Source organism: Sutcliffiella horikoshii (assembly GCF_044809035.1).
In the GTDB taxonomy this organism is placed as follows: Bacteria; Bacillota; Bacilli; order Bacillales; family Bacillaceae_I; genus Sutcliffiella_A; species Sutcliffiella_A horikoshii_G.
On the sequence record NZ_CP085237.1, the window covers coordinates 1,655,987 to 1,712,293 of the forward strand.

Below are 56,307 nucleotides of genomic sequence, written 5' to 3' on the forward strand. Positions count from 1 at the left end.
GCCAGCCCCATTATTATATGGGACTTTATCCATATACCTACTCCGCTGGACTTACTGCTTCTACAGCGGCAGCCAAACAGATTCAAGAAGAAGGACAGCCAGCTGTCGATCGTTGGCTTTCTGCATTAAAAGCAGGGGGAACATTAAAGCCGTTAGAACTGATGCAGTTGGGTGGAGTTGATATGACCACACCAGAGCCGATAAAAACAGCTGTCGCTTATGTAGAATCTTTAATTGATGAACTAGAAAAAAGTTTTTCCTAACCTCTCTAACACCTTATCTAACAAGGATAAGGTGTTTCTTTTTAGCGTTTTGCGAAAGAAAAGGGCTACTCTATCAACATTCCCGTTTTAATCCCGATAAAAAAAGAAGAGATTGAAATAGTCAACAACGGAAGGGCGTATCAACAATGGAAAAGACAAGTGGAATACTACTAGATTCGGGCACAAACGAAGTGGAATTTCTAGAATTCCTTATTGGTAATACCAGCTTTGGCATAAATGTCTTAAAAGTAAGGGAAATCATCAAACCTGTAGCAGTGACCAAAATTCCTCATTCTCATAAAAATGTTGAAGGAATCATGGAACTGAGAGGAGAAGTCCTGCCAATTATAAGCTTAAGAAAGGCTTTAAATATAGAAGAGAAAAATAAGTTTTTGGAAGAAAAATTCATCGTGACAGAATTTAATGGAATGAAGGTCATTTTACGGGTCGATCATGTAACGCAGATTCACCGCTTGTCATGGGCTGAAATGGAAAAACCGGCTTCCTTACAGCATGGATTTGAAGACCACATCACAGGAATCATCAAACAACCATCACAAATGATTCTTCTTTTGGATGTGGAGAAAATCATGTTTGATATATATCCGAACCTTGATAAACAAGCATCAGGCTTAAAGGATAATCATAATCCAGCCCGGTGTGAGAAACGAATCATGATTGCTGAGGATTCGCCGATGCTGAGAAAGCTATTAGAAGAAACGTTGGTGGGAGCCGGTTTTGAACATATTCAATTCTTTGAAAATGGCAAAAGCGCCTGGAGTTTCATGGAGAATGAAGTGAAAACCGGAGAGCAACTCGTAGACTTATTAATTACTGATATTGAGATGCCACAAATGGATGGCCATCATCTTACAAAGAAAATAAAGGAAGATAGTAAACTATCCAAGATACCTGTCATCATCTTTTCTTCTCTGATCACCGATCACTTAAGACACAAGGGGGATCAGGTGGGGGCGAATGCTCAAATCAGCAAACCTCAATTAACCAAGTTAGTTGAATTGCTGGATGAACAACTTTTCATAAAATAACATTCGTTTTTAAAAAAAGAGAAAGCCCAACCTCCGAGTTGGGCTTTCGTCATTTCTGTTTATAGATAGCTTTCCCCAAGCTTTTTAAATACCGGCTTTTGATATTGTCGTTTTGACGGATTTTTTTGCCCGTCTGTTGGATGGAAATTTGTATAGTGTTGAAGCAGGTTCTTCGCTACTGATAAGGACATATTTGCTTTTGGGTTGCGATAATGATCATTTAACTCTCCAAGATGCGGCAATTCTGAGAAGTCATCTTTGGTAGGAGGGAGATGGAAGTAATATTCCCCTGCCAATACGAGAACGTCGGATTGTTGACGGCTGTTTTTGGGGTTCCTTGAAAAATGCAAACCTTTTTTTATAGCTTTGCCTTCGGTGATAAGTTTCTCTAGGGCTTTTCTTTTTAACGTGTAGAGAAACTTTGGATCCGGCGCGGTTTTTGCATGCCTATTTACAGTAAAGATGGCACGAGAGAGGTTTTGAATAGAAGATTCAATAGGGGAATCGTTTTTTGTTTGGTTTGTATAACTTTTATTATGCATAATAGTCTCCTTTCCTTTCCCTTATTATACTGTGCCTTCACCTAAAATGGAAGTGTGGCTCCAACTTCACCCTTTATTGGGCTGAAGTTAGAGCAGATTCCGTTTCGTCTTTCATTAGTGTGATGAAAATATCAACAAACTCGGGATCCCATTGAGTGCCTCTGCCGCTTTCAAGAATAGCCAAAGCTTTACCTTGTTTCATCCCCATACGATATGGACGATCTGACGTCATGGCATCATAAGCGTCCGCGACAGCGATTATTCTGCCGAAAAGAGGAATCTCATGAGCAACTAATCTATCTGGGTAACCTTGTCCATCAAATCGTTCATGATGGTTTCTTACACCTGGAATTAATGGAGACATAGCCTCTTTAGGCTGGACTTGATTTAATATGGTAGCCCCAAGCACTGGGTGTCGCTTTATTTCTTCGTATTCAAAATCTGAAAGCTTTCCATCCTTTAGTAAAACCTCATCCTTCACTCCGATTTTGCCGATGTCATGAAGAAGGGCTGCGTTTTTTAGGAACTCGACTTGCTTTGGGGGCATGCCGGCTGCTTGACCAATTAGTACGGAATAGTTGCTTACTCTTAATGAATGTCCTGCGGTGTAGGGGTCACGGGCGTCAAGTGTGGTAGAAAGAGTTTGATAGAAACTTTCCATCAACTGCCTATTGGTTTCATTTCTCTCCTCAAGCCCCTTCACCATGGAGTTGAAGCCTTGAATGACCTTTGAAAATTCATCTGAATACAACTCTTTTGCAGGGGTTAGATTGTTATTTTCTACATTTTGCATCCCCTTTAACAGTTGATTGATGGGTTGGAGAATGTCTTTAAATAACAAAAAAGCCCCAAAAGAAGAAAATGCCGCTGCAATGAGTAAAATCATTACTCCCCAATTCCAGAAGTCCACTTCAAGGGAAAGTGTTTCAAAGCGGACCTCTGTTGCCAAACTGAATAAAAGTACTGGGAAAATACCGATGAATAATGCTCCTACAAGAAACTTCGTACGCAAAGACACGATAATATCATCATGTATAGATAAGGAAACCTGATAGATATCCTGAGTGGTTTCCTGTAAACAGTCCAAAATAGGTCTTATTGCTTTTACCGTAAGAAAATACTCTATAAAGGCATGCATTCCAGCAATTAACACAGCACCTAAAGAAGCAAGGAATACATATCGAATGGGCATGTTTAAGAGCTCAAGCTGGATGCAGATTATCGCAAGGGTGATGGCGGGAACAGAGAGCCCAAGCAGATGGGGACCTATTATTCTTTTAACAGTTAAAATGGGAAAGCGTTGGATATGTAAAAAAGCTCTCTGGTAGTCGGCGTATGTGTTGGCTGTATTAGTAAGTGTAATCTTGATCGGTTGAAGCTGTTTATAGAATGAATAGAATTCGCACAACACCATGATGAAAGCAGAAGTTAATAAAATGCCAATCATGACATTTATCTCAACAAGGGATAGGTTTAAGGTGGAAAAAATGAGGATACCGCCTACCCCGAGCACTGCAATGGAAGAACCAAAGATATAATTTATGACAAGTTGTTTAACAAAACGAGTATATGTTTGCTGAAGCAAGAAATCCCTTCCTTTATCACTAAATATTTCTAGCTCCATTATAATCAATCTTTTCGTCATGTTCTAGTAAATTTGTTAGATAAAGAAAGTAATTGTTATTAGGGCCTTATTTGGACTCGTGTCCCATTAGGTACGATAGAAGCGAGTTGAAGGACATCTTGGTTAAGCATGCGGACACATCCCCGGGAAACTGCATTTCCGATGGAACTTGGATCGTTCGTTCCATGAATTCCATACGATAATTTGGAGAGTGACAGCCACATCGCGCCAAATGGTCCTCCAGGGTTAGGTTGTCGGTTTACGATAATATAATTACCAACAGGAGTTTCAAATAGCATTCTGCCTACTGCAATGGGATATGTCTTTATCATGACTCCATTCTCCTTTAGGACCAAACGCCTGTTTGCGATAGAAATTTCGATGGAATAAGGAATAGAATCTGCATCAGGGATACCGGGGATTATGATTTGCTGACCGGGATAAATGATATTAGGATTTGATATAGAATTTACAGCCAAGATCTCTGCCAATGGCCGCCGATAATCCAACGAAATAGAACTAAGCGTTTCCCCCCGCTTCACTACATGTACAGCCACCTTTTCACCAACTTTCATAAAGATTTTAAAGAAGCCGTTGCAAGATGTGCAACGGCGTTTCATTATTGTTTATCCATTATCTATTATAAGGATATCGAGGATATGGTGGATATGCTGGGTATGGCGGGTATGATGGGTAAGGTCCACAACATGGGTATGGTGGTGGATAATAAGGTCTAGGTGTTAATAAAGTACCTAAAGCCAATCCCCCTAAAAACGGAAAAAAAGGAAATCCGAACCCCAATCCGCCGATAAATCTGCTATTTGGGTAATTTCGATACATAGACATATGCCTCCTTTATAGGGTCTCTATAGGGTATGGCAATGTTAAAGGGTATGCGCTTGTACGGGTTAGCCCATTTATTCCCGTTCTAAAGTGAAAAAGGTTATTTCTGGTGGTGCCAAAAAGCGATAAGGCTCTCTTGTGGTGCCTAGGCCTTTATTTACATATAGTGTTAAGTCATCTAATTGATAAAAACCTTCATAAAACTTTGATCCAAGCGGTGGCGTAATTAGTGGCCCAAAAAAGGGAATCTGCACTTGCCCACCATGAGAATGTCCGGACAGTTGTAGATTTACATGAAACTGCTCCGCTATTGAGTCTGCTGCATCTCCTTCGTGTGCCAATAATATGGTATAGGCTTCTTCGGGGATATCACGCAGCGTTTCATTGAAATCAGGTCTTCCCAACATCAAATCATCCACGCCAGCAATGTATATTTTACTTTGATCAATCAATTCAATAGTAGTATTTTCATTTTTCAATACAGTAAAATCGGAGTTCTCCATAATTTCCTCGTAAGTTTCCGTTCCATATCCTCCATGGTCATGGTTTCCATAAATCGCAAATTTTCCGAGTGGTGCATTGATTTTCTTTAGAATATTTATAAGATTGTAGGACCCATCGTACTCTAATGGATTGTCCATCAAATCTCCTGTGAAAAAAACAATATCCGGTTTCTCTTCGTTAATTAAACGTACCACTTTTTCCAATTCTGCTTGACCAAAATGGTGCCCAACATGTGTATCAGAAAATTGAGCGATCTTTATACCGGAAAAACTTTTTGGAATACTAGGGTGCGTAACGGTGTGTTTCAATTTATTCATTTGTTTCGGTTCTATATATCTAGCATAAAAATAGCCAGCTCCACTTGTTAATAAAGCAGTGAAAACAATAGTAAAGATTCGTTTGAAAAAACCTCTTCTTGTTAATTTACTCATAGTTATACCAACCTAACCTATCTTAATATCCATCATTATAGCATCATTTCCTGTTGAATTTCTCTTTCTATCATTCTAGTTTCCTTTGGAAATTTTTGAATAAATTTTTATAAAACATTTTAATTATTTTGAATATTAGGTTAGAATAGTATAGAGACATAGGATTGGGGGAGATTTTATGGGAGAACAGAAGGTTGCCATCATTACTGGTGGCTCTAGCGGTATGGGGAAATACATGGCTTTGAAATTTGCACAAGAAGGTTACAATGTGGTGATTACCGGTCGTGACCTGGATCGTCTTACTAACGCGAAAGAGGAGATTGAAGGGCATGATGGCCAGGTATTGACCGTGCAAATGGATGTAAGAGAGCCTGAGCATGTTGAGAGAATGGTTAAATTAACGGACGAAGCCTTTGGAAGAATCGATGTGCTGGTCAACAATGCTGCTGGAAACTTTATTTGTCCAGCTGAAAAACTATCTGTTAACGGATGGAAGTCTGTCATTGACATCGTCTTGAATGGTACGTTTTATTGTAGCTCTGCCGTGGGGAAATATTGGATGGAGCGGAATCACAAGGGGAGCATGATTAACATGGTAGCCACTTATGCCTGGAATGCAGGAGCTGGCGTCGTGCATTCCGCTGCAGCCAAAGCTGGTGTTCTGTCCCTTACAAGAACGCTTGCAGTTGAGTGGGGAACAAAATACGGAATCCGAGTGAACGCAATAGCACCAGGTCCTATTGAAAGAACTGGCGGTGCAGACAAATTGATGCAATCAGAGGAAGAAGCTAGAAAAGTTGCGGAAAGTGTCCCATTGAAGCGTTTTGGAACACCTGAAGAAATTGCCGAACTAGCATATTTCTTAAGCTCTGAAAAAGCCGCTTACATAAATGGAGAGTGCGTAACCATGGATGGCGGCCAATGGCTACAACCATTCCCGTTTTAATTTAAGGTGACTCATAGCTGTTGATTGAAGCAAAAGGCGAAGACTCTAGCGGGGGAGAAGCGACAATGTTGAGACCCCGCAAGCGTTGTGAGGAGGCTCAAGGTCGCCCCGCGGAAAGCGAAGCAGTTTGCGGAAATTAACAGCGGTTGTAAGAGGGATAAACAAAAAGCTCGAGTAAAGCAAATTTTTATGTTGCTTTACCCGAGCTTTTTTTCATACTTGTATACCGGTTTTGCTCATACTAAACAAAAGCAACAAGGAGGAAACCCAATGAGCATCTACTACAAGTATGACTGGGACGAAGAAAATAAGGAATTGACCGTATATATTAACCCGACCGAAGCATTCTACGAGTTTTCTGTTGAATACGCTGGCAACCATGATAAATTGTCAAAAAGAAAAAATCTTCTGGACGCAGCAAGAAAATTAGCCTCAGAAGTATTGTCTAAAGGGACGGAGGTCAACACCTACCGAGTGAAATTTCAACAATTTCTCATTGCTGTTTTGGATGAGAAAAACGGCGCTACGAGAGAACTGATAGAAGGTCCAGCTTGCGGAAATTACAAAGTGAAGCAAAATGATTCGTTAAAAGACATAGCGCAAATGTTTTCGGTAGATGAAGATAGCATAAGAAAGGTAAACCAGCTAGATGGTGATACCTTATTTATTGGGATGAACCTTAAAGTGCCATGTTATCTCCACACAGTCGTGACTTCAGACAGTTTATTGAAAATAGCCCAGAGATATGATATTTCACGCGAGTCTATCCGGCAGTTGAACCATCTTGACACGGATTGCTTGAAGATTGGACAGGAGTTAAAAATCCCTAAAAGAACGCAATAAAATATCTTTTCCTTTATATATCCTCGTCATAATTTCCCCCATATCATGATATAATCGTTCCAAACAAGACAAAGGGGAGAACAAGATGGATCCACTTGATATTATGACGAATATCGAAAAGGTCACCCCTTATTTTCAAGCAATTTTCAGTGCAGAAGCCCAAGAAATAATTGGATATGAAGTGCTAGGAAGATTTCAATTGGAAAACGGTGATGTGAAAAGTTTAGGGCCATTTTTCCGGGACAACACAGTGCCTGGGGAATACCAGCTTGAAGTGGATAAGGTGATAATAAATAAAGCATTAACCTATTATACAGAAGAGGATTGTTCGCTTAAGTTATTTATCAATCAACATGCAGACCTTCTTTTGGAAGACCAAGGGGAATCCTTGCTTGAACTTTTTCTTTCTTATGTTCCGAGAGGATTAAAACTTGAAAATATCGTCATTGAAATAGATGAACATTCTTCAAAAGAAGGCGAAGAGTTCCTTCAGCACCTTTTTAATTACTATAGGACCTATGGAATCCAACTATCTGTGGCAAATATAGGGGATGCCGGTACAAATATGGATCGAATTGGACGGTTGAATCCTAATATACTGAAAGTTAATTTAGAAATTCTTCGTCAATCATATGAAGTTGCAGCTCATCAAGATATCTTGCATTCTTTGTCCATACTATCTAGAAAAATAGGAGCCGCGTTGATGTATGAGAACATGGAAGCGTCTTTTCAATTACAGTATGCTTGGAGAAATGGTGGAAGGTACTATCAGGGTTACTACCTGCATAAGCCCGGACCGACTTTTATCGACATTCACCATGCAAAGGAAATTCTGGTAGAAAAGTTCCAACAATTTATTCGTTATGAAAAAAGGAAATTACATGCCATACACCAATTTACCGGAATGCTTCAAACTAGACTTCAGGCATTCATTTCGAAAGGGCATAACCTAGAAGAATATGATAAATGGTTGCACTCTATCGCTGACGAACTTACAAACATTAGCTTTCGTATGTATGTTTGTGATGAAAATGGCTTCCAACTCTCCTCAAATATCTTGAAAGATAATGGCAAGTGGATAGCAAACAGGACTTATAAAGGGAAAAACTGGAGTTGGAGGCCTTATTTTCTTGAACATGTCATGAAAATGAGCATGGAGAAAAAAGGAATATTATCGGACTTGTACAGTGATATTGAATCAGGTGAAAGTGTTCGGACCTATTCTTGTCTTATTACACAAAACCGCTTCCTATATGTGGATATTTCTTATGAGTATTTATATGAAAATCAGGATCTTTTATAAGCGGTGAATAGAATTTACCCGTTTGTTTACCTTAAGAGTATAGTTTCCTCGGTGAGGTGATAGAAATGGGTTCTTTTGATTTTATTTTGGCAGTATTAGCATTAATCATTGTTGCTGGCGCAATGGTATATACGTATAAAATCGGGCGTCAAGCAGATACACAGGCATCAAGCCAGGATTCTTCCGTCAGTGAAAAGGTCCAGGATCATTATGTGATGAAAAACCCTGTATTTGTAGCCTTATTAATTGCAACGATATTAATTTTACTGTATATCGCATATGCAGCACTTACTTCAAGTTGGTAATAAAAACGACCCTTACATAAATTGTAAGGGTTTTTTGTGTGTTTGGAGATAATTCAAGAGGGTAGGTGTAAAGAGAGTGAATAATTTGTCAGTTTTCAACGTAATTTTACGAACGGTTACGAACCCTTGTCCGCTCTGTTCTTGATACAATTAGAACACATCATCTGAGGAGGAGAATGGAATGCTTAAAAAAGTGACAGGAATTATTGCCATTATTACATTTATTTTTTTAGGTTTAGGTAATGCAAATGCGGAACAATCGTCTGAATACCAAGAAGTTTACTCCTTTTTAAAGGAAGCGTTCCAAGCCCAGCTTTCCTTAGGGGAGAAGCACCATTCTTTAGATGAAATCGATCAGATATTGAATCCCTATTTTACAAAAGATTATCAGCAATCCTTTCTTAAAGAGCATCTATTTAAGGAAGAAGCAGGCTATATCACTTACGGTACAGACTTTCCGGCATTCTACATCCCCTTTTTTCAATATGATCATGAAACAAAGGTAATAAAAGACCAAAGTGGTGACATTATTGTATACGAACACTTTACTTCTGAAGAGGATATGCCAAGCCTGTATGATGATCATTATGAATACGTAAAGATACAAGATACATCTGCCGGCTGGAAGGTGATTGAGTATGGTTTTGAATATGAAATTCCTGAATTTGTAATAAATGATGAGTCTTTTCAAGTGGCCTCTTTGGTAGAAACAACTTCCCTTACAAGTGCCAAAAGTAAAATTATCTATCCATCCGGTATGTTCGCTTATCCTTTTATTTCATATTCTCCATTAGCCATTTCAATAATGGCTTCTCATATTATTAATGATTTAGATCGCAATACCTTTCTTGTAACAAGATGATAAAGGAAAAAAGAGCGTAAATATACGCTCTTTTTTAGTGGAAGGAGAATAAAAAGCTTTCTTCTACCATCTTATTAATGGTATGATGTATGCTCTTGCGAATGAAGCGTTGAACTTTATTCCTCTATGCCTAACAAATTTTGCAGCTTTGGCAGGTCAAATCCTTTTACAACCTGCTCATCGACTGTTACAGTAGGAGTGGAATAAGACTGTAATTCGTGTACTAAATAATCTCGTGCTTCTAGATCTTCAAAGATGTCTATCACCTTATAAGAGATATTATGGTGTGTTAAAAATTGTTTAACCACCTGACACGGGGGACAATCTGGTTGAGTATAGACGGTTATTTTCATGGATACAGCTCCTCGTAAGAAAAAATTCACAACTTCGCATGTTTTATTCGTCATTTTAGACTACAATAAAAGGGAAGTTATCTTCGAACACTATTATAATTATATTCCTACCTTTTATTTTACCGGATATTGAAAGGTTTTGTACAAAAATACGAATGGCCTTACATAACAAGGTGAATGATATAGGTAGGAAGGAATAGAAGGAGAGTTGTTACATGTCACTATTAGTAGGGATTGTAAAAAGATTAAACGACTTAAAGGAAACATCAGAAGCAGGAAATGAACCGGCACAACGCTATTTTGAAGTAAATGGAGAGAAAGTGTGCAGCGTGAAATTCTTCGACAAGACCAATACATATGAATTGGAAGTATTTCTAAAAGGGGAAAACCCTAAAACATATCAATTCGATAATATTGATATGATTGCCATTGAAATTTTTGACCTGATCCACTAAGAAAGCCAGGGAAACCTGAATTTCGAAATGGAGGGATGTATGATGGGAAAAAACATTGATGATTATATAGATAGAGGGTTAAAGGGAACACCGGAAACAAAGCCAAGTGAGAGAAGGGAGTATCTTTCTCAGCTGCGTGAACGCATTATTCTGGCTTTAACAAACGGCCAAGTAATCCAACAAAAACCCTATAAGCCTATTGCTGATTTAATGAAGAGATACCCATCTTCTAAATTGTACCTGGATGGAGAGTTGGATTACATGCATCTTTCCAAATACATTCGGATTGCTAATGAAAACAATATCTCATTTACCATTGTCGACGATAAAGCATCTTCAACCAATATTGGACTAGTGCTTTCTAATCCAACAGCAATTGACAAAGAAGATATTTTTGTTTCTAAGGAAGAATTTCAACGTCATTTAAAGTAGGAGTGGTTTACATGATGCCAACGGTTCATTGTCCTAAGTGTAAACGCGAAGAAGAGATGGATAAAGTACTTACTGCCCATTCCAATCAAAATGTCATGTATCGATGCCCGCATTGTGCGTATTCAAAATCTCAAATCCAAACAAGTAAAGGGTAAACCAAGAAGAGAGCCTTATGATTATGGCTCTCTTTCTTATTTGTAAAGTTAAATAGCATTTCCTGTTCCAAGGTCACCGTCGTTAACATAAGAAACTCCGGCAATATCACTGCAATTGATTAAGAAGTTCCGGGTTGCGGTAGCTCCAGTGCCTAAAGTTACTTCATAGGACAATACTGCACAACATTTTTCAGGGTTGAAGCTAGCCAATCGAAATAAGGTTGGACTTGAGGATCCGGTTAAATTTAATGGCTCCGAAACACCTTTCAATACTATAATAAATTGGGTCAATCCATTTGAATTATTGAAAGGGATGGAGCTAAAAATATCTAGAAAAAAATAACAGATGCAGCCTTCGCAATTGCTTTTCAAGGACTTACTACAACATGAACCTTTTCCAGTTGTTCTAGCTCTCCCGTTATATTCTGCATATAAGCTCACTACTCTCTCCTCCTTTGCAAATGTTTATCCTGATTGCCAGGTAGTTATAAGATATTATTCATTTCCTTTTATGTCATGATTTTTTAGAGAAAATAAAAAAATGTGCTAATACCCATCCTTTTTTTCCTTGATAACTGATTCATTTCCCTATACACATTTATTGCTAGTTTAATAAGTTAATTAGTAGATATGTAGAAGGGAGGTGAAATTATGCCTATAGGTAGTGATCAGATTAGAAAAAGACTCATTCAGTTGGCTAATCAAACTGCTATTTCCATTTGGATAGCCGGAGTTGCCACCAACCAAGGTGCAACCTTCTCCAATGTAGTCATCCGTGAAATAGGAAGTGACTATATAAGAGTTACCACAGCTACAACAAACACCATTGTTCCCATCCTTCCGATATCAAGCATTGATGATGTTGCTGGTGATGGTACAACCCCAAGCCTGACTACTAGAACTTTAAGGTCAAGGTTAATTGAATTTTTCAGGGAAACAACCGTAGATATATTTGTCACTGGTACGGTGACACCGGCTGTAACAAATGCTCGGGTGACTGAGGTAGGTTCGGATTATATAATCGTCAATGTTGCTGGAGTCAATACCTATTTGCCACTGACGCTATTAGCAGGTTTCAGAGCAAATACCCCTATAACGAATACTCCTACTGTCATTAGTAGGGATTTCAGGGATGTCCTTGTGGAATTATCTGCATTGAATTCCAATGTAATAATGAATCTTGGGGGAAGGGTAGTTGGGACTCTTGCTGCACCTGTCAATATTATAGAAGTTCAATCAAACTTCATTCGATTGAATAATAGTGCACAGACTGTTGGAACAATCTTCTGGATTGGAAGTGTCACAAGACTTTCATAAAAAGAAAGGGATGGAAACCAAGTCACTAGTGGCTTGGTAATACATAATTAATGATTAAATCAAAATCTAGCGTGTATAAACTTTATAAAATGCCGTCAATAATGATGAATATACCCAATATTTATTAGAAAATAATAATTTTTTTAGAGGAAGGAACATATAAGTATATAGGAAGTACGGAAAAGGAAGTGGATAAATGGATAACCCCAGCAAGTTTATTAATATTACCCACGGCTACCTTACTTTTGAACAAGCTTATGAAAAAATCCTTTTGTTTATCCAAAAAGACGTGAGGGCTCCATACTTACTTTCTATTGGAACGGATTCACATGTTCATCAACAGGAAACTAAGTTCATGACGGCGGTGCATTTGCATCGTGTTGGTAAGGGTGCTTGGGGCTGCGTTAGACCCTACATCGTAAATAGAGCCATAAGAAGTCTGCATGAAAAAATATCACTTGAAACTGCGTTAAGCCAGGAAATTGCGATGTTGTTTACGCTTGAGAAGTTGGAAAAAATTCAAAACCTGTTGCTTCCGCACTTAGAACATGGAGCGGATTTCCATTTTGAAATTCATCTCGATATTGGACAAAAAGGTGCTACAAAGGATTTCATACAGGAAATGACAGGCAGGATTACCGCCATGGGCTTGGATGCCAAAATAAAGCCGGATGCATATACCGCTTTTTGTTATGCGAACCGCTATACAAAGTAAAACCAATCATGGAAAGGAGTGAAAATGGTGCAATGGTGATTTTAACTCAAGAGGAAAAAGATCTGCTGGTAACTTTGTTGATATCAACTGATGTAGCCAAGGAATTGGTCATCAGTGAAATAAATGATATAGAGGTAGGGGAAAAGAAACTTGAAACTAGAACCTATCAAAAACTTATTGAATTGTATGATAAAATCTCATAGTGATGATCTTATGCTGCTGCCTTAACAAGGCAGTTTTTTATTTGCATATGTCGAACAAAGGCGTTTTTTTATATCGATTAATATTCGAGTCCAAGTCATATTTGTGCTACAATGATATTGGTCAATTACACAAAGTGGCATATTGTATTAGAGAGTAAATAAAGAGAGGAAGAACATTTATGATCAGCCTCCAAAGTAGTAAAGTATTAGGAGCAACTATCAAAGATTTAATTATCCCAGCCGAACGGGTGGCACATGTACAAGTAAAAAACAATCTGGAACACGCCTTACTGGTTCTTACGAAAACAGGATATACAGCTGTTCCTGTTCTAGATCCTAAATATAGGTTACATGGACTTGTCAGTACTACCCACATTATGGATTCCATTCTTGGATTAGAACGAATCGAATTTGAAAAACTTGAGCATATGATTGTGGAAGATGTGATGAACAAAGAACTTCCTTGTCTGAATGTAACGGATACAGTGGAAAAAGGGTTGGAACTGCTAGTCGACCATCCTTTTGTATGTGTTCGCGATGACGAGGATGTTTTTGAAGGAATATTAACAAGACGCACTATCTTAGATAGACTGAATACACATTTTCAATCCAATAATAATGAAAAAGACCCGGAAGCTTAGGGTCTTTTTTTATTGCAGGGAACATGTAGTTGAAGGTTGCATTAATGGTGTGAAAGGGTACAATTTACATAGAGGCACGAAATACATATCCTTGTAAAGAATTCTGTAGAGCTATACAGTAGAGAGAGAAGGGAAGTAAATGGGAACTGCAACAGTAGAGAGGCAAGAAGGCAAACTGGCCTCTCCAAACAAAACAAAAAAGCCGTTTGTTTTGGCAGCTATCATGCTTGCGATGTTCATGGCAGCCATTGAAGCGACCATTGTATCCACGGCCATGCCGGCAATCGCCGCAGATCTTGGTGGATTTTCTTTATATAGCTGGGTATTTTCTTCCTATTTATTAATGAATGCGGTAACGGTCTTGATATATGGCAAATTGTCTGACCTGTTTGGTCGAAAACCCATACTCACTTTTGGAATTATCGTCTTTTTAATTGGATCATTATTATGCGGAATGGCTACTTCCATCGAGATGTTAATTGTATTCCGATTTATTCAAGGATTCGGCGCAGGAGCCGTTATGCCGATTGCATCGACTATTGTGGGAGATATGTACACAAAAGAGGAACGAGCAAAAATTCAAGGATATTTATCGAGTGTATGGGGAATCTCTGCAATCCTAGGACCTGCTATTGGCGGACTGCTTGTTCAATATGTTAGCTGGAGATTTGTATTTTGGGTAAATATCCCCTTAGGTATCTTAGCAATTGTCGGTCTATATCTATTTCTCCATGAAGGAGTGGAAAAGAAAAAGCACTCTATTGATTATGCAGGAGCGGGATTATTATTTCTTTCTGTCAGTTCGTTCATGCTAGTCATGGTGGAAGGCGGTGTAAGGTGGGAGTGGCTGTCAGCTCCTGTATTTTCTCTTATCGCATTGTCCGTTATAACCTTTATTTTCTTTATTCTTCAGGAAAAGAGGGCAAAGGACCCAATGATGCCGTTTGATATATGGCAGGAGCGCTCCATCCTCATTGCCAATACGACATCGTTAACGACTGGTGTCATGTTAATTGGTATTTCTAGCTTTTTACCAGCATTTGTACAAGGGGTCATGGAAAGGTCGCCAATTGTGGCAGGATTCACATTGACTACTATGTCAATAGGATGGCCGATTGCAGCGATGATTGCTGGGAGGCTTCTATTAAAAATAGGTTTCAGGACCACTTCTATCATCGGTGGGGTTGCCTTGATACTCGGAAGCATCATTTTCATGACATTGAGCCCGGATGATGGACCGGTCTGGGCAGCATTTGGTTCGTTCATGATTGGTGTAGGGATGGGTTTTTCCACTACATCATTCATTGTTTCGATTCAAAGCACGGTTCCTTGGCAAAAACGAGGAGTCGCGACTGCATCCAATATGTTTATGCGAACACTAGGAAGTACGATTGGGGCAGCCCTGCTAGGCGGAATATTGAATTCTCGAATTCAGGAGCATTTACGACAAAATGGAGCGTTAGACCAGTTCTCATTAGATTCCACTACGCTTCTTCTTAATGAAGATCAACGCAATCAGCTTTCTGAATCCATGAGAGTATTGCTTCAGGATGGACTAACATCCGCTCTGCAGACGGTCTACCTCGTAGTTGCTGGATTTGCTGTCATCAGCTTTATACTGATCATGCTTTTGCCAAAGAAAAATTAAAGAATGCGCCAGGGCTAAGATTAGTATCTTAGCCCTGGCGCTTATACGCTACTAATATAGAATTTTTAAAAACAAGTAGATGATGAGAAAAACAGAAAAAGCACTAAGTATTTTCTGCCACGGCAGAAATGCCAGCCTGTTGGCCAACTTTAATGCTGTTTGAGCACCAAAGAAAGAACCTATCCCTAAGGCCACTCCAACCCTCCAATCAAAATAACCCATGGTGAAGTATACGAGAAATGAGATAAAGCAGCTAGCAAAAGTTTGCAGCCTGGTTAATCCAATACTGGTTAGAAAGGAATGTCCTGCATTTATGAAGGAATGCATAAGCAGAGTGGCTTGCCCCGGGCCGAATAGTCCATCGAAAGCCCCGATTCCGATATAAGTAGGATAATACAGCGGAGCAATAGTTCCATTGTGTTCTTTTTTCTTTAACTTGGATTTTGAGATATTAAGAATGGTGGCAATGACCAATAAGACTAAAGCCATTTTAAGCAAAATCTCTTCTGTAAGAAAAGAGGCTAGTAATGCACCTGTCCCTCCTCCAATGATGGTAAATGGGACAATTGATAAACCAAGCTTCAAGTTCACTTGTTGCTTTTTCCAAATCGTATAAAAGCTTGTAAACGAACTGAATGTATTAGAAAACTTATTGGACGCAATGGCTGTGTGAATGGGGACACCCAATAGGAGCATAGAAGGCAGATTGATAAGACCTCCTCCACCTCCAAGTGTGCCGATGAATGTGGCAATAAAACCGATCACTGTAAGGTAGTAGTATGGGGTTTCCATTAATGTCGCCTTCTTTCAACTGATTTCTTCCTTTATTTTATGCCTTATAAAGTCATAATGAAATAACATAAAAATTAAGATATACTATAAGAAAAACTTATATTGAGGTAGTGTATGAATACATCAGAATTTCAAATTTTATCAGTAATGGCGAAAGAAAAAAATATGAGAAAAGCTTCCGAACGCTTATTTGTCTCACAACCTGCTTTATCCCAAAGACTCCAATCCATTGAAAAGAATTGGAACACTAAAATTTTTATTAGGACACAAAAAGGATTATTAATCACACCGGCCGGTGAAAAAATAGTAGAATTTGCTGAAGAAGTCTTGGCAAAGGAAGCCAAAGTCAGAGAGGATATTACGTCACTGGATAAAGAAGTTTACGGCACTTTAAAGATTGCAGTGGCCACCATCATTGGACAATATTGGCTACCTAAAGTACTAAAAAGGTTCATTCAAAAGTACCCGAATGCGAAGGTCTCACTCGTAACGGGATGGAGCAGTGATATTGTAAAAAGTTTATATGAAGATGAAGTTCACTTGGGTATTATCCGGGGAAATCCGGAATGGAAAGGGGTGAAGAAACACCTTCTAAGAGATAATCTTTACCTCGTAGATACAGAGATAAAAGAGCTATCTGAACTTGAACATACAGAGCGCCCATTCATCCAGTTTAAAAGTGATTCCACTTATTATCAAGAGATTCAAGTTTGGTGGCACAAAAAGTTTCAGGCTCCTCCAAAACGAACCATCGTTGTAGATCAAATTGAGACTTGTAAACAGATGGCGCTAAACGGAATCGGATATGCCATCCTTCCTTCCATCACTATGCAGGATGATTATGATAACATCAAAAAAATTCCACTTGAAGAAGATGAAGTGTCCAATCTACACCGGGATACTTGGTTGATCGGATACGAGTCCTCCTTTAACTTAAAGCAAGTGGAGGCATTCCTAGAAGTATTGGAGGAATACCACCATGGAGGTGGAAACTGAAAAAACTGTTTAAGATAATATTGGATTATCTTTGAAAGAAATAGTAATATAAAGCTTTGAGAGACTAGACTGAATATTAAGGTGGAACGAAGTTATATGGAATGGAAAAATATTTTTCGAGGAATGTTAATCGGCATCAGTGACGTAATACCTGGTGTTAGCGGTGGAACAATTGCATTTATTCTGGGAATCTACGACAGACTTATTGAAGCCATAAGCGGAATTTTCAGCAGAGATTGGTTAAAACATCTCAAATTCCTGGCGCCCCTTGGTATAGGTGTAGTGGGAGCGTTGCTTCTCTTCAGTCATATTCTGGACTATTTATTGCATACCTACCCGCAACCAACCATGTTTTTATTCTTAGGATTAATTATTGGAGTACTGCCTTTGTTGGCTAGAGAATCGAACATGTTTCAAACTTTTACAAAACGCCATTATTTGGCACTTCTTCTTGCTTTTGTTTTAGTAGGATCTATGGCATTTTTACAGGAATCGACGAGACCCGTGATTGAGACGCTGACTATCGGTTCTGCAATCAGTCTGTTTTTTGCCGGATGGATTGCTAGCATGACCATGCTTCTTCCTGGTATAAGCGGTTCGATGGTATTATTGATTTTAGGGTTTTATACCACAGCGATAGCAGCACTGAAAGATATCAATATCCCCATTATTCTAACAATAGGTGCAGGAGTTGCAGTTGGTTTCATCATTTCAAGTAAATTGATCAAATACGTGCTAGAGCATTTTCCGAAAGTAACGTTTGCAGCTATTATCGGACTTGTTATGGGATCGACCCTAATTGTATTCCCAGGCTTCTCCCAAAGCATGCTGACAAATGTAGTAAGCGTACTGACTTTCATTATAGGATTAATAGTTGTCCAATTCATCGCACGCACTAATGATAAAATGGTAGCCAAAAGAGAGACAGAATAAGTCTCTCTTTTCTTTTTACGAAAAATTGTATAATTTTTTTACTTGTCACACTTTTCGTTGTTTGATAGAGTAAAGGGATAAAGACTTATTGTTTTAGGAGGAATTACATAATGAAAATGATGGACGCAAATGAGATTATTTCTTTTATTCAAAACAGCACAAAATCCACACCTGTAAAGGTTTATGTGAAAGGTGACGTAGAAGGCATCAGCTTTGGTGCTTCGTCCAAAACTTTCTTAAATGGCAATAGCGGAGTCGTATTCGGCGAGTGGGCAGAAATTGAAGTGGCTCTTAAAGAAAATGAAGCAAAAATTGAAGACTTTGTTGTAGAAAACGACCGTCGCAACTCAGCAATCCCTCTACTTGATATGAAAGGTGTAAAAGCCCGCATTGAGCCTGGCGCGATTATCCGTGACCAAGTAGAAATCGGAGACAATGCCGTTATCATGATGGGTGCTTCCATCAATATCGGTTCCGTAGTTGGAGAAGGTACGATGATTGATATGAATGTTGTCCTTGGAGGCCGCGCTACAGTCGGGAAGAACTGCCACATCGGTGCAGGATCTGTCCTTGCTGGTGTAATCGAGCCACCATCTGCTAAGCCTGTAATCATCGAAGACGATGTGGTTATTGGAGCAAATGCAGTAGTATTAGAAGGTGTAACCGTAGGAAAAGGGGCAGTTGTAGCTGCTGGAGCCATTGTTATTGATGATGTGGCACCATACACAGTGGTTGCGGGAACACCAGCAAAGAAAATTAAAGATATTGATGAAAAAACAAAGTCCAAAACGGAAATCAAACAAGAACTTCGTCAATTATAATAAAGATGAAAAGAAAAGGCGTGGGTGCTTAACTCCACGTCTTTTTCTTAGAAAGAGAGGAATTGTCGTGACAAATCTAATCAATCCCTTCATACAGATAAGAAGAGACCTTCATCAAATTCCGGAAAAGGGATTTCAAGAAACAAAAACACAAGGATACCTGTTGCATTATATACAGAATCTTCCTCAGGACCATATTGAAACCAAAACATGGAAAACGGGGATTTTTGTACGAGTTCAAGGAACCAACCCGACTAAAACTATTGGCTACAGAGCAGACATAGATGGCTTGCCGATCCAAGAGGAAACGGAGTTATCATTCCCTTCCCTACATGAGGGGATGATGCATGCATGCGGTCATGATATGCATATGAGTATCGCTCTAGGAATCCTTACACATTTTTCTCAATATCCTTCCACAGATAACTTACTGTTTATGTTTCAACCAGCTGAAGAGGGTCCTGGTGGTGCTTTGCCAATGATTCAATCAGATATCTTTAAAGCCTGGAAACCGGATATGATAGTAGCTCTCCATATTGCACCTGAGTATCCGGTCGGAACCATTGCCACAAAGCAGGGACTTCTTTTTGCCAATACCTCCGAGCTATTTATTGATTTAAAGGGAAGGGGTGGGCATGCTGCATATCCCCACCAGACTAATGATATGGTGGTTGCTGCGTGTTCACTCGTTACCCAATTGCAGACAGTCATAGCCAGGAATGTAGATCCACTAGACAGTGCCGTTATTACAGTAGGTAAAATAACTGGCGGAACCGTTCAAAACATCATTGCGGAGCGTGCAAGACTAGAAGGAACAATCCGTACGCTGTCCGTTGAAAGCATGAAAAAAGTGAAAGAGCGGATAGAAACACTTGTCCATGGTGTAGAAGTGGGATACAACTGTCAAACAACCATCGATTACGGCAGCATGTATCATCAAGTGGATAATGATCCGGCACTTACTGAAGAGTTCATGCAATATGTATCGGAAAACACCAATGTCCGTGTAGTAGAATGTAAAGAGGCGATGACAGGAGAAGATTATGGGTACATGATTCAAAACATCCCTGGATTTATGTTCTGGCTCGGTGCCGAGTCACCTTATGGACTGCATCATTCAAAGTTGAGCCCAGATGAAGATGCCATCGGTGTGGCTATTAGTACCATCATTTCGTATTTTAATTTTAAAGCAAACTGACAAATTTACATTTCTCTTCGTATAATTTAGCGATTGCAAGCCAAATTAACGAAGAGGAGGTGGATTACATATGCCAAAAATCGGTGTAGAACAATCCTTAACAGATGTTCAGCAAGCGTTGCAGCAAAAAGGATACGATGTTGTTCAATTAACGAATGAAAACGATGCAAAAGGCTGTGACTGCTGCGTTGTGACGGGAATCGACAATAATGTAATGGGTATCTCCAATAGTGTCACTGCTGGTTCTGTAATTGAAGCTAGCGGACTGACAGCAGATCAAATTTGCCAACAAGTGGAGAGTAGAATCAATCATTAAAAAAAGAGCCGATATGGCTCTTTTTTTGATAGAAGAACTGTTGATTTCATTTCATTCAACAAAAAAAGTCCGGAGTGTGTACTCCAGACTTTCCCTTAGACAAATTAATCCTTTTTCTCGATATACACTTGATGAGGGTATGGTATTTCAATGCCATTCGCATCAAGCGCTTCTTTGAGTGTTTTGCGCAATTTACGTTCTACAGCCCATTGTTGACTGTTCTCTGTTTTCGCGATGATACGGATGACAACATCAGAAGCACCAAGACCTTGAACACCTATCACATTAGGTCCTTCAATAATGGTATCATCTTCAGCAGCAACCTGATCACATACACGCTGCATCAGCTCGATTGCTTGGTCGATATTATCATCATAGGAGATGCCGATATCCACGAGCGCTCTCATATTTCCTCGTGAATGATTGGTTAAATTGGAAATTTCACGGTTTGGTACATAGTGCAAAGAACCATCAAAATCCCTGATTTTAGTGGTGCGAAGACCAACTTCTTCTACAATTCCTGAAAAACCGGCAGTGGTAACATAATCATCTACATCAACTTGTTTTTCTAATAGAAGGAAGAAGCCTGTAACCACATCGCTGACAATTCCCTGCGCTCCAAATCCAATGGCAAGGCCCACAACCCCTGCACCAGCTAAAATCGCGGTAGTTTCCACGGCGAAAACATTTTCAAGAACCATAATTACAAGGAAAAAGATCAGTGCATATGTAAAAATGTTAACAGTCAGCTTTTCCAGTGTTTTTGCACGTCCAGGCGAGATCCCTTGTTTTTCTGACGCTCTAGCAAAAGCCCGTGTAATGATCTTGGTCCCGATTGATTTTACAATCGCATAAACGATCAGGATAACTAAAAGTCTCAAAAAGATGATACCTAAAGCCGTTAAAATTGCAGTAATATCAATATTTGATAAGTCAAATACCACTTAAATCAATACTCCTTTCAGAATAAACTATGTAGGTTCTAATAAGGCATTATATAGGATTAAAAAGCGAAAACCAAATTATTTACGAAATACCAATAGAAAAAGCTTATTATTTTGCTCTCCAAAGAAAGAATGTTACTATTAGGTGGGAGAAAAAATTCCCATTTATCATCATGGTTTATATGGGGAATACCAACAAGGTGAAAATGGATCAAACCTCTTTTTCATTTTATTCCTTATTTAAATTAATTATCATTTAACATTGACTAAAAATAAAGAGTGGTTTATAATAGTTGATGTTGATTAAATAACTAAATGAGAATTATCTATATAATTTCTCATTTGAAATTACAACTTGGAGGGATTTACAAATGGCAGAACGCATGGTAGGTAAACAAGCTCCACGTTTTGAAATGGACGCTGTATTACCAAACAAAGAATTTGGAAAAGTAAGCTTAGAAGAAAACATGAAAAACGATAAGTGGACTGTACTTTTCTTCTACCCAATGGATTTCACGTTCGTTTGCCCGACGGAAATCACTGCTATGTCTGATCGTTACGAAGAGTTCGAAGACTTAGATGCAGAAATCATTGGAGTATCTACTGATACTATCCACACTCACTTAGCATGGATTAATACAGATCGCAAAGACAACGGTCTTGGCGAATTAAGATATCCTTTAGCTGCTGACACTAATCACGTTGTATCTCGCGACTACGGCGTCCTTATTGAAGACGAAGGAATCGCGTTACGTGGACTTTACATCATCAGCCCAGAAGGCGAACTTCAATACCAAACAGTATTCCACAACAACATCGGCCGTGATGTAGAAGAAACACTTCGAGTGCTTCAAGCATTGCAAACTGGTGGACTTTGCCCGGCTAACTGGAAGCCTGGACAAGCTACATTATAATTTGATGCAACCTAGAATAAGGTCTAACGGTTATCGTTAGGCCTTTTCTTTGCACTACATAGATATTATTAGGAGGTTATTAGGATGAAATTACGCTCCCCAATGCCTGAATTGACAGGCGCAACTGAATGGTTGAACGGACAGGTGACAAGAGAAGAACTAATTGGAGATAAGCCAACTCTAATCCATTTCTGGTCTGTAAGCTGCCATTTATGTAAAGAAGCGATGCCGCAAGTGAATGAGTTCCGCGACAACTACAAGGACAAGTTGAATGTAATAGCTGTTCATATGCCACGCTCTGAGGACGATTTGAATCTTGACTCTATTAAGAAAACGGCAAGTGAACATGATATCACTCAGCCCATTTTCGTGGACAGTGAACATAAATTGACAGATGCATTTGAAAATCAGTATGTTCCGGCATATTATGTATTTGATGCAGAAGGTAATCTTCGTCATTTCCAAGCTGGAGGCAGCGGTATGAAGATGCTAGAAAAACGTGTAAACCGCGTACTAGGTGAAATGGAAAAATAAGAAAACATGACAAAGGGTTGCCTTGATGGGCGATCCTTTTCTTTTTTTGCGCAGATTCTATTCGCGTCACCTCTCTCATATACTCTAAAGTTGTTCACTTATCTCCGACTAAAGACGTAGAAAACATCCGCCTTCTTGTCACTTACCATGTCTAAAGTAATCAAATAAAATAATAGTATAAATAATTTAAATTTTTCCAAAAAAGACTGGATAAATATTTCGAAACTCGATATATTAGATACTATCTTATATTTTCCAGCATGAGTTAACAAAGGGAGGGAATACATGTGGAGACTTTTAAGAAGCTGAAAGAGTTTTACTGGCCTTATCGCAAAAATTTCTATATATCATTGATATTTTTGCTTTTAGTAACGGTCATCACTGTCATCTATCCTGTTATTTTACAGGTGACCATTGATGAAGTTATTGAAAAACAACAATTCCAATACGTACCATATATTGCACTTGGATTCATTGGAATCATGGCATTAAAGGGGTTATTTACGTATTTTAATCAGTTTTTAGGTGACCTGTTCGGAATTCGATCGGTGTACCGCTTAAGAAACGAACTTTACGAAAAACTGCAATTCCTGCCGTTTCGTTATTATGATAATGCGAAGACTGGGGACTTGATGTCGAGACTGACAGCGGATGTTGAAGGATTCAGGTTTTTCCTATCATTTGGATTTGCCGAATTGATCCGATTCGTGTTGTTAGTAACCATCAGTTTAGGTTTAATGTTCTATTATTCAGTAGCTTTAACTTTTGTCACATTACTGGCTATGCCTTTTCTGGCATTTGTCACGTACCGTTTCGATAAAAGGGTTCACCCGGCATTCCGTGGAATTCGTAAGTCATTCGGTAAACTGAACACGAATGTACAAGAGAACATCAGTGGAATCAATACAGTTAAATCTTTATCTCGTGAAGATTATCAAATTAATAAGTTCAATGATTCTAATGTGGACTATAAAGATAAATATATTTCCACTTCGAATGTATGGGCAAAGTTCTTCCCGCTAATGGAGTTTATCGGAAATGCCTGTGTGGTGGGGCTTCTTGGGTTTGGAGGTTATTTAGTAATTACTGGTCAATTATCAGAGGGGGCTCTCGTAGCATTCTTCAGCTTGGTCTGGTATATTGTTTGGCCGATTGCAAACTTAGGATTTGTTATCAATCAGTTCTCTCAAGCAAAAGCTTCCGGAGAACGGTTATTGGAGATTCTAGAAGCAGAAGAGGACATTCAAGATGCACCAGATGCAAAAGATGTACCGAATTTAAATGGGCATGTAACGTTTGAGGATGTTACATTTAGTTATCCAAATGAGGATAAGACGGCGCTTGAAAATGTATCGTTTGACGCGACTCCAGGAAAGCAGATTGGGTTAATCGGTGCGACAGGATCCGGGAAAACAAGTATCACACAGCTTATCACAAGGTTTTATGAGCCGCAGTCTGGCCGCATTTTAATTGATGGGGAAGAAGTAAATAAATACTCGTTGTACTCACTTCGAAATCAAATCGGATTTGTGCTTCAGGAATCCTTCTTATTTTCTTCCACTATTAAATCTAATATCGCATACGGCCGACCGAATGCTTCCATGGAAGATATCGTTCGAGCTGCAAAAATGGCGCAGGCCCATGAATTTATCATGGAACTTCCTGACGGCTACGACACAATGCTTGGTGAACGGGGAATGGGGCTTTCTGGCGGTCAGAAACAACGTATTGCGATTGCTCGTGCGTTAATTCTTGATCCGAGTATCTTAGTGTTGGATGATGCAACAAGTGCAGTGGATATGCAAACAGAGTTTAATATACAAAGAGAATTAAAGGCGGCATTGGCTGGCAGAACAACATTTATTATTGCGCACCGTATTTCCTCACTTAAACATGCCGATGAAATCCTCGTGTTAGAAGAAGGAAAAGTAGTGGAGCGCGGTACACATGACGAGCTTGTCCAAAAGAACGGGTCATATCGAAGAATTTATGATATCCAGTACAAGGACCAAAAAACGGTTTTGGAAGCTCAGACTAACTGAAGGCAGGTGAAACAGAATGCGCAAAAAACAGAAAATTGAATTGAACGATAATGTGAAGAAGAGATTCTATTATTCTACTGATAATGCAATTGAAAAGCCTTTTAACTGGCAACAGATGTGGCGGCTTTTCTCTTATATGAAACCTTATTCAAAAACATTGCTGCCATTAGCTATTATAACCATGTTAATAGCAACAGCGGTAAGGTTAGCAATTCCAATCATCATAGGTAAATACTTATATGATGTTGCCATTAAGCAAAAAGACATGGATATGCTTGTCAATCTAGCGGTGATTGTATCTGTTTTGTATGTCATTTCCTATGTGGCGAACGCATTGAGAATACGATGGATGAACATGCTAGGACAGAACGTCATTTATGATTTAAGGAAGCATTTATTTACACATGTGCAAGGACTATCCCATCGATTTTTCGATCAACGCTCCGCCGGGTCCATCCTTGTTCGAATTATGAATGACATTAACTCCTTGCAAGAATTGTTCACAAACGGTGTTATCAACTTGCTAATGGACTTTATCCTTTTAATCGGTATCGTAGTGATCTTATTTACATTAAGTCCTGAATTGGCTACTGCCATTTTAATTATCTTACCGATCATGTTCTTCATTTCCACTAGCTTGCGCAGGAAAATAAGAAGAGCATGGCAGGATGTACGTATCAAGCAATCCATGCTAAACTCTCATTTAAATGAAAGTATCCAAGGTGTCCGTGTTACACAATCCTTTACGCAAGAAAGAGAAAACATGGGATTCTTCGACCGCATCAATACCGAAAACTTTGAGTCTTGGAAAAATGCGACCAGACAGAATGCCATTTTCCGTCCATTTGTTGAGATGACAAATGCTGTTGGTACCGCCATTCTTATCTGGTATGGAGCCTACCTTATTCAACAGTCTCTTACAGGTGGCACGAGTACATTAACTGTCGGTGTGTTCATTTCCTTTGCATTTTACTTAGGGATGTTCTGGGAACCGATTTCAAGACTAGGTCAGTTATATAATATGCTGCTTGTCGGGATGGCTTCTTCTGAACGTATCTTTGAATTTTTGGATGAAAAGCCAATTGTGGATGAGAAGGACAATGCCATCCAATTGGATACCATTCGCGGGGAAATCGAATTCAAGGATGTCGAGTTCTCCTATGACAGTAAACGTACCGCACTGAACCGAATTTCATTGAAAATGGAAGCAGGTCAGACAGTGGCATTGGTTGGTCATACCGGATCTGGGAAAACGACGATAGCCAACCTGATTTCACGTTTCTATGATGCAACAGGAGGAGAAGTGAAAATTGACGGACATAATATCCGTGACATCTCTCTTCAAAGCCTTCGTTCTCAAATCAGTGTTGTATTGCAGGATACCTTCATCTTTTCTGGAACCATCAATGATAATATACGTTTCGGGCGTCCAACTGCGACAGATGAAGAGGTAAGGGCAGCTGCCGAGGCTGTTGGCGCAAACGAGTTTATCGAGCGTTTGAAAAATGGATATGAAACAGAGGTAGAGGAGAGGGGTAATGTCCTTTCTGTCGGAGAAAGACAATTGATCTCCTTTGCACGTGCCTTGCTTGCAGACCCTAGCATTATCATTTTAGATGAAGCAACTGCCAGTATTGATACAGAAACCGAAGTAAAGATCCAGACGGCTCTTAAACAGCTGTTGAAAGGTCGTACAGCTATCATTATCGCTCACCGGTTATCCACTATCCGGGAAGCAGATAACATCATTGTCCTTGATCATGGGAATATCATGGAGCAGGGCAATCATGATAAGCTGATGGAGCACGGCGGTATTTATTATCACTTGGTGAAAGCACAGTTTACGATGCAGGATGTAAGCTGAGAATAAAAAAAGACATCGGTTTTTGGACCGGTGTCTTTTTGTGTGCCGTACGAAATTGCTTAATAGTGGGCGCAAGAATGCTCGGAATGGGAATTAGTCAATAAACGGGGGGAATTATACAATAAAGAGGTCAAAGTATTCAATAAACCTCTTCAATTATTCAATAAATCACTTCAAATGATCGACAATCCTTATATTCCCACAAGAGCTCCTTTGTTTATGGAAGTATATGTAATGAAAGTGGCTTTATAATGAGATTTTTGCAATAACCAGAGTCATCACTATTGATATTTTGATTAGCGATACTCAATCTTTTCAGTAATATAGCAAGCAGCCAGAAAAATAGGGAAGAGGACAGCAATCAGAACGACAATATTGACATCCATTTACTCAATCTCCTTTCTGTTGTGCTGATAACTCGATCAATCTCTCTAACGCATCCTCTTTTTCAAAAGAGCTGTACCAACGAAAGTCCATTTCATCTAGTATTCTATAATGCTGACTGATGACATTTTGCTGAAGGCGGAATGACCCTTGCATTTTTATCTCTTTCCACCAAACTTTGCCGCCCATTGTCTTATCTTTTGGTGCATCTATTTTCTCGTGAGCAATCGTTTCGATAACTTCTAATGGGTCAGCACCAAGCACAGAGGATAATACGTGGCTTTCACGGAATAAGGCACATGTTGCAGCACAGACTGTCCAGCCGGCTGTAGTGCGACCTTTTTCGATTTGTACTAAAGTCTTCTTAGAGATCCCCAAAACTTCCGCCATTCTGTCTTGTGTGTAGTTATATTCCGTTCGGATTAGTTTGAGTTTATTTGATACTAGAGTGATAACTTCGTCTTGATTCATCATAGGGTGCCAAATGCTCCTTTTTTATATCATATGTGTAATTTTACACTTTATTATTGCTGATTTCAATAATAATTTTCAGAATATAATTATACGTGATTTCATTTTAAGAGAAAGAAAATTAATGATTATGGTACAATAGTGACTATACATTCCAGAGTAAATGGGGGAGACTGTGTTGAAGAAAAAAGAGTTTGCGGTTATCGGATTGGGACGTTTTGGTGGAAGCATGGTACAGGCATTGAGTGATGAGGGCGTAGAGGTCCTCGCGATTGATAATGATGAAGAAAAAGTGAATCAGTTTGCTAATATCGCATCTCATTCAGTTGTTGGCGATACGACGGATGAGGCTGTTCTCAAAAGTATCGGGATTCGTAATTTCGATCATGTAATCGTTGCCATTGGAGACAACATCCAAGCAAGTATTTTGACAACCTTGATATTGAAAGAACTCGGGGTTAAGCATATAACAGTCAAGGCAACCAATGATTATCATGAAAAGGTCTTGAGTCGAATTGGCGCAGATCAAGTGGTCCATCCAGAGAGGGATATGGGAAGACGTATTGCCCATAATATTGTATCTAATAACGTTCTTGATTATCTGGAGCTTTCTGATGAGCATAGTATCGTGGAGATTGTAGCGAGCAGACGTTTGAATGGAAACACGCTGATCGATTTGGATATACGCGCTAAGTACGGAATTAACATTGTTGCGATTAAGCGAGGAAGAGATATCATTGTCTCACCACAAGCGACTGATGCCATCAGACAAGGGGATATTCTGATTGTTATTGGTGCAGATACGGATATTACGCGTTTTGAGAAAAATGTGGTGGAAGAATAAAGTAGAATATGACCAGTGAGGGAAGGAACCTTGCTGGTTTTTTTGAGTAAAAAAACTCCCCCAAACCTCAAAGTCAGGGGGAGTCCATACTATTTCACCTCAAGATCAAACTTCCATAATAATTGGAAGGATCATTGGACGGCGTTTAGTTTTCTCATAAAGGAACGGAGCAAGAGTATCCGTAATTTCATTCTTGATCTCGGACCACTGTGTTGTACGGCGTTCCATGATCTTATTCAGATGCTTGGAAATCAAGGACTGTGCATCATTGATTAAATCACCGGATTCTCTCATATAAACGAAACCGCGTGAGATAATGTCTGGGCCGGAAGCAATGCGGAAGTCTTTCATGTTAATGCTTACTACAACAACCACTAGGCCTTCTTCAGAAAGGATGCGGCGGTCGCGTAGAACGATGTTTCCGATATCACCGATACCATTTCCGTCAATGTAAACATTACCGGATGGTATTTTACCAGCTACAGAAGCTTCATCTTCACTAAGAGCAAGTACTTCACCGTTGTCCATGATAAAGCAGTTTTCTTCAGGTACTCCACAATCGATCGCTAGCTGTTTGTGAGTGATCTGCATGCGGTATTCACCGTGAATTGGCATGAAGTATTTTGGTTTGATCAAGCGAAGCATAAGCTTTTGTTCTTGTTGTCCACCATGACCAGAAGTATGGATGTCACTTAGTGAACCGTGTATCACATCAGCTCCTGCACGGAACAACATGTTGATGGTGCGGTTGACACTTAGTGTGTTTCCTGGGATAGGGGAGGATGAGAATACTACCGTATCTCCAGGTATAATTTGAATCTGACGGTGGGTTCCGTTGGCGATTCTTGAAAGAGCGGCCATTGGTTCACCTTGGCTTCCGGTACAAAGGATAGTGACTTTGTTTGCCGGCATGCGGTTAATTTGGTTCGTTTCGATGAATGTATCTTTAGGTGCTTGGATATAACCAAGATCCTGACCGATATTGATTGCTGCTTCCATGCTGCGTCCGAAAACTGCCACTTTTCTGCCGTGGGCTACTGCAGCTTCTACCACTTGTTGTAAACGGTGAATGTTGGATGCGAATGTAGCAAAGATAACACGACCATCAACTTTACGGAAGATGTCTTGGATGCTCTCTCCAACACGGCGCTCTGACATGGTGAAGTCAGGGATCTCACTGTTTGTGCTGTCGGATAGTAAACAAAGAACGCCTTCTTTTCCGATTTCAGCCATCTTTGTTAAGTTTGCAGGCTCTCCAACTGGAGTGAAATCAAACTTGAAATCACCAGTGTGCACGATGTTCCCTTGAGGTGTTTTGACAACCACTCCGTAAGAATCAGGGATACTGTGTGTGGTGCGGAAGAATGTTACCGAAGTTTTACGGAACTTGATGATATCATCTTCCTGGATTTCAATTAGTTTTGCTTTGCGTAGCAGTCCATGCTCTTCTAGTTTGTTCTTGATTAGGCCAAGTGCCAGCTTACCGCCATAAACAGGAATGTCCACTTGACGAAGTAGGTAAGGGATACCGCCGATATGGTCTTCATGTCCGTGCGTAACGAAAAGCCCTTTGATTTTCTCTTGGTTCTTTACTAAATACGTATAATCTGGAATAACATAGTCGATTCCTAGTAATTCATCTTCAGGAAATTTGATTCCGGCATCAATTAAAATGATTTCATCTTGAAATTGAACTGCATAGGTGTTTTTCCCGATCTCACCTAGCCCGCCTAAAGCGAAAACCGCTGCTTGATTGTTTTTTACAAATTTCATTGTCTATCATATCTCCAATACTTTAAAGTTTTCGGATTGCTTTTCATACTCATAGAAATCTCCGGATACAGGCTGGATGAATTCTATGTTATATGGCTTGTCCTTTAATTTTCTGCGGACTTCAAACACTGCAGATGCTTCCACATAAAGAGATTCCGTTTTTTCTCTTACTGGTGCTTCAGCTAAATCTTTTTGGTAATACACTTTAAACAACATTGCTATCTCTCCTTAAAAAAATCTGTCTATTCCTTCGCCTCTCCTTTGGCAGTAAGGGAAGGAGTAGTATATATAGTTATTTTATGTAAGGGAAAAAGGCGGAAGTGTCCGTCGACCCACTATCTTGCGTCAAGCTACAATGCTTTTTTCCTTACAAAAAGACAACGCGAATTTTAATAATGCTTCCTAGTAATATCCATATAGCATAACCGGTCATTGGCCAAAAAGCCATTATTACCCTATATTATATACGATACATCAAGAAATTTCATGTTTTTCCCTAAAAGAAGTGCTTTTCTATTTTCTCCAATAGAGAAGGATTAAAAACAAAGGGAGATAATTTCATGGATAAATAATATGTAAGAGTCCTCCGGCAAGGGAGGACTCTTTAATAACAAGGATTAGGCGATTGTTTTTCTTTTAAGAATATTGTTCATTCTACGCAGTATTTTTTTTCTAAGCCTTCTTAACATAAGCGGTTCACTCCTTGTACTTAAGGTACGTTCTGTTTGTTAGTAGTTAATATGCGTCAAACAGAGTAATTAGTTGCTGGAAAATATACGAAATTTCAGTACATGAGGAAATGGCTTTCACTTCTGAACAATATACGTAGAATTTAGTATGGTTATCATCAGAGTAACATATAAATGGCCTATTGGGAATAAGGCCTTTGGTTGACTTTCCACGAAGCTGAAATGCAGATTAAATTTTCATTGACAGTAAAGGTTTTCTTCGTGTAGGTTAAAATAAATATTTATTTCGTAACCCTAAAATTAAGGTGGTAAGTTGGATGAAGCGACTGTATGCAGCATTATTTACATTGAGTTTGATCTGGGGAATGTCCTTTCTTTTTATAAAGTTACTTGTAGTGGATTTGGGGGTCTGGGGAGTTGTGTTTTGGAGATGTTTGTTTGGTGCGGGAACTTTGCTCTTCCTGCTTCTTATCCAGAATAAATTAAAGTCACTCCGAAATCTCCCGCTCATTCCCATTATTTTGATAGCTGTTTTAAATAATGCTCTTCCGTGGGCTCTTATTGCAGTAAGCGAAACCTCTATTAGCAGCAGTTTGGCTTCGGTAGTTAACGCTACTACACCAATTTGGACGATTCTGATCGGCTTTTCCATCTTTTCAAGCAAAATGGAAAAAATGCAATGGATTGGTGTCAGTGTAGGATTTCTTGGAATTATTGTTTTATTGGAATTAAATTTACTTCAATTGTTTCAGGATAATCTATTAGGTGTAGGCACGATGTTGGGGGCTACCATTTGCTACGGTTTTGGTGCGCATCTGAGCAAAAAGCATTTGCAAAACATTCCAATCACTGTTATTTCATTTAGCACACTAGCGGTAGCGGGTGTCATATCAGGGGGTATGATGCTTATGATGCAACCATCTGGCTTTTTTGCAATAGGAAGTGCCTCCATTATTGTGTCCTTGATTGGCTTAGGGGTTTTTGGATCGGGTGTTGCTTACCTCCTCTATTATTATATGGTGAAAGAGGGAAGTGCGGAATTCGCCTCCCTTGTAACATATATAGTCCCGATTACGGCCATGTTATGGGGAAGCATGTTATTAGGGGAGGAAATTACCCTTCATATGCTTTTCGGTTTGATTCTTATCTTCAGTGGTGTATATTTATCTTCGTATAAAACAAAGGCACAAAAACAAAAAGCGATGAAGAACATCACAGTCTAAAAAAGTTAGGTGATTAATAATGGAAAAGAAAATAGTGTTTTTTGATATAGACGGTACTCTTTTGGATCATCAAAAAGAACTGCCGGCATCAACAAAAAAGGCGGTAAAAGAATTACAGGAACAAGGAGTTTATGTAGCAATTGCAACAGGGAGAGCTCCGTTCATGTTTGAAGATTTACGAAAAGAATTAGATATAGACACGTATGTAAGCTTTAATGGACAATATGTTGTATTCGAAGGGGAAGTCATTTATAAAAACCCTTTGAATGCTGAAAAATTACATTTGCTTCGTGAAAATACCGAAAAGGTATCACATCCCCTTGTGTATTTAAATCACGAAACGATGAAGGCGAACGTAGAAAATCACCCGTTTATAAACGAGAGTATGGGAAGTCTTAAATTCGTACATCCCGAATATGGTCCAAGCTTTATTGATGAAACGGAGATCTATCAGGCGTTATTGTTTATAGAAGATGCGGATCAGCAGAGTTATGTGGATGCTTACAAGGATTTTCATTTCATCCGCTGGCACGATTACTCCACAGACATCCTTCCAAAAGGTGGCTCTAAAGCAATTGGTATTCAAAGAATGCTAGAGAGATTACCGTTTAAGAAAGAGAATGTATATGCTTTTGGAGATGGGTTAAATGATGTGGAAATGATTGATTTTGTTGGAACAGGGGTTGCAATGGGAAATGCGCATCCTGAGTTATTAAAAGTGGCCAACCATGTTACAAAAGATGTGGGGGAAGATGGAATTCTTCATGGGCTCGAGCTAGTTGGATTGATAAAACAGAAAACCCGTTAAGGAAAAGAAGAAAGCCTGATCGACAATCGATCAGGCTTTCTTGTTTATAGTACGGTTGATTTCCGTTCCAGGCGCTTCGCTTGCCTGCGGGCGGTCCGTGAGCCTCCTCACTCCGCTTCAGGGGTCTCACCTGTCCCTTCCTCCCGCGGGCGTCTACGCGCCTTCCACTCCAATCAACTAGGTTATTTCAATCACTAGGCTTTAACCAATAATTACAGTATTAGAAGTAAATAAATTATCTTTCAATCGGAATCGCGCCATCCGGAGGTTGGAAAGGATTCTGGTGATTTATGTGATCATAGAACATAACCCCATTTAGATGGTCTATTTCATGTTGAAATACAATCGCCACCAGTCCCTTTAAGCGCAGTTTAATCTCTTCTCCTTGCAGATTGACAGCTTTAACCGTAACACGGGCATATCTTGGCACCAGCCCTGGTACGTCCCTATCGACAGAGAGACAGCCTTCCCCGGATGTTAAAAAACTCTTTTCTAGGGAGTGGCTAACTATTCTAGGGTTGAAAAGAGCATAGCTATGTAAGGTCCCGCTTTCGTCTCTAATATGAACGGCGATCATTTTTTTAGCAATATTGATTTGGGGAGCTGCCAACCCGACACCTGGACGTAAATTGTATTGTAGGGACATATCAGGATTTTGACTATTTTGGAGGTACTCCATCATCTTTTGAAGAATCGTGGTATCTTCCTGGGATGGGGGAAGGGGAACATCACTCGCTACGGCACGTAATGTAGGATGCCCTTCTTTTATGATGTCTTTCGCTGTAAGCATGATTTCACTCCTATCTTTTATAGTTATACTATACTCCATTTAATCGATTATATGGAAGCGATAAACTATCTTATTTCATATTATGAAAAGCCAAGTGAAAATCTGTTTGCCTAATTTTATTTATGCATAACATATGAATTTAATATTGTAAAAATTAGCAATAAAATTTATAGTTAAATAGAAGATACGTTAGGGGGATTTAAATTGCTTTTTTGGAAGAGGATTGTATATACGGGTACTTTGGCTTTTTCCCTATTACTGACCGGTTGTGTGAATGGAGAATCACCAGAACAGGAGATTTTCCAGACATTAGAAGAAGTAGTAGAACTTGAAGCCAGCTTTGAAGAACAACAAGGACCTTTATTAGATTTAGAAAAAGAAGAATCTGCTATTTATGATGAAATTTTGACTTTGGGAATGAAAGAATTTGATCAGATCGTGAAACTTTCTCAAGAGGGGCTTGCCCTGGTGGAGCAAAAAGAAGCTGCCATGAAAAATGAAAAAGAGAGCATTGAGGCAGCGCGTGACCAGTTTGAAGAAGTGAAAACTGCTATTGAGTCATTAGAGGATGAAGAGCTGAAAAAAGAGGCGCAATCTTTATACCAACTAATGGAACAACGCTACGAAGCCTACATGACTTTATCGAATCATTATTCAAAGTCTATTGAAGTGGAAAAAGAAATGTACAAATTATTTCAAACGGAAGATTTGACTTTGGAGCAACTCCAAGTGCAGATAAATGATTTAAATGAGAAGTACGAGAAAATCAACGCGGCAAACGAAACGTTCAACAATTATACCGAACAGTATAATGAAGCCAAACTGGATTTTTATAAAAAAGCGGGACTCAATGTCACGTATGATAATTAAGCTGAAAAAAGACACGCAGGAGCTAGCCTCCGCGGGTCTTTTTTGTTGCGAAGATTATCTCAGAATAATCATTGGTAAGGGAATGATTAAGTTTAAGTGATATCGGGAATGGGATTTATAGCGTTTTTTATTATTACGACATAACAAGATGTTGTCTGTTGTGCAATGTGATACAGGTTTAGTTCTTGTATTAGTACAGTGTAGGTTTCAGAATATACTTTTTACTTATTTTGGTTAAGGAAGTCAATCCAAGCAAAGAGATTGACGGGGTTACGGAGTGTGTTGTAAACTTGACCTTGGTGAAAAGTTGTATTAATATTTTATTCGGAAAGATTAATACAGTATAAATTTAAGTGCTTATGGTGCATATTGCTGTAAACACCAAAAGAGGAAAGATACGTTTTTGCATCACAATCAGAAAAATGTCTTTTAAAACACGTTTTTGGGTAACCTATTTTTGTATGTAATGATGTATTAAATAGTTCTCTTAATAGAAAGGAAGAGGTGACGTAGATGGCTGCAAAAACTAAAAATGCTAAATTTGATCCAAAGCAGCAGAAAGCGAAAGTGGAAGAACAATTCCAAACGTTCCAAATCTTAAATGAAGAAGGCGAAGTAGTAAACGAAGCTGCAATGCCTGAGTTAAGTGATGACCAATTAAAAGAATTAATGCGCCGTATGGTATATACTCGCGTACTTGATCAACGTTCCATCAGCTTGAACAGACAAGGACGCCTAGGTTTCTATGCACCGACAGCAGGACAGGAAGCTTCCCAATTGGCTTCTCAATTTGCACTTGAAGCAGATGATTTCATTTTACCGGGATACCGTGATGTGCCACAGATGATCTGGCATGGCCTTCCTTTATATCAAGCATTCTTATTCTCTCGTGGTCACTTCCACGGCAACCAGATGCCAGAGGGTGTTAACTTACTGCCACCTCAAATCATCATTGGTGCTCAAATCATCCAAACTGCAGGTGTTGCACTTGGACTGAAGAAAAAAGGCAAAAAGACGGTAGCAATTACATACACAGGAGACGGTGGAGCTTCTCAAGGTGATTTCTACGAAGGTATTAACTTCGCAGGAGCTTACCAAGCGCCAGCAATCTTTGTTGTACAAAACAACCGTTTTGCGATTTCCACACCAGTTGAAAAGCAATCTGCAGCAGGCACAATCGCTCAGAAAGCAGTAGCAGCCGGTATTCCTGGTATCCAGGTAGACGGAATGGACGCTCTTGCAGTTTACGCGGCAACTCGTGATGCACGTGAGCGCGCAGTTAATGGTGAAGGTCCTACATTAATTGAGACATTAACGTACCGTTACGGTCCACATACAATGGCTGGTGATGACCCAACTCGTTACCGTACTTCTGAACTTGATGATGAGTGGGAAAAGAAAGATCCGTTAGTACGCTTCCGTAAATTCCTTGAGAACAAAGGAATCTGGAGCGAAGATGAAGAGAACAAAGTTATCGAAGAAGCGAAAGAAGATATTAAGGTTGCTATCAAGAAAGCAGATGACCAACCTAAACAAAAAGTTACAGACTTAATCTCTTTCATGTACGAAGAGCTTCCTAATAACCTTAAAGAGCAAAACGAAATCTACAAAGAGAAGGAGTCGAAGTAAGCCATGGCGCAAATGACAATGATTCAAGCGATCACTGATGCGTTACGCACAGAATTGAAAAATGACGAAAACGTCTTACTTTTCGGTGAAGACGTTGGTCAAAACGGTGGGGTTTTCCGTGCAACTGAAGGCCTTCAAGCTGAGTTCGGGGAAGACCGCGTGTTTGATACACCCCTTGCAGAATCAGGAATCGGTGGACTTGCTGTCGGCTTCGGTGTAACCGGCTTCCGTCCTGTAATGGAAATTCAATTCTTTGGTTTCGTTTACGAAGTAATGGACTCTGTTAGCGGACAACTTGCTCGTATGCGTTATCGTACTGGTGGACGTTGGTCTGCACCAGTTACGATCCGTTCTCCATTCGGTGGAGGAGTGCACACACCTGAACTTCATGCAGATAGCTTAGAAGGACTTATGGCACAACAACCAGGACTTAAAGTGGTAATTCCTGCAACTCCATATGATGCGAAAGGTCTTTTAATTTCTGCAATCCGTGATAACGATCCTGTTATTTTCTTGGAGCACATGAAATTATACCGTTCTTTCCGTCAAGAAGTACCAGAAGAAGAGTACACAATCGAACTCGGTAAAGCAGACGTTAAACGTGAAGGATCCGACATTACGATGGTTACTTACGGAGCAATGGTACATGAGTGCTTAAAAGCAGCTGACCAACTTGAAAAAGACGGAGTATCTGCTGAAGTGATTGACTTGCGTACGATCAGCCCATTGGATATTGAAACTATCATTGCATCTGTTGAAAAAACAGGCCGTGCGATTGTTGTTCAAGAAGCACAAAAACAAGCTGGTATCGGCGCAAATATCGTAGCTGAGATCAACGACCGTGCTATCCTGAGCCTAGAAGCTCCGGTATTGCGTGTTGCTGCTCCTGATACGGTATTCCCATTCTCTCAAGCAGAGAGCGTATGGTTGCCAAATCATAAAGATGTTCTTGAAACAGCTAAAAAAGTTCTGAACTTCTAATATATATCCAGTTCTTCAATAGAACTACCATACGGAAGTCCATTCTTCGCCTAGCCAAGAGTGGGCTCTCCATTTTATAAGCAAAAAGAAAATCAGGCTATCTATCATAGGAGGTTGAATACTGTGGCATTCGAATTTAAACTGCCAGATATCGGTGAAGGTATCCATGAAGGTGAAATCGTAAAGTGGTTCGTAAAACCAGGTGACGAGATCGAAGAAGATGACGTACTTTGTGAAGTACAAAACGATAAAGCAGTCGTAGAAATTCCATCTCCTGTAAAAGGGAAAGTTACGGAATTGAAAGTGGAAGAAGGAACCGTTTGTACAGTTGGACAAACAATCATCACACTAGACGCTCCAGGTTATGAAGACCTTAAATTTAAAGGCGACGACCACGGTGACGATGACAAAGCTGAAGAAAAAACAGAAGGACAAGTTCAAGCGACAGCTGAAGCTGGTCAAGATGTGAAAAAAGAAGAAGCTCCAAAAGAAGAGCCAAAAGCTGAAACAGGCGCAGGTGCTCAAGAGCAAGTAGAAGTAGATCCTAACAGACGCGTAATCGCGATGCCTTCTGTACGTAAATATGCTCGTGAAAAAGGCGTTGAAATCCGTCAAGTTGCTGGATCTGGAGACAATGGCCGTGTTCTTAAGAGCGATATCGATGCATTCTTAAGCGGAGGCAGTGCAAAAGCAGTGGAAACAACTGCTACTGAAGCAGCTCCAACAGCTAAAGAAGAAACAAAAGCAGAAGCAAAACAAGAAAAACAAGCAATTCCTGCTGGTCAATATCCAGAAACTCGTGAGAAAATGAGTGGTATGCGTCGTGCGATCGCAAAAGCAATGGTTAACTCCAAACACACTGCACCTCACGTAACATTGATGGATGAGATCGATGTAACAGAGCTTGTTGCACACCGTAAGAAATTCAAATCAGTTGCAGCAGACAAAGGTATTAAGTTAACATTCTTACCATACGTAGTTAAAGCACTTACATCTGCGTTACGTGAGTATCCAGTACTTAACACTTCTCTTGATGATGCAACAGATGAGATTGTTCACAAGCACTATTACAATATCGGAATCGCTGCTGATACAGAAAAAGGCTTACTGGTTCCTGTTGTGAAAGATGCAGACAGAAAGTCTATCTTCTCCATTTCCAACGAAATCAACGAGCTTGCTGGAAAAGCGCGTGACGGTAAATTGGCATCTGATGAAATGAAAGGTGCTTCTTGCACAATCACAAACATCGGTTCTGCTGGTGGACAATGGTTCACACCGGTTATTAACCATCCAGAGGTTGCGATTTTAGGTATCGGCCGTATCGCAGAAAAACCTGTAGTGAAAGACGGAGAAATTGTAGTGGCTCCCGTTCTTGCCTTATCACTAAGCTTTGACCATCGTATGATTGATGGCGCTACTGCTCAAAATGCGCTTAACCATATCAAGCGTCTATTGAACGATCCACAATTATTGTTAATGGAGGGTTAATAAATGGTAGTAGGAGATTTCGCAATTGATGTAGATACGCTTGTCATCGGTTCGGGCCCTGGCGGATATGTTGCTGCAATCCGCGCGGCTCAACTGGGACAAAAAGTAACAATCGTAGAAAAGAACACACTTGGTGGAGTATGTCTAAACGTTGGATGTATCCCTTCCAAGGCGTTAATTTCTGCAGGTCACCGCTTTGAAACAGCTAAGCATTCAGAAGACATGGGGATCACAGCTGAGAACGTTACAGTTGACTTCTCTAAAGTTCAAGAATGGAAAGCTGGAGTTGTAAAGAAATTAACTGGCGGAGTAGAAGGTCTACTTAAGGGGAACAAAGTAGATATCGTTTCAGGTGAAGCGTACTTCGTAGACGGTAACACAGTTCGTATCATGGACGAAAACTCTGCTCAAACATACAAGTTCAACAACTGTATCATTGCAACAGGTTCTCGCCCAATCGAAATCCCGACTTTCAAGTACTCCAAGCGTGTTCTTGATTCTACAGGCGCATTGGCACTTAAAGATATTCCAAAGAAATTGGTTGTGATCGGTGGAGGTTACATCGGTACGGAACTTGGTACTGCTTATGCCAACTTTGGAACAGAAGTTGTTATTGTGGAAGCTGCAGATGAGATCTTAGCTGGATTTGAAAAGCAAATGAGCTCACTTGTTAAGCGTAACCTGAAGAAAAAAGGAAATGTGGAAATTTTCACAAAAGCAATGGCTAAAGGTGTAGAAGAAACAGAAGATGGCGTAAAAGTAACAATCGAAGTTAAAGGCGAAGAGCAAACAATCGACGCTGATTACGTATTGGTTACTGTAGGTCGTCGTCCTAACACAGATGAGCTTGGCCTTGAGCAGGTTGGTGTTGAAATGACAGATCGCGGCGTTGTCAAAATCGACAAGCAGTGCCGCACTAGCGTTTCTAACATCTATGCAATTGGTGACATCGTGGAAGGACCTCCACTTGCTCACAAAGCTTCTTACGAAGGTAAGATTGCTGCAGAAGCAATTGCTGGAGAACCTGCTGAAATTGACTACTTAGGAATTCCTGCTGTAGTATTCTCTGAGCCTGAACTTGCATCTGTAGGATACACAGAAGCTCAAGCAAAAGAAGAAGGAATCGAAGTAATAGCTGCGAAATTCCCATTTGCTGCGAACGGCCGTGCATTGGCATTGAACGCAACAGACGGTTTCTTGAAGCTTGTAACTCGTAAAGAAGATGGATTAATTATCGGAGCTCAAATTGCCGGTTCTAGTGCATCTGATATGATCGCTGAACTAGGTCTTGCAATTGAAGCTGGTATGACAGCGGAAGATATCGCAATGACTATCCACGCGCATCCAACATTGGGAGAAATCACAATGGAAGCTGCAGAAGTGGCAATGGGAAGCCCAATCCATATCGTGAAGTAATATTACTAATTTAAGAGCCTCCACCGTCGTGGAGGCTCTTATTTATTTTTTTACAAATAAAAAAGGGATTTCTACCCGTTAGTAAGTAGAATTCCCTGCTTGATTTAATGCTTGTTCAATGGAAACGACAATATCTTTTTTAGGTTTCGAACCTTCTATTTGCGTTACTACTTCATTATCATGAACGACAATCAATGAAGGAGTTGCTTTAACATTGAACTGCTTATATAAAATTTTTTCATTTTCAGAATGTACAACTTTTAAATTTGCCACTTCATCTGGAAATGACCTTTTCAAATCAATGATCGCATCATAATATGTACTTTCATCCTGCAGATTAGATTCATCAGTAAAGAAGACGAGGGTGCGAGAATCATCAGGAAATTGAATGTGGGTTATTGATGGATTTTCTTGACAGGAAGATAAAATGAAAAAAGACAAAGTGAAAAAGATAACAGCGCCTCTAATCATGGCAATCCTCACTTTCTATTAACAACATTTATAATGAATAGTCATTTTTTATTCTGCTATTTGGTGCTATTCTACCATTAAAATTTATATAAACAGGCCTTGTCATCTAAATGTTACAAAATTGAAAAATAGATAGCTCCTTTCCGGCATATTAATTATTAAGGTTTTCAATAACGAAAAATCGGATACATAAATAGAAATATGCAGTAAGGAGCTGCTTTTATGAAAAATTATGTGGTATTTTTAATACAAAATATTTTTTGGGGTACATATAGTCTGATAGAATGGTTTTCAGTCAGAGATAAAATGCAGGCCAAAGTTATTTTGTTAGGTATATTTATCTATCTTTGCTACACCCTCGCCATGTCAATAATTCATAAAAAGAAGCACGCCGCAATGACAACTGCCATCAGCTTTATTTTCTACTTTAGTTTTCAGAGCCTATTTTACTACTTTGTATTTGGTGGATGATTTCCTAGATCTTATTATAAGTTTAATTATCTGGAAAAAGATTGCCTTCATATAGTAAAAGCTAGTATGATTAAAGTTGAAACTTACGTATGGAGGAAAGAATATGAAAAAATGGATACTATCGGCATCATTATTGCTCCTCCTTGTAGCATGCGGGCAAAATGGACAAGTTAAAAATGAAAATGAGCAAGATTCCTCTGCAACAGACAATCAGATAGAAGAAAATGATATTTCTGCGGAAGAGGAAGAAACGGAAGAAACGAGTGTTCCTGCTTCCAAACCAGAAGAGGAAGAAAATAATGAAGAAGTGAACACCTCTGAAGAAGCACAGAATGAAGAAGAAGCAGGTGAAGAGGAACAACCGCAGGAAACATTACCTCTAGAACCCCAATATGTTGTAAATCCCACTACTTCTGCTATAGAACCATTAGGGGATGCAAACTCCGAAGTTGTTCTATTAACAATAGATGACGCTCCTGATTGGTATGCATTAGAAATGGCAACAATTTTAAAAGAGCTAGAAGTAAAAGCTATTTTCTTTGTAAATGGTCACTTCCTTGAAACAGAAGAAGAGCGGCAAGTATTAAAAACCATTTATGATATGGGTTTTCCCATCGGAAACCATACAATGACGCACAAATCCTTGAGGCAGCTTTCAGAAGAAGAGCAGTATGAAGAAATCGTTAAGCTAAGCGATCGTGTGGAAGAAATCACAGGAGAACGTCCACGGTTCTTCCGTGCACCGTTCGGAACCAATACAGATTATGCGATTGAACTGGTTAAACAAGAAGGCATGATCCTCATGAATTGGACCTATGGCTATGATTGGGAAACAGAATACATGGACGCGGAGTCACTAGCAGACATTATGGTGAATACCGAATTCTTAAATAGCGGCGCCAATCTATTGATGCATGACCGAGAATGGACCAAAGATGCGTTAGCTGAAATAGTAAAAGGGCTTCAAGACAAAGGATACGAAATACTTGACCCAGACCTAATAGGGACTGAGGATGCGAGCGTAGAATCACAATAAATAAAGAAAGCCCGCTCATCCGTGAGCGGGCTTTTCTAGTTCAACGTTTATAGTAGTACATGATACTGCCTGTAAATAGTTTGAGTTCAGCCTCTAGCTTCTTTGCAAGGAATTTACACAACTCATTAGCCTTTCCTTTATCTCCGTGTGTGCTTTGATCATGCAAGGTAACTTGTATGTAGGAGAGAGGCTCAGCTTCTTCTGTTGTAGCAACCTGTGTTCCAACACCAATAAGAATCATTTTATACCGATCTTCGGTACCTTTTAAATAAAACCATGTGCCTTTACCTTCGGGTTTTTCTTTTAATTCGTAAGGAAAAGCTGCCTCGCTGTATTCCCATCCTAATTGCTTTCCAGTTTTGGATGTAATGTCTTTATAATAGTTTAATAATTCTTTTACATCTTCCACGGTAAGCGTTTTCTCTTTTGATTTGGGGACTAGATTAATATAAGCGCTACTGGCCATTGTTTTCACTCCTAAAATAACAGTTCCATTATTCCTATTCTAGCATTACAAGAAATCTGCTGACAATCACTAAGTGAAAATTCTTGCAAATCAAGCTATTTCTAAGTTATAATAATATTCTGAATAACCAAAAAATAAAAAGGAGGTACCTTATGAACTTATTTGACAAGCTTTATGACAACAATGAGAATGTTCCTGTTCGTTTTGTTGGCTTTACGACTAAAGATGTTAGATATGATTTTGGTATCGTGTACACGAATATGTTTTTTGGTAAGCCCCTTGTCATCTGTATGCAAACCGGCCGTTCCACCCTCCTCGACCCTAAAGACATTACCGACCTTAACCACCTTCAGCATGTATTCCGAATTGATTCACAAGAGCAAGCAGAAGATCTTGCAGAGTTTTTTACTGAGGCAATCCCAGCAAGTCCGTTTCAAGAACAATATGAATAAAAGTTGATTTCTTTCGAGGCCAATGTCCGATTTTAGGGCATTGGCCTAAATAATGCAAAATTAAATGTGTTATACAATTTAATCATTGACATAACACATTTGAGGATTTATGATATAAGTAATCAACATAAAGCGCTTTCAGTTAAAGGTAGCTTTGCAAAAAATTTCTTTTAGGAAAGAGGTTGAAGGGTATGGGTACAATCATTTGTCAAACTTGTAACAGTGCGGTAGATCACTTTGAAGATGAAAAAGTCACGACTTATTACGCAAAATGTGCAGATTGCCAGTGCTCTGAAAAAAGCGAAGATCTAGCCTAGAATCATAAATTAATAGAAAGAGCAGGTCCCGCATAATGAGGGACCTGCTCTTTGTTCATTTTATCGAATTGCTTTGTGTTCCTTAATGACTCTTAAGGTCTTCAATTCGTGATCTTCTGGACCTTGTACTGGAAGTCCTACTTCTAAAGTTCTTGTAATGTAGGATAAGTTTTCTTCTGTTATGATCTCACCAGGAGTGAAAATAGGAATACCTGGAGGATATACCATGATAAACTCGGCAATAATGCGGCCGGCGGATTTTTCGAATGGAACTACTTCCGTTTCGGAATAGAACGCATCACGCGGTGCGATAGCAAGCACTGGGATGTCGGGAAGAAGAACTTTTACTTTTTCACCGGAATCTCCAGCCTGATGCTTAAATTCATCAGATAATTCTTTAAGGGCTTCTAACAGGGTTCCTGTCTCCACTTCAGAGTCTCCAGGTGTGATAATGCAAAGAATATTATAAAGATCAGAAAGTTCCACTTCAATATTGTATTTTTTACGGAGCCATTTTTCTACATCATATCCAGTCAGATTGAGCTTCTTCACAGAAATAATCAGCTTCGTCGGGTCATAATCAAACGTTGCTTTTCTGCCTAAAATTTCAGGTCCGACACAATGCAAATTTTCAATTTGATTGATAGCATCCCTTGTTTGATTGGCAAGTTGAATCGTTTTTTCAATAAGCAAATGACCTTCCGTTGCAAGACGCTTTCTCGCAACATCCAAAGAAGCCAATAGCAAGTAGGAGGTGGATGTCGTGGTTAGCATACTTAAGATGCTTTGAATGCGATTTACATTCACCAAGCCCTCTCGAACATTTAAGATAGAACTTTGTGTCATGGAGCCTCCGAGCTTATGAACACTTGTAGCAGCCATGTCAGCGCCTGCTTGCATAGCGGATAAAGGAAGTTCCTCATGGAAATGTATATGAACACCGTGTGCTTCATCCACAAGTACGGGTACGTTGAATGAATGAGCAATTTCAACAATCTGACTTAGATCAGCTGAAAAACCAAAATAAGTCGGATTGATCACCAAAACGCCTTTTGCATCAGGGTGTTGTTGTAATGCTTTTTCCACGGAGTCGGTAGTGATGCCGTGCGAAATTCCTAAGTCTTTGTCCACTTCTGGATGAATGAAAATCGGTACTGCTCCCGAAAAAACGATGGCAGACATAACAGACTTATGAACATTTCTTGGCACAATTATTTTCTCACCGGGTCCGCAAACTGCCATCACCATCGTCATGATGGCTCCGCTTGTACCCTGAACGGAGAAAAATGTATGGTCCGCTCCAAAAGCTTTAGCTGCAAGGTCTTGAGCTTCCTTAATCATTCCTTTTGGCTGATGAAGATCATCAAGCGGTCCAATGTTGATTAAATCTATGGAAAGAGCATTTTCACCGATGAATTCGCGGAATTCAGGATCGATGCCAGCTCCTTTTTTATGTCCGGGTATATGGAATTGAACCGGGTTACCTTTAGCGTGATTTAATAGTCCAGTAAATAATGGCGTGTCGTTTTGAGAATATGTCAACTTACTTATGCACCTCTTTAATTTAGCTTGGTTTCGTTTATCTTAACGCATCTAATTACGCAGAACAAACATTCACATAAAACAAATGAAATTATAGCATTTATCCTCTTCATTGCATAGCAGGAATTTGTCACATTAAAAAGAAACATATAAAGAGAGATAGAAAGGGGAAGATAAACATGAATTGGGAGACTAGAATAACCAAACTTTTAGATATAAAATATCCCATTATACAAGGAGGACTTGCTTATTTGGCATACGCGGACCTGGCTGCGGCCGTTTCTAATGCAGGGGGTCTGGGGCAAATAACGGCAATGAGCTTGGAAAGTCCGGAATTATTGAGAGAAGAAATCAGGAAAGTAAGAAAGATGACAGATAAACCATTTGGTGTGAATTACGCTATTGGTCAGCATGGAAGACCTTTTGAGCATATGTTGGATGTTGCTTTAGAAGAAGATGTGCCAGTTATCTCCATGACGGGAGGAAACCCTGCTCCAATCTTTAAACGACTGGAAGGATCTTCGTGTAAAAAATTAGTTCTAGTTGCAGCTCGGAGGCAAGCAGAAAAAGCGGAAGAACTTGGAGCTGATGCCGTGATGGTTGTTGGACAGGAAGGGGGAGGGCATCTTGGCAAGAATGACTTGGGTACAATGGTATTGGTCCCAAAAGTGGTAGACGCCTTAAACATCCCTGTCATCGCTTCTGGAGGCATTGGTGATGGTCGGGGGTTGATGGCTGCCCTGGCACTTGGTGCAGAGGGAATTGAAATGGGGACAAGGTTTATTGCTACAAAGGAGTGCTTGCATGCGCATCCTATTTACAAAGAAAGCTTAATTGATGGAACGGAAAATGATACGGTGGTCATCAAAAGAAGCCTTGGTGCACCTGCAAGGGCCATTCAGAACACTTGGACAGACCAAATATTGAAACTTGAACAGGAAGCAGCAGGATATGAGGGATTAAAGGAATTTATCAGCGGCACTGCAAACAAACGATATATTTATGACGGTAGCACGGACTCAGGGTATGCTTGGGCGGGTCAGGTGATGGGATTGATAGAAGACGTGCCAAGTGTGGAACAGCTTCTGTCGAGAATGGTGAAGGAAGCGGAAAATATTAGAGAGAAATGGACAAACTAGGGAAGGAAAATGCTATACTTTACTTTTCTACTATACATACATTGAGGTGAAAGTATGGATTTCTCTTATCCTATTTCTTATGATTGGTCTACAGATGAAATTGTAGATGTTATTGCGCTATATGAAGCAGTTGAGCTTACATACAGCAAAGGCGTGGAGCGTGATCAGCTTTTATCTATATACCGCCGTTTCAAAGAGATCGTTCCAGGCAAGGCAGAAGAACGAAATCTTGCAAATGAATATGAGGAACTCAGTGGGTTCTCTATTTACCGTACAATAAAAAAGGCGAAAGACACGAACCCTGGCGAACAGGTAAAGATGTCGAAGTGATAGGAAAATGAAAATCTCAGAACCTTGATGGTTCTGAGATTTTTTAGTGAATTCAATCTAAATTAAGCTTCCACTGTCTGTTTTGTCAGATTATAAAGCCCTCGTACTGTTTGTATTGCTTCTTCAATGCGCGCAACGGTTTCATCCCCAGATAGCTTGACTGCCTCTTCTTTAGGTATTTGTATGCCGCATAGTATTTCAGCTTTTTTTACATGAATCAGGCGCTCAAAAAGGTCTTTATGGGCCTCCTCTGTCAAATTTGATTGCCGGATAACTTCAGGCTTGGTGTGATCCTTGGACCAGACAAAGTCAGAAGGAATTTGCTCCCGGATAGTGGATAAATTTTTCAGCAATACTTCACCAAAGGATGCTTTCATTGGTGCTTCATAAATTACAGCAAACCAGACAAATACATGTGTTTCCCATAATCCTATCTGAAAATGGGGTAACATCTTATATCCGCGGGCATTGTTTGCAAAGGCAACCCAGGAGTCTTTTGGGGGATTCTTTGTTCTTCTGGCATGCTTGGCAACATGATAATGCATTTCATCCCCGGTCATGGCCGTTAAAGAAGGGGAGAAATATTGGCCAAGCTGTTCAAACTTAGGCTGTATTTGAGCTTTTAAAGCTTCCATTCTTTCTTCAAGTCCATCTATGGTAAATACTTCAAAATCTTTTTTCTTAAATCCGTTAAAATTTTTGTTTGTCATGAAGTCGCCCCGTTTCTAAACATCGCTTTTATATTCCTCATTTTAGCATAGCCATTTTCCCCTGCCAAAAGATTAGATTTAGCAGCATTTAGATTCTTTTTAGGTAACTGCACATTTTAGTTACCATCTTTCATTCCCTTCATATGATATAGCAACCATTAGAATATTGAATCCTTTGGAACCGAAAAACTTTATTGAAGGAGGGAATGAACATGAAACAAGTAGCGACACCTTGGAAGAAGAAAAAAGAGGAAAATCAACGTGCGGTATTGCGGATGGAAATTGACTATGAATTGGCAGTTTTATTTGAAGCAATACAAGAGAGTGATAAGGAAAAAATGAAGAAAACCAAATCCAAATTAGAGCAGCTTAGAAAAGAAATGTTAAGTCTAGAGGTTTAGTGGCATCAGCTACTTAGGCGAACCTGTATGAGGTTCGTTTTTCTGTGTGGCCTATTACTTGATTTTACCTTTTCGTTTCAGTAAGCTAAGCTAAAACATACATAAGTTTACATGTTAGGGCAGTTGAAATGAATTTGGTAACGGAAGGGCAGGAGAGAATACATGAATTGGACGGAAATTGATGAGAATGCAAAAAAATGGACGAGAGAAGCGGGAGAACGAATTCGAACTTCTTTCAGCAAGGAACTGATGATACATACGAAATCCTCTCCTGATGATCTGGTGACTAATATTGACCGGGAAACAGAGCAGTTCTTTATAGAACAAATTAGAAAGACTTATCCAGAACACCAAATCTTGGGTGAAGAAGGGTTTGGAGATAAACTGGACAAACTTGATGGAACGGTTTGGATCATTGATCCTATTGATGGAACGATGAATTTTGTCCATCAGCAGCGTAATTTTGCCATATCCGTTGCCGTATATGAAGATGGTGTCGGAAAAATCGGATTAATTTATGATGTGGTTCATGATGAGCTTTACCATGCAAAAGCAGGGGAAGGAGCTTATTTGAACGAAACACAGCTTCCCCCATTGGAAGAGGTTGCAGTAGAGAAGGCTGTTATCGGCTTGAACGCTACATGGATTACGGACAATAAACGAATTGACCCGACCATTCTAGCTCCGCTTGTGAAGAAAGTAAGAGGTACAAGATCTTATGGGTCTGCAGCTCTTGAAATGGCGTATGTAGCAACAGGAAGAATTGATGCATATATTACTTTGAGACTTTCCCCTTGGGATTTTGCAGCGGGACTAATACTTGTAAACGAGCTCGGTGGTAAAGTTACCACACTTCTTGGTGAACCTCTTAACATGCTTGGACAAAACAGTGTCTTTGTATGTAAACCAGGTTTACATGAAGTGATTAGCAAGGATTACTTGTATAAATTAAAGAAATAAATGAAAGCCACGGAAAAATTTAAGGCCGTGGCTTTTCATTTTTTTAAGTTATAGTACGAACATATTGATTTTTTTATAATTGGCCATTTTCGCGCATTTTTCTTTTTGTTTTAAAACCAAATACCATGACAACACCAAATAATACAAACGCCCCAACGATTCCAAGCGTGTTTCTTTCTCCGATTGCGATGCCGACCATGCCTAAAGAAACCGCTGCCAAAACAGCATAAAGCATGAAAATCCACTTAATATCCTTCATAAAATCAACTCCTTTGGATAACGCTAATAACATATAACATATATTTTACATAAGTCTCTTTCTCTTTTCTACCATGTTTGTGGTATAATACTAAAGTTATTAAGTTGTAAAATTAGGGAGATGAAATAGTGAACATCCGCAATGATATTAGAAACATCGCAATTATCGCTCACGTAGACCATGGTAAAACAACCTTAGTGGACAAATTGCTACATCAAGCTGGGACGTTTAGAACGAACGAGCAGGTAGCAGAACGTGCCATGGACTCTAATGATTTAGAAAGAGAACGTGGGATTACTATATTAGCTAAAAATACGGCAATTAACTATAAAGATACGCGCATTAACATCATGGACACACCTGGACATGCCGACTTTGGTGGAGAAGTGGAACGTATTATGAAGATGGTTGATGGAGTACTTTTAGTAGTAGATGCTTATGAAGGCTGTATGCCTCAGACTCGCTTTGTATTGAAAAAAGCGTTAGAGCAGAACCTGACACCAATCGTAGTTGTGAACAAAATTGACCGTGACTTTGCTCGTCCTACTGAAGTCGTGGACGAAGTAATCGATCTATTCATCGAGTTGGGTGCTAATGAAGAACAATTGGAATTCCCAGTTGTATATGCATCTGCAATCAATGGAACTGCAAGTACAAATCCAGAAAAGCAAGACGAAAACATGGAAGCAATCTACGAGTCCATCGTAGAACATATTCCAGCTCCTGTTGATAACAGTGCTGAGCCGCTTCAATTCCAAGTAGCGCTTCTTGACTACAATGACTATGTGGGACGTATCGGGGTAGGTCGTATCTTCCGTGGAACCATGAAAGTCGGTCAACAAGTTGCACTAATGAAGCTTGACGGTTCTGTGAAACAATTCCGTGTAAGCAAGCTGTTCGGTTTCATCGGCCTTAAACGTGTGGAAATTGAAGAAGCAAAAGCTGGGGACCTTGTGGCTGTTTCCGGAATGGAAGACATCAACGTAGGGGAAACAGTTTGTCCGGTTGATCAGCAGGATGCACTTCCTGTTCTACGTATCGATGAGCCGACACTTCAAATGACTTTCTTAGTAAACAACAGTCCGTTTGCAGGTAAAGAAGGTAAATTTGTTACTTCCCGTAAAATTGAAGAGCGTTTGAATGCACAGTTGGAGACTGATGTAAGCTTGCGTGTAGACCCAACTGATTCCCCGGATGCATGGGTAGTTTCTGGACGTGGAGAGCTTCATTTATCCATTCTTATTGAGAACATGCGCCGTGAAGGCTTTGAGCTTCAAGTATCAAAACCTGAAGTAATCATCAGAAATATTGATGGTGTTAAATCTGAGCCGGTTGAGCGCGTGCAAATTGACGTACCTGAAGATTACACTGGTGCAATCATGGAATCCATTGGAGCCCGTAAAGGTGAAATGGTAGACATGATCAACAATGGTAATGGTCAAGTTCGTTTGATTTTCATGGTACCTTCCCGTGGATTGATCGGTTATACAACGGAATTCCTTTCCCTTACTCGTGGTTATGGAATCATCAACCATACATTCGACAGCTATCAGCCAATGGCAGCAGGTCAAGTAGGCGGACGTCGCCAAGGTGTTCTTGTTTCTATGGAAACAGGGAAAGCATCTACTTATGGAATCATGGGGATTGAAGACCGCGGCGTTATCTTCGTTGAGCCTGGAACAGAGGTTTATGAAGGAATGATCGTTGGAGAGCATAACCGTGAAAATGACCTTGTTGTTAACGTTTGTAAGATGAAGCAGGCTACTAACGTGCGTTCTGCGACAAAAGATCAAACGGTAAGCATGAAAAAACCTCGTCTTATGACATTAGAGGAGTCTTTAGAATACCTAAACGATGATGAGTATTGTGAAATTACTCCACAATCCATCCGTTTACGTAAAAAGCTTCTTGATAAAAACGAACGTGAAAGAGCAGCGAAAAAGAAAAAGTACGCTGAAGCATAAAATTGAGAAGCTGGGATGCCGGGGTGCTTGGAAAAGTACCCATGTCATCCCTTTTTCTAAATAACTATAATTAATACTGTTAGAAATGGGGAATGGGCAATGGATGTAACCCAAAGACTATCCTTCTTTGCTAGTCTATACCGAGTCGATGAAAACCCGGATTTAGGCATGTGGTTGTTGTATTTTACTATTTTAGGATTGTCCATATTAGTGTACAAGCTTGGATTCGCCTTAAAGCTACCTATATTAAAGTCAGTAGTCATCTATTTATTCCTTGCTTTTGGAAGTACGGTCCTTACTTTTCTAGGAATCTTTCTTCCTGTTGGAGAAGGATTGGTCGTGGCTGCATTAATATTGATTATCTACAAGATTCGGCTTCACCGTTCCAAGCAAGCGGAAAGCAGTGAATCTTAATGGGGGCATTGTAAATGAGGTCTTTACAAGACACACTTTATAATTGGCTGACGATTAAAGTGGTGGCAGAGGCAAGGCCGGATGATAAATCTGCTCAAGATACAATGGTACTATTTGAAGGGATTCTCGTTGAAGATCATAAACTCACGAACATCCTCATCTCTAAAGAGGAGCCGATGTATTACGTTGAATATGATAAAGACGGAGAACGCCACAAGACCAGGTTTCCAATTGAACTGATCGATGTGATGCTTGAACAAATTCAAAACGAACCTGATAAGTACCATAATTACGAATAGAATAGAAAAAGGATAGCTCCTTCCCGAGTGATACTCACTTGCGAGGGATCTATCCTTTTTGCTTTGTTTTATAAAATATAGGAAGAAAGATGGAAAATGCCATGTGCCCGATGGACCATAGAAGGAGTGCAAATCCATCTGATGGTGCAGGGGTCTCTTTTACAGCAAGGATTGTTAATGGAAAATATAGTAGAACGGTAGGGGACGTGATACCTATGGCGATTAAATACTGCCTTCTTTTATCATAAAAATGAAAGTATTCCACTATAAAAGCAAATAGTATTCCGATAAAAACAGCAACAATCAGGTGAAGGGAGAACTCTGTCAGTTCCGAAAGATTTGCATCTTTGAAACCTGGAATAAAATCGACATTTAGCAAAAGAACATATATCTTCTTTCCTGAAAGGACTTCTAGGGCTTTAATAAACGCACCCATAAGGATTCCGCTTACTACACCTGTAAATGCACCTCTAAGTAACAAGGTCTACCACTCATCCTGATTTTGCTTTTGCTCGTAAAGTTTGAAATTACCCGTGGCTTTTCTCTCATTGGTTCTTTTTTCGATTCTTTCACTGCATTCGTCGCACATATATGTATGAATTGGTCTGTTGCGAAGTCTTTTAGCAACTAACGTTTCGTCATTGATGCTCTCAATTTTATCACAAATTACACACTTGACTCTCATGGTCCACCTCTTTATTCAATCTTACTCAATAGTATAGCATAAAGGGTGAAAATTAAGAATTAATTGGTAAGAAGAGTGTGCTTATGAGTAAATCGGTTCACTTGCTGTTTCTTTCTATGGTAATGCTGTTATGTTAAAATAAATAAAAAAATTGTGGGGGAATGGACGATGCCCAACCTTGTAGAAAATGTTCTTGTAGAACCATTGAAAGCAGCTTTGCAAAAAGAAACCCTGGTGACAATCAGTACTGTTGATCATGAAACAGGCGGACCGAATGTCAGTGCCATCTCCTGGCTATATGCTCCAGATGAAAAATCCATATTACTTGCTGTAAATGCGGAATCACGCATCGTTAAAAATGTGTTACATAAAAGCGAGCTAGTGGTGAATCTGATGGCCAATGATTCCGTTTATTCCATTCACACCAAAGCAACTGTCAAAGTGGAGAGAATGGAAGATGTCCCATTGAAACTGGCATTATTGCATCTTGATGTTAAAGAAGTGCGTGATGTCATGTTTTATGGAGCGAAAATAAGTGTCGAGCCAAGGTTTGAGAAGACCTATGATGTGGAAGCTGCTAAGAAATTAGATCATCAGGTTATGACAGCGATACGTAGATTTAGGTAAGAGCGGGTGATTGTGGGAACCAGGTGGAAGCCTGGTTTTTTTAATTGGCGTCGATGCAGTTGGGGTGGCGAATATTGTTGAGAGATGTCGATTTCTTGATATAATCTGTTTTTTCTTGATATATCCCAAAATTTATTGATTTATGTCCAGAATTATTGATATATTAAGAAATTTATTGATATATTGATTATTTTCTTGATATCCAAACCTATCCAGTACCTGTACTACATAAAAAACTGCCCTGAAGTAGAGTTTAATCCACTTCGGGGCATCAAACAACGAAATTAATTAAAAATCCTTAGTCCTGCTTAACTTCCTTGTATCTGTCTTCGTCTTTAAGGTTATTGGACTGCTTCTGTTGTTTTTGTTCGAGCTCTTTTTGTTGATTCTCGGGAAGTTTGGAGTTATTTTGCTCCGTAGGATTTGGTGCAGTCGGTTCTTTCAGGTCAATCGGAATCTCTGGCATCACCCTTCCAACAATCTCTGCCAGTTCTTCCATCACACCTGTAATTGGTCTGCCGTTTTGAATGTCTCGTCCCATTTCCTGCAAGCGAACAAACGAGTCCGCATCTGCAAGGATGATAGCTGTAGCACCATAAGGGTCGTTCTTTAAACTCTCGGCAACTGAATATTTAATGGTGCTGACTCTTTCCCTGTCCAAATCGGAGTTTACGTCGATGCCTACCACCGCATAAGGACCAAGCACAACAGCTGTCGCATCATTTACATTTGGTACCCTTGTAGCCAGTTCCACCAGATGAGCGGATACCTCCTGGCCTGTTTTTCTATCCACCTGCACATCTGCAGAATCTTTAACATGAATAATTCGGGAGTTTTCATCTTCACTGGAAATATTTCTTGGTTGATTGTTCATACAACCTGTCAGGGACAATGTAACGATTGCGGTCACTAATAAATATCTTTTCAACTATTTCACTCCTTTTTTAGGATGATCCCATTTTCATCTGACTTGATTTTATTGTTTATTTGTTCTTCTATCTTTATTCATTCCGACATATATTTTAACAACGGTCCGTCCCTCTTTTATGGTCAAGTAGTAACACACTAATTGTATCGGGACCATATAATGAAAGGGAGGATGCCTTGATTCACTCCAGAAAGACAATAGAAGGGCTGAGAGTAGGAGGCGGCAAGTTGGGTAAAATTTATGTTTTGGATACAAACGTATTGTTACAGGATCCATATGCAATTTATTCTTTTGCGGATAATGAGGTAGTAATTCCAGCAGTGGTTCTAGAAGAAGTGGATTCGAAAAAGAGATATATGGATGAAATAGGAAGAAACGCCAGACAAGTCTCAAAAATAATTGATTCTCTTAGAGCAACAGGGAAGCTTCATGAAAAAATCCCTTTACACAACGGTGGAGCGCTTCGAATTGAATTAAACCACCGAAGCTTTCATCAGCTGCAGGAAATTTTTGTGGAGAAGACAAATGATAATAGGATTCTTGCTGTCGCGAAAAATCTTTCATTGGAAGAGCAGACAAAAGAAGATGGACGTATCGTTATATTGGTGAGTAAGGATGCCTTGGTACGCGTGAAGGCAGATGCAATCGGATTGATTTCCGAGGACTTTTTAAATGATCGGGTAGTGGAAGTGGATCATATTTATAAAGGTTTTCTTGAGATTTATGTTCCGACAGATACCCTTAACGCTTTTTATGTTAAAGGGGAAATCAGCGCCGCGGAATTAGCCAATCACCCGTTTTATGCCAATCAATTTGTCATTATGAAGGATGCATTGGGAGGTTCGGCTTCGGCAGTGGGCATTATTGACTCCACCGGAAAAAAAGTTAAAAAACTGGTTTTTGATCAAGACCATATCTGGGGAATTCGACCTCGAAATGTGCAACAAACGATGGCGTTTGAAATGCTGTTGCGGTCAGATATTCCACTTGTTACACTGACGGGTAAGGCAGGAACGGGAAAAACACTCTTGGCACTTGCTGCAGGACTCATGCAGACAGAGGACTTGAACCGTTATAAAAAACTGCTAGTGGCACGTCCTATTGTACCTGTGGGCAAAGATATCGGTTTTCTTCCTGGGGAAAAAGAGGAGAAACTGCGACCGTGGATGCAGCCGATCTATGATAACTTGGAATATTTATTCAATACTAAAAAACCGGGAGAGCTTGATGCAATACTCGCTGGCATGGGGTCCATTGAAGTGGAAGCATTAACTTATATAAGGGGCAGAAGCATTCCGGAACAATTTATTATTATTGATGAAGCGCAGAACCTTACGAAGCATGAGGTGAAAACCATTTTGACGAGGGTAGGGGAGCGGAGTAAAATTGTTCTGATGGGTGATCCGGAGCAAATTGACCATCCTTACTTGGATGAGTATAACAATGGGTTGACTTATGTGGTGGAACGTTTTAAAGACCAGAAGCTTGCGGGGCATGTGAAGCTTGTTAAAGGCGAACGCTCCATGCTTGCAAAGTTGGCCGCTGACCTTTTATAAATAAAAGTGCCGCCGTAACTTTGTGACGGCGGCACTTTTGGGAAGCCCAATGTTATTTGACAATGATTTTATGTACACCTGTAAGAGGTTCTGAATGATTGGAGCCATCCTCAAAATAAATGTGGACAGGTCCATTTTCTTTTAAAGGCTTGCCGCTTTTGGAAAAAGCAAGGATGATCTCCTGTGCAGTTGGGATGTCCACTTCCAATTCAGACTCCGCCCCTACAAAAACGACTTTGGAAGAATCAGGTTGTGGCTCTGCATTGTGCAAAAATGGACCAAACTTTATTCCGAATGTACCATTCAGGAGTTTTTCCTTTTCAAATCTACGTTCTGATTTCAAGGTTGGAGGGTGAATCGCACCTTCTCTGATTTCTCGTTCCCAATGTTTCGAAACTGCTTTTGTATATTCTTCAAGCTCATCTTTTTTCTCACGTTTTTCTTCCGTGAAATATGTATCCAAATCAATTCTGCGATCGTCGAAAATCCAGACACCCGGATCAAGCGTAATCGAGAAATTTACCTTGCCTTCTATTCTGATGATATTTTCCATGTTGTACCCCCCAATTGTAATCCTTTTCATTATTATATAACTTGAATGTTTTTTTGTCATGTTATCGGGGAATCTAATGGTAGATTATCATGTCGGATAAAAAGGGTGAAGCGTAAATTGGCATGCAAGAGTAAGGAAGATCTACGGTCATTAGTGGAGGAAGCGAAGAAAGTAGCATTTGAAGGGAAAGTGGCTAACTACATACCTGCTTTACAAAAAGAAAACCCAGATCATTTATCATGTGCCATTGTCTACCCAGATGGAAACTGTGTGTCGGCAGGTGACATCGATAAACGATTTACGTTACAAAGCATATCCAAAATTATTACCCTTGCACTTGTCTTGATGGATTATGGACCAGAACATGTTTTTCATAGAGTAGGGATGGAGCCCACCGGTGACCCGTTCAATTCTATTATTAAATTGGAAACCTCCTCAAAAGCCAAACCATTAAACCCGATGATTAATGCGGGTGCACTTGCTGTGACGTCCATGATGAAAGGCAGTAATGCACAAGACAAAGTGGATTATATATTGGAATTTGTCCGCAAACTTACGAATGAACCGGATATT

General features: G+C 39.7%; 67 protein-coding genes (2 of these 67 only partly in view). 46 read left to right on the top strand and 21 right to left on the bottom strand.

The genetic code is table 11. The features are described 5' to 3' along the window. Positions 1-263 carry the final stretch of an oligoendopeptidase F gene (gene pepF, locus LG307_RS08635; protein ID WP_404449805.1) on the top strand. It extends 1,549 nt beyond the left edge of the window, so the window shows 263 of its 1,812 coding nt (coding positions 1,550-1,812); its start codon lies off the left edge, out of view; its stop codon occupies positions 261-263. A gap of 146 nt (positions 264-409) precedes the next feature. Continuing rightward, a complete protein-coding gene (locus LG307_RS08640) occupies positions 410-1,312 on the top strand; it encodes a chemotaxis protein (RefSeq protein ID WP_404449807.1) in 903 nt (300 codons plus the stop codon). Between the two features lie 59 nt (positions 1,313-1,371). Here LG307_RS08640 and LG307_RS08645 read toward each other — a convergent pair whose 3' ends face one another. From LG307_RS08645 to LG307_RS08660, 4 genes are all read right to left on the bottom strand, one after another. Then, entirely contained in the window at positions 1,372-1,854 is a 483-nt protein-coding gene (locus LG307_RS08645) for a YkyB family protein (RefSeq protein WP_404449809.1), read from the bottom strand. A 73-nt stretch (positions 1,855-1,927) separates the two neighbouring features. Next, the gene (locus LG307_RS08650) at positions 1,928-3,439 is read right to left on the bottom strand and encodes an HD-GYP domain-containing protein (RefSeq protein WP_404449810.1); all 1,512 of its coding nucleotides are present in this window, start codon (positions 3,437-3,439) and stop codon (positions 1,928-1,930) included. Positions 3,440-3,537: 98 nt separating this feature from the next. After that, positions 3,538-4,035: a L,D-transpeptidase family protein gene (locus tag LG307_RS08655; RefSeq protein ID WP_404450420.1), complete on the bottom strand. Its 498-nt coding sequence runs from the start codon at positions 4,033-4,035 to the stop codon at positions 3,538-3,540. Between the two features lie 360 nt (positions 4,036-4,395). Continuing rightward, a complete protein-coding gene (locus LG307_RS08660) occupies positions 4,396-5,256 on the bottom strand; it encodes a metallophosphoesterase (RefSeq protein ID WP_404449812.1) in 861 nt (286 codons plus the stop codon). Positions 5,257-5,434: 178 nt separating this feature from the next. Here LG307_RS08660 and fadH point away from each other — a divergent pair, with 178 nt between their 5' ends. The 5 genes from fadH (at position 5,435) to LG307_RS08685 (ending at position 9,515) form a co-directional block, all read left to right on the top strand. After that, positions 5,435-6,202 (top strand): 2,4-dienoyl-CoA reductase, encoded by a 768-nt coding sequence (gene fadH, locus LG307_RS08665; RefSeq protein WP_404449814.1) that lies wholly within the window; start codon positions 5,435-5,437, stop codon positions 6,200-6,202. A gap of 270 nt (positions 6,203-6,472) precedes the next feature. Continuing rightward, positions 6,473-7,045, top strand: coding sequence for a LysM peptidoglycan-binding domain-containing protein (locus LG307_RS08670; RefSeq protein WP_404449815.1), 573 nt, complete (start codon positions 6,473-6,475; stop codon positions 7,043-7,045). 85 nt (positions 7,046-7,130) lie between these two features. After that, the gene (locus LG307_RS08675) at positions 7,131-8,348 is read left to right on the top strand and encodes an EAL-associated domain-containing protein (RefSeq protein WP_404449817.1); all 1,218 of its coding nucleotides are present in this window, start codon (positions 7,131-7,133) and stop codon (positions 8,346-8,348) included. A gap of 65 nt (positions 8,349-8,413) precedes the next feature. Next, the gene (locus LG307_RS08680) at positions 8,414-8,653 is read left to right on the top strand and encodes a hypothetical protein (RefSeq protein ID WP_404449819.1); all 240 of its coding nucleotides are present in this window, start codon (positions 8,414-8,416) and stop codon (positions 8,651-8,653) included. A 181-nt stretch (positions 8,654-8,834) separates the two neighbouring features. Continuing rightward, positions 8,835-9,515, top strand: a complete 681-nt coding sequence (locus LG307_RS08685) for a DUF3993 domain-containing protein (protein WP_404449820.1) — start codon at positions 8,835-8,837, stop codon at positions 9,513-9,515. A 116-nt stretch (positions 9,516-9,631) separates the two neighbouring features. Here the strand turns inward: LG307_RS08685 and LG307_RS08690 are convergent, their stop codons facing one another. Continuing rightward, positions 9,632-9,868 (bottom strand): glutaredoxin domain-containing protein, encoded by a 237-nt coding sequence (locus LG307_RS08690; RefSeq protein WP_404449822.1) that lies wholly within the window; start codon positions 9,866-9,868, stop codon positions 9,632-9,634. A 215-nt stretch (positions 9,869-10,083) separates the two neighbouring features. On the opposite strand from LG307_RS08690, the gene LG307_RS08695 reads away from it, so the two are divergent. The 3 genes from LG307_RS08695 to LG307_RS08705 are packed head-to-tail and all read left to right on the top strand — an operon-like array spanning position 10,084 to position 10,910. Next, positions 10,084-10,323 carry a YkuJ family protein gene (locus tag LG307_RS08695; protein ID WP_404449824.1) on the top strand — a complete coding sequence of 80 codons (240 nt, stop codon included), beginning with the start codon at positions 10,084-10,086 and terminating at the stop codon, positions 10,321-10,323. Positions 10,324-10,362: 39 nt separating this feature from the next. Then, positions 10,363-10,755 carry a YueI family protein gene (locus tag LG307_RS08700; protein WP_404449826.1) on the top strand — a complete coding sequence of 131 codons (393 nt, stop codon included), beginning with the start codon at positions 10,363-10,365 and terminating at the stop codon, positions 10,753-10,755. Positions 10,756-10,766: 11 nt separating this feature from the next. Then, complete coding sequence (locus LG307_RS08705; RefSeq protein ID WP_404449828.1) at positions 10,767-10,910, top strand: hypothetical protein; 144 nt, start codon at positions 10,767-10,769, stop codon at positions 10,908-10,910. A gap of 48 nt (positions 10,911-10,958) precedes the next feature. Here LG307_RS08705 and LG307_RS08710 read toward each other — a convergent pair whose 3' ends face one another. Further along, positions 10,959-11,351 carry a hypothetical protein gene (locus tag LG307_RS08710; RefSeq protein WP_404449830.1) on the bottom strand — a complete coding sequence of 131 codons (393 nt, stop codon included), beginning with the start codon at positions 11,349-11,351 and terminating at the stop codon, positions 10,959-10,961. A 210-nt stretch (positions 11,352-11,561) separates the two neighbouring features. On the opposite strand from LG307_RS08710, the gene LG307_RS08715 reads away from it, so the two are divergent. The 5 genes from LG307_RS08715 (at position 11,562) to LG307_RS08735 (ending at position 15,434) form a co-directional block, all read left to right on the top strand. Next, positions 11,562-12,227, top strand: a complete 666-nt coding sequence (locus LG307_RS08715; RefSeq protein ID WP_404449832.1) for a hypothetical protein — start codon at positions 11,562-11,564, stop codon at positions 12,225-12,227. Positions 12,228-12,423: 196 nt separating this feature from the next. After that, entirely contained in the window at positions 12,424-12,942 is a 519-nt protein-coding gene (locus LG307_RS08720) for a ribonuclease H-like YkuK family protein (protein WP_404449834.1), read from the top strand. Positions 12,943-12,974: 32 nt separating this feature from the next. Then, complete coding sequence (gene abbA / locus LG307_RS08725; protein WP_404449836.1) at positions 12,975-13,145, top strand: antirepressor AbbA; 171 nt, start codon at positions 12,975-12,977, stop codon at positions 13,143-13,145. A gap of 179 nt (positions 13,146-13,324) precedes the next feature. Continuing rightward, a complete protein-coding gene (cbpB, locus tag LG307_RS08730; RefSeq protein ID WP_404449838.1) occupies positions 13,325-13,786 on the top strand; it encodes a cyclic-di-AMP-binding protein CbpB in 462 nt (153 codons plus the stop codon). A gap of 139 nt (positions 13,787-13,925) precedes the next feature. Then, on the top strand, positions 13,926-15,434 hold the full coding sequence (locus LG307_RS08735; protein WP_404449840.1) for an MDR family MFS transporter: 1,509 nt from the start codon (positions 13,926-13,928) through the stop codon (positions 15,432-15,434). Positions 15,435-15,485: 51 nt separating this feature from the next. Here the strand turns inward: LG307_RS08735 and LG307_RS08740 are convergent, their stop codons facing one another. Continuing rightward, complete coding sequence (locus LG307_RS08740; RefSeq protein ID WP_404449842.1) at positions 15,486-16,226, bottom strand: sulfite exporter TauE/SafE family protein; 741 nt, start codon at positions 16,224-16,226, stop codon at positions 15,486-15,488. Between the two features lie 114 nt (positions 16,227-16,340). Between LG307_RS08740 and LG307_RS08745 the strand changes: the two genes are divergently transcribed. The 5 genes from LG307_RS08745 to LG307_RS08765 all read left to right on the top strand — a co-directional run bounded on the left by LG307_RS08745 (position 16,341) and on the right by LG307_RS08765 (position 20,490). After that, positions 16,341-17,222: a LysR family transcriptional regulator gene (locus LG307_RS08745; RefSeq protein ID WP_404449844.1), complete on the top strand. Its 882-nt coding sequence runs from the start codon at positions 16,341-16,343 to the stop codon at positions 17,220-17,222. A 96-nt stretch (positions 17,223-17,318) separates the two neighbouring features. After that, a complete protein-coding gene (locus tag LG307_RS08750) occupies positions 17,319-18,155 on the top strand; it encodes a DUF368 domain-containing protein (protein ID WP_404449846.1) in 837 nt (278 codons plus the stop codon). A gap of 110 nt (positions 18,156-18,265) precedes the next feature. After that, on the top strand, positions 18,266-18,976 hold the full coding sequence (gene dapD, locus LG307_RS08755; protein ID WP_404449849.1) for a 2,3,4,5-tetrahydropyridine-2,6-dicarboxylate N-acetyltransferase: 711 nt from the start codon (positions 18,266-18,268) through the stop codon (positions 18,974-18,976). A 67-nt stretch (positions 18,977-19,043) separates the two neighbouring features. Continuing rightward, entirely contained in the window at positions 19,044-20,174 is a 1,131-nt protein-coding gene (locus LG307_RS08760; protein WP_404449851.1) for an N-acetyldiaminopimelate deacetylase, read from the top strand. Between the two features lie 70 nt (positions 20,175-20,244). Next, positions 20,245-20,490 (top strand): YkuS family protein, encoded by a 246-nt coding sequence (locus tag LG307_RS08765; protein WP_060666077.1) that lies wholly within the window; start codon positions 20,245-20,247, stop codon positions 20,488-20,490. Between the two features lie 104 nt (positions 20,491-20,594). Here the strand turns inward: LG307_RS08765 and LG307_RS08770 are convergent, their stop codons facing one another. Then, positions 20,595-21,434 carry a mechanosensitive ion channel family protein gene (locus LG307_RS08770; RefSeq protein ID WP_404449853.1) on the bottom strand — a complete coding sequence of 280 codons (840 nt, stop codon included), beginning with the start codon at positions 21,432-21,434 and terminating at the stop codon, positions 20,595-20,597. Between the two features lie 371 nt (positions 21,435-21,805). On the opposite strand from LG307_RS08770, the gene LG307_RS08775 reads away from it, so the two are divergent. The 4 genes from LG307_RS08775 (at position 21,806) to LG307_RS08790 (ending at position 26,788) form a co-directional block, all read left to right on the top strand. Next, the gene (locus tag LG307_RS08775; RefSeq protein ID WP_010192747.1) at positions 21,806-22,348 is read left to right on the top strand and encodes a peroxiredoxin; all 543 of its coding nucleotides are present in this window, start codon (positions 21,806-21,808) and stop codon (positions 22,346-22,348) included. Between the two features lie 84 nt (positions 22,349-22,432). Next, positions 22,433-22,882, top strand: a complete 450-nt coding sequence (locus LG307_RS08780) for a TlpA disulfide reductase family protein (RefSeq protein ID WP_404449855.1) — start codon at positions 22,433-22,435, stop codon at positions 22,880-22,882. Positions 22,883-23,169: 287 nt separating this feature from the next. Continuing rightward, positions 23,170-24,924: an ABC transporter ATP-binding protein gene (locus tag LG307_RS08785; protein WP_404449857.1), complete on the top strand. Its 1,755-nt coding sequence runs from the start codon at positions 23,170-23,172 to the stop codon at positions 24,922-24,924. A gap of 16 nt (positions 24,925-24,940) precedes the next feature. Next, positions 24,941-26,788 (top strand): ABC transporter ATP-binding protein, encoded by a 1,848-nt coding sequence (locus LG307_RS08790; RefSeq protein WP_404449858.1) that lies wholly within the window; start codon positions 24,941-24,943, stop codon positions 26,786-26,788. 390 nt (positions 26,789-27,178) lie between these two features. On the opposite strand, the gene LG307_RS08795 is transcribed toward LG307_RS08790, so the two are convergent. Further along, entirely contained in the window at positions 27,179-27,643 is a 465-nt protein-coding gene (locus LG307_RS08795; RefSeq protein ID WP_404450421.1) for a helix-turn-helix transcriptional regulator, read from the bottom strand. Positions 27,644-27,806: 163 nt separating this feature from the next. Here LG307_RS08795 and LG307_RS08800 point away from each other — a divergent pair, with 163 nt between their 5' ends. Continuing rightward, positions 27,807-28,487: a potassium channel family protein gene (locus tag LG307_RS08800; protein ID WP_404449860.1), complete on the top strand. Its 681-nt coding sequence runs from the start codon at positions 27,807-27,809 to the stop codon at positions 28,485-28,487. Positions 28,488-28,592: 105 nt separating this feature from the next. Here LG307_RS08800 and rnjA read toward each other — a convergent pair whose 3' ends face one another. Both rnjA and LG307_RS08810 read right to left on the bottom strand, forming a co-directional pair. Beyond that, a complete protein-coding gene (gene rnjA / locus LG307_RS08805; protein ID WP_404449862.1) occupies positions 28,593-30,260 on the bottom strand; it encodes a ribonuclease J1 in 1,668 nt (555 codons plus the stop codon). A 6-nt stretch (positions 30,261-30,266) separates the two neighbouring features. Further along, positions 30,267-30,476: a DNA-dependent RNA polymerase subunit epsilon gene (locus LG307_RS08810; protein WP_404449863.1), complete on the bottom strand. Its 210-nt coding sequence runs from the start codon at positions 30,474-30,476 to the stop codon at positions 30,267-30,269. Positions 30,477-31,266: 790 nt separating this feature from the next. On the opposite strand from LG307_RS08810, the gene LG307_RS08815 reads away from it, so the two are divergent. After that, complete coding sequence (locus LG307_RS08815) at positions 31,267-32,172, top strand: DMT family transporter (protein WP_404449864.1); 906 nt, start codon at positions 31,267-31,269, stop codon at positions 32,170-32,172. 19 nt (positions 32,173-32,191) lie between these two features. Next, positions 32,192-32,980, top strand: coding sequence for a Cof-type HAD-IIB family hydrolase (locus tag LG307_RS08820; RefSeq protein ID WP_404449865.1), 789 nt, complete (start codon positions 32,192-32,194; stop codon positions 32,978-32,980). A gap of 235 nt (positions 32,981-33,215) precedes the next feature. On the opposite strand, the gene def is transcribed toward LG307_RS08820, so the two are convergent. Continuing rightward, positions 33,216-33,770, bottom strand: a complete 555-nt coding sequence (gene def / locus LG307_RS08825; protein ID WP_404449866.1) for a peptide deformylase — start codon at positions 33,768-33,770, stop codon at positions 33,216-33,218. A gap of 204 nt (positions 33,771-33,974) precedes the next feature. Between def and LG307_RS08830 the strand changes: the two genes are divergently transcribed. The 5 genes from LG307_RS08830 to lpdA all read left to right on the top strand — a co-directional run bounded on the left by LG307_RS08830 (position 33,975) and on the right by lpdA (position 40,154). Beyond that, positions 33,975-34,640 (top strand): YkyA family protein, encoded by a 666-nt coding sequence (locus LG307_RS08830; protein ID WP_404449867.1) that lies wholly within the window; start codon positions 33,975-33,977, stop codon positions 34,638-34,640. Between the two features lie 513 nt (positions 34,641-35,153). Beyond that, positions 35,154-36,269 carry a pyruvate dehydrogenase (acetyl-transferring) E1 component subunit alpha gene (gene pdhA / locus LG307_RS08835; protein ID WP_060667189.1) on the top strand — a complete coding sequence of 372 codons (1,116 nt, stop codon included), beginning with the start codon at positions 35,154-35,156 and terminating at the stop codon, positions 36,267-36,269. 3 nt (positions 36,270-36,272) lie between these two features. After that, on the top strand, positions 36,273-37,250 hold the full coding sequence (locus tag LG307_RS08840) for an alpha-ketoacid dehydrogenase subunit beta (protein WP_404449869.1): 978 nt from the start codon (positions 36,273-36,275) through the stop codon (positions 37,248-37,250). A 123-nt stretch (positions 37,251-37,373) separates the two neighbouring features. Next, positions 37,374-38,738, top strand: coding sequence for a dihydrolipoamide acetyltransferase family protein (locus LG307_RS08845; RefSeq protein WP_404449871.1), 1,365 nt, complete (start codon positions 37,374-37,376; stop codon positions 38,736-38,738). Positions 38,739-38,741: 3 nt separating this feature from the next. Beyond that, positions 38,742-40,154 (top strand): dihydrolipoyl dehydrogenase, encoded by a 1,413-nt coding sequence (gene lpdA, locus LG307_RS08850; RefSeq protein ID WP_404449873.1) that lies wholly within the window; start codon positions 38,742-38,744, stop codon positions 40,152-40,154. A 78-nt stretch (positions 40,155-40,232) separates the two neighbouring features. Here lpdA and LG307_RS08855 read toward each other — a convergent pair whose 3' ends face one another. After that, positions 40,233-40,625 (bottom strand): hypothetical protein, encoded by a 393-nt coding sequence (locus LG307_RS08855; RefSeq protein ID WP_404449874.1) that lies wholly within the window; start codon positions 40,623-40,625, stop codon positions 40,233-40,235. Positions 40,626-40,847: 222 nt separating this feature from the next. On the opposite strand from LG307_RS08855, the gene LG307_RS08860 reads away from it, so the two are divergent. Then, positions 40,848-41,096 carry a hypothetical protein gene (locus tag LG307_RS08860; RefSeq protein WP_226681054.1) on the top strand — a complete coding sequence of 83 codons (249 nt, stop codon included), beginning with the start codon at positions 40,848-40,850 and terminating at the stop codon, positions 41,094-41,096. A gap of 103 nt (positions 41,097-41,199) precedes the next feature. Further along, positions 41,200-42,132 (top strand): polysaccharide deacetylase family protein, encoded by a 933-nt coding sequence (locus LG307_RS08865; RefSeq protein WP_404449876.1) that lies wholly within the window; start codon positions 41,200-41,202, stop codon positions 42,130-42,132. A 40-nt stretch (positions 42,133-42,172) separates the two neighbouring features. On the opposite strand, the gene LG307_RS08870 is transcribed toward LG307_RS08865, so the two are convergent. Continuing rightward, a complete protein-coding gene (locus LG307_RS08870) occupies positions 42,173-42,598 on the bottom strand; it encodes a DUF1885 family protein (RefSeq protein WP_404449877.1) in 426 nt (141 codons plus the stop codon). A 152-nt stretch (positions 42,599-42,750) separates the two neighbouring features. Between LG307_RS08870 and LG307_RS08875 the strand changes: the two genes are divergently transcribed. Beyond that, a complete protein-coding gene (locus LG307_RS08875; protein ID WP_010192774.1) occupies positions 42,751-43,050 on the top strand; it encodes a DUF3055 domain-containing protein in 300 nt (99 codons plus the stop codon). Positions 43,051-43,241: 191 nt separating this feature from the next. Further along, positions 43,242-43,367, top strand: a complete 126-nt coding sequence (locus tag LG307_RS08880; RefSeq protein WP_082380950.1) for a GapA-binding peptide SR1P — start codon at positions 43,242-43,244, stop codon at positions 43,365-43,367. 60 nt (positions 43,368-43,427) lie between these two features. Here the strand turns inward: LG307_RS08880 and LG307_RS08885 are convergent, their stop codons facing one another. Further along, positions 43,428-44,909, bottom strand: a complete 1,482-nt coding sequence (locus LG307_RS08885) for an aminotransferase class I/II-fold pyridoxal phosphate-dependent enzyme (protein WP_404449878.1) — start codon at positions 44,907-44,909, stop codon at positions 43,428-43,430. 179 nt (positions 44,910-45,088) lie between these two features. Between LG307_RS08885 and LG307_RS08890 the strand changes: the two genes are divergently transcribed. Together LG307_RS08890 and LG307_RS08895 are read left to right on the top strand one after the other, a co-directional pair. Further along, positions 45,089-46,048 (top strand): NAD(P)H-dependent flavin oxidoreductase, encoded by a 960-nt coding sequence (locus LG307_RS08890; RefSeq protein WP_404449879.1) that lies wholly within the window; start codon positions 45,089-45,091, stop codon positions 46,046-46,048. A 54-nt stretch (positions 46,049-46,102) separates the two neighbouring features. Beyond that, the gene (locus tag LG307_RS08895; protein WP_404449880.1) at positions 46,103-46,378 is read left to right on the top strand and encodes a UPF0223 family protein; all 276 of its coding nucleotides are present in this window, start codon (positions 46,103-46,105) and stop codon (positions 46,376-46,378) included. Between the two features lie 62 nt (positions 46,379-46,440). Here the strand turns inward: LG307_RS08895 and LG307_RS08900 are convergent, their stop codons facing one another. Further along, positions 46,441-47,088 (bottom strand): YktB family protein, encoded by a 648-nt coding sequence (locus tag LG307_RS08900; protein ID WP_404449882.1) that lies wholly within the window; start codon positions 47,086-47,088, stop codon positions 46,441-46,443. 212 nt (positions 47,089-47,300) lie between these two features. Here LG307_RS08900 and LG307_RS08905 point away from each other — a divergent pair, with 212 nt between their 5' ends. Together LG307_RS08905 and LG307_RS08910 are read left to right on the top strand one after the other, a co-directional pair. Beyond that, positions 47,301-47,489 (top strand): hypothetical protein, encoded by a 189-nt coding sequence (locus LG307_RS08905; RefSeq protein WP_010192786.1) that lies wholly within the window; start codon positions 47,301-47,303, stop codon positions 47,487-47,489. Positions 47,490-47,651: 162 nt separating this feature from the next. Next, positions 47,652-48,449, top strand: coding sequence for an inositol monophosphatase family protein (locus tag LG307_RS08910; protein WP_404449883.1), 798 nt, complete (start codon positions 47,652-47,654; stop codon positions 48,447-48,449). A 73-nt stretch (positions 48,450-48,522) separates the two neighbouring features. Here the strand turns inward: LG307_RS08910 and LG307_RS08915 are convergent, their stop codons facing one another. Then, on the bottom strand, positions 48,523-48,708 hold the full coding sequence (locus tag LG307_RS08915; RefSeq protein WP_404449884.1) for a YlaF family protein: 186 nt from the start codon (positions 48,706-48,708) through the stop codon (positions 48,523-48,525). Between the two features lie 128 nt (positions 48,709-48,836). Between LG307_RS08915 and typA the strand changes: the two genes are divergently transcribed. The 3 genes from typA (at position 48,837) to LG307_RS08930 (ending at position 51,385) form a co-directional block, all read left to right on the top strand. Further along, complete coding sequence (gene typA, locus LG307_RS08920; protein ID WP_404449885.1) at positions 48,837-50,672, top strand: translational GTPase TypA; 1,836 nt, start codon at positions 48,837-48,839, stop codon at positions 50,670-50,672. Between the two features lie 99 nt (positions 50,673-50,771). Next, positions 50,772-51,086 (top strand): YlaH-like family protein, encoded by a 315-nt coding sequence (locus LG307_RS08925; RefSeq protein ID WP_404449887.1) that lies wholly within the window; start codon positions 50,772-50,774, stop codon positions 51,084-51,086. Between the two features lie 14 nt (positions 51,087-51,100). Beyond that, positions 51,101-51,385 carry a hypothetical protein gene (locus LG307_RS08930; protein ID WP_404449888.1) on the top strand — a complete coding sequence of 95 codons (285 nt, stop codon included), beginning with the start codon at positions 51,101-51,103 and terminating at the stop codon, positions 51,383-51,385. Between the two features lie 49 nt (positions 51,386-51,434). Here the strand turns inward: LG307_RS08930 and LG307_RS08935 are convergent, their stop codons facing one another. Further along, positions 51,435-51,866, bottom strand: coding sequence for a hypothetical protein (locus tag LG307_RS08935; RefSeq protein WP_404449889.1), 432 nt, complete (start codon positions 51,864-51,866; stop codon positions 51,435-51,437). 3 nt (positions 51,867-51,869) lie between these two features. Continuing rightward, positions 51,870-52,070 (bottom strand): YlaI family protein, encoded by a 201-nt coding sequence (locus LG307_RS08940; protein WP_064101248.1) that lies wholly within the window; start codon positions 52,068-52,070, stop codon positions 51,870-51,872. 168 nt (positions 52,071-52,238) lie between these two features. Here LG307_RS08940 and LG307_RS08945 point away from each other — a divergent pair, with 168 nt between their 5' ends. Continuing rightward, positions 52,239-52,697: a pyridoxamine 5'-phosphate oxidase family protein gene (locus LG307_RS08945; RefSeq protein WP_404449891.1), complete on the top strand. Its 459-nt coding sequence runs from the start codon at positions 52,239-52,241 to the stop codon at positions 52,695-52,697. 298 nt (positions 52,698-52,995) lie between these two features. On the opposite strand, the gene LG307_RS08950 is transcribed toward LG307_RS08945, so the two are convergent. Then, on the bottom strand, positions 52,996-53,625 hold the full coding sequence (locus LG307_RS08950; RefSeq protein WP_404449893.1) for a YhcN/YlaJ family sporulation lipoprotein: 630 nt from the start codon (positions 53,623-53,625) through the stop codon (positions 52,996-52,998). A 227-nt stretch (positions 53,626-53,852) separates the two neighbouring features. Between LG307_RS08950 and LG307_RS08955 the strand changes: the two genes are divergently transcribed. Next, positions 53,853-55,181 carry a PhoH family protein gene (locus tag LG307_RS08955; protein ID WP_404449895.1) on the top strand — a complete coding sequence of 443 codons (1,329 nt, stop codon included), beginning with the start codon at positions 53,853-53,855 and terminating at the stop codon, positions 55,179-55,181. A gap of 52 nt (positions 55,182-55,233) precedes the next feature. Here the strand turns inward: LG307_RS08955 and LG307_RS08960 are convergent, their stop codons facing one another. Then, positions 55,234-55,734, bottom strand: a complete 501-nt coding sequence (locus tag LG307_RS08960) for a peptidyl-prolyl cis-trans isomerase (protein WP_404449896.1) — start codon at positions 55,732-55,734, stop codon at positions 55,234-55,236. A 117-nt stretch (positions 55,735-55,851) separates the two neighbouring features. On the opposite strand from LG307_RS08960, the gene glsA reads away from it, so the two are divergent. Next, a protein-coding gene (glsA, locus tag LG307_RS08965; protein ID WP_404449898.1) for a glutaminase A crosses the window boundary here: on the top strand, positions 55,852-56,307 show its start. Its footprint extends 474 nt past the window's final position; the window shows 456 of its 930 coding nt (coding positions 1-456); it begins with the start codon at positions 55,852-55,854; the stop codon falls past the right edge of the window.

Excerpts from the sequence above, each read along its gene's own strand:
- LG307_RS08840 (WP_404449869.1), top strand. The coding sequence starts at position 36,273 with ATGGCGCAAATGACAATGATTCAAGCGATCACTGATGCGTTACGCACA.
- LG307_RS08855 (WP_404449874.1), bottom strand. The coding sequence starts at position 40,625 with ATGATTAGAGGCGCTGTTATCTTTTTCACTTTGTCTTTTTTCATTTTA.
- fadH (WP_404449814.1), top strand. The coding sequence starts at position 5,435 with ATGGGAGAACAGAAGGTTGCCATCATTACTGGTGGCTCTAGCGGTATG.
- LG307_RS08720 (WP_404449834.1), top strand. The coding sequence starts at position 12,424 with ATGGATAACCCCAGCAAGTTTATTAATATTACCCACGGCTACCTTACT.
- LG307_RS08780 (WP_404449855.1), top strand. The coding sequence starts at position 22,433 with ATGAAATTACGCTCCCCAATGCCTGAATTGACAGGCGCAACTGAATGG.
- LG307_RS08940 (WP_064101248.1), bottom strand. The coding sequence starts at position 52,070 with ATGAGAGTCAAGTGTGTAATTTGTGATAAAATTGAGAGCATCAATGAC.
- LG307_RS08695 (WP_404449824.1), top strand. The coding sequence starts at position 10,084 with ATGTCACTATTAGTAGGGATTGTAAAAAGATTAAACGACTTAAAGGAA.
- pdhA (WP_060667189.1), top strand. The coding sequence starts at position 35,154 with ATGGCTGCAAAAACTAAAAATGCTAAATTTGATCCAAAGCAGCAGAAA.
- cbpB (WP_404449838.1), top strand. The coding sequence starts at position 13,325 with ATGATCAGCCTCCAAAGTAGTAAAGTATTAGGAGCAACTATCAAAGAT.
- lpdA (WP_404449873.1), top strand. The coding sequence starts at position 38,742 with ATGGTAGTAGGAGATTTCGCAATTGATGTAGATACGCTTGTCATCGGT.
- LG307_RS08895 (WP_404449880.1), top strand. The coding sequence starts at position 46,103 with ATGGATTTCTCTTATCCTATTTCTTATGATTGGTCTACAGATGAAATT.
- dapD (WP_404449849.1), top strand. The coding sequence starts at position 18,266 with ATGAAAATGATGGACGCAAATGAGATTATTTCTTTTATTCAAAACAGC.
- LG307_RS08715 (WP_404449832.1), top strand. The coding sequence starts at position 11,562 with ATGCCTATAGGTAGTGATCAGATTAGAAAAAGACTCATTCAGTTGGCT.
- LG307_RS08820 (WP_404449865.1), top strand. The coding sequence starts at position 32,192 with ATGGAAAAGAAAATAGTGTTTTTTGATATAGACGGTACTCTTTTGGAT.
- abbA (WP_404449836.1), top strand. The coding sequence starts at position 12,975 with ATGGTGATTTTAACTCAAGAGGAAAAAGATCTGCTGGTAACTTTGTTG.
- LG307_RS08775 (WP_010192747.1), top strand. The coding sequence starts at position 21,806 with ATGGCAGAACGCATGGTAGGTAAACAAGCTCCACGTTTTGAAATGGAC.
- LG307_RS08945 (WP_404449891.1), top strand. The coding sequence starts at position 52,239 with ATGCCCAACCTTGTAGAAAATGTTCTTGTAGAACCATTGAAAGCAGCT.
- LG307_RS08875 (WP_010192774.1), top strand. The coding sequence starts at position 42,751 with ATGAACTTATTTGACAAGCTTTATGACAACAATGAGAATGTTCCTGTT.
- LG307_RS08810 (WP_404449863.1), bottom strand. The coding sequence starts at position 30,476 with ATGTTGTTTAAAGTGTATTACCAAAAAGATTTAGCTGAAGCACCAGTA.
- LG307_RS08890 (WP_404449879.1), top strand. The coding sequence starts at position 45,089 with ATGAATTGGGAGACTAGAATAACCAAACTTTTAGATATAAAATATCCC.
- LG307_RS08915 (WP_404449884.1), bottom strand. The coding sequence starts at position 48,708 with ATGAAGGATATTAAGTGGATTTTCATGCTTTATGCTGTTTTGGCAGCG.
- LG307_RS08925 (WP_404449887.1), top strand. The coding sequence starts at position 50,772 with ATGGATGTAACCCAAAGACTATCCTTCTTTGCTAGTCTATACCGAGTC.
- LG307_RS08960 (WP_404449896.1), bottom strand. The coding sequence starts at position 55,734 with ATGGAAAATATCATCAGAATAGAAGGCAAGGTAAATTTCTCGATTACG.
- LG307_RS08905 (WP_010192786.1), top strand. The coding sequence starts at position 47,301 with ATGAAACAAGTAGCGACACCTTGGAAGAAGAAAAAAGAGGAAAATCAA.
- LG307_RS08765 (WP_060666077.1), top strand. The coding sequence starts at position 20,245 with ATGCCAAAAATCGGTGTAGAACAATCCTTAACAGATGTTCAGCAAGCG.
- LG307_RS08690 (WP_404449822.1), bottom strand. The coding sequence starts at position 9,868 with ATGAAAATAACCGTCTATACTCAACCAGATTGTCCCCCGTGTCAGGTG.
- LG307_RS08670 (WP_404449815.1), top strand. The coding sequence starts at position 6,473 with ATGAGCATCTACTACAAGTATGACTGGGACGAAGAAAATAAGGAATTG.
- LG307_RS08790 (WP_404449858.1), top strand. The coding sequence starts at position 24,941 with ATGCGCAAAAAACAGAAAATTGAATTGAACGATAATGTGAAGAAGAGA.
- def (WP_404449866.1), bottom strand. The coding sequence starts at position 33,770 with ATGCTTACAGCGAAAGACATCATAAAAGAAGGGCATCCTACATTACGT.
- LG307_RS08865 (WP_404449876.1), top strand. The coding sequence starts at position 41,200 with ATGAAAAAATGGATACTATCGGCATCATTATTGCTCCTCCTTGTAGCA.
- LG307_RS08870 (WP_404449877.1), bottom strand. The coding sequence starts at position 42,598 with ATGGCCAGTAGCGCTTATATTAATCTAGTCCCCAAATCAAAAGAGAAA.
- LG307_RS08645 (WP_404449809.1), bottom strand. The coding sequence starts at position 1,854 with ATGCATAATAAAAGTTATACAAACCAAACAAAAAACGATTCCCCTATT.
- LG307_RS08675 (WP_404449817.1), top strand. The coding sequence starts at position 7,131 with ATGGATCCACTTGATATTATGACGAATATCGAAAAGGTCACCCCTTAT.
- LG307_RS08910 (WP_404449883.1), top strand. The coding sequence starts at position 47,652 with ATGAATTGGACGGAAATTGATGAGAATGCAAAAAAATGGACGAGAGAA.
- LG307_RS08745 (WP_404449844.1), top strand. The coding sequence starts at position 16,341 with ATGAATACATCAGAATTTCAAATTTTATCAGTAATGGCGAAAGAAAAA.
- LG307_RS08660 (WP_404449812.1), bottom strand. The coding sequence starts at position 5,256 with ATGAGTAAATTAACAAGAAGAGGTTTTTTCAAACGAATCTTTACTATT.
- LG307_RS08815 (WP_404449864.1), top strand. The coding sequence starts at position 31,267 with ATGAAGCGACTGTATGCAGCATTATTTACATTGAGTTTGATCTGGGGA.
- rnjA (WP_404449862.1), bottom strand. The coding sequence starts at position 30,260 with ATGAAATTTGTAAAAAACAATCAAGCAGCGGTTTTCGCTTTAGGCGGG.
- LG307_RS08900 (WP_404449882.1), bottom strand. The coding sequence starts at position 47,088 with ATGACAAACAAAAATTTTAACGGATTTAAGAAAAAAGATTTTGAAGTA.
- LG307_RS08705 (WP_404449828.1), top strand. The coding sequence starts at position 10,767 with ATGATGCCAACGGTTCATTGTCCTAAGTGTAAACGCGAAGAAGAGATG.
- LG307_RS08735 (WP_404449840.1), top strand. The coding sequence starts at position 13,926 with ATGGGAACTGCAACAGTAGAGAGGCAAGAAGGCAAACTGGCCTCTCCA.
- LG307_RS08800 (WP_404449860.1), top strand. The coding sequence starts at position 27,807 with ATGGGGGAGACTGTGTTGAAGAAAAAAGAGTTTGCGGTTATCGGATTG.
- LG307_RS08860 (WP_226681054.1), top strand. The coding sequence starts at position 40,848 with ATGAAAAATTATGTGGTATTTTTAATACAAAATATTTTTTGGGGTACA.
- LG307_RS08880 (WP_082380950.1), top strand. The coding sequence starts at position 43,242 with ATGGGTACAATCATTTGTCAAACTTGTAACAGTGCGGTAGATCACTTT.
- LG307_RS08680 (WP_404449819.1), top strand. The coding sequence starts at position 8,414 with ATGGGTTCTTTTGATTTTATTTTGGCAGTATTAGCATTAATCATTGTT.
- LG307_RS08640 (WP_404449807.1), top strand. The coding sequence starts at position 410 with ATGGAAAAGACAAGTGGAATACTACTAGATTCGGGCACAAACGAAGTG.
- LG307_RS08685 (WP_404449820.1), top strand. The coding sequence starts at position 8,835 with ATGCTTAAAAAAGTGACAGGAATTATTGCCATTATTACATTTATTTTT.
- LG307_RS08750 (WP_404449846.1), top strand. The coding sequence starts at position 17,319 with ATGGAATGGAAAAATATTTTTCGAGGAATGTTAATCGGCATCAGTGAC.
- LG307_RS08795 (WP_404450421.1), bottom strand. The coding sequence starts at position 27,643 with ATGAATCAAGACGAAGTTATCACTCTAGTATCAAATAAACTCAAACTA.
- LG307_RS08700 (WP_404449826.1), top strand. The coding sequence starts at position 10,363 with ATGATGGGAAAAAACATTGATGATTATATAGATAGAGGGTTAAAGGGA.
- LG307_RS08930 (WP_404449888.1), top strand. The coding sequence starts at position 51,101 with ATGAGGTCTTTACAAGACACACTTTATAATTGGCTGACGATTAAAGTG.
- LG307_RS08740 (WP_404449842.1), bottom strand. The coding sequence starts at position 16,226 with ATGGAAACCCCATACTACTACCTTACAGTGATCGGTTTTATTGCCACA.